Here is a 55911-nt window from a genome sequence, read left to right as displayed (position 1 = left end):
GCTGCTTCGCCTTCGACTTGCCGAAGGAGAGCACCCGGTTGCCGCCGCCCTGCGCGCTGTTCATGATCCAGAACAGCAGCAGCAGGATCAGCCCCATGGGCACCAGGTAGATCAGCAGCTGGGTGAGGAACGACTCCTGCCGCACCTCGGTGTTGAAGTTGACCTTCGAGTCGGTGAGCGCCCGGAAGACCTGGTCGCTGCCGCCGATCGGGTACTGGGTGATGACCTTGTCGGTCTGGACTTGCTCTTTGCCGTTGGCCGCCGGGATCTTGTTCTTCAGGTCCAGCCGGAGCCGTTGCTCCTTGTCCTCGATCACCGCGTTCGTGACGTTCCCGGTGGCGACCTGGGTCAGCGCCTGCGACGTCGGGACCTGGGAGTATCCCTTGGTGTCGTCGAAGAACTGACTGAACAAGACATATAGAAGCAACGCCGCCAAGATCCATGTCAGCGGGTTACGGAGCAGACGCTTGCGATCCATGCAGCTGTGGCCTCCGGGCCTCGACCCTCCTGCGTACGCCCGGGCACGGCACACCCGAGAGTACCCAGCGTACCGGCCCATTCCGGCGAACGTCTGTCGGTCTGCTCACCGGTTACGGCTGGGTAGTCATGAACTGAACGCGGGGCCGCCCGGGTGGGTTCCCGACCGGCTCAGGTCACGTTCTGATATGTCACCGGATCGGGCCGGTATCCGCGGCCGACGTCCGTCGTTAGGGCAGTTACGAACCACGAGCAATCGTGGTGTTCGTGCGCGCACTGACCACGCCGGATCGTCGCCAGGAGTCCTAGATGACCGCTCTCCGTTGTTTGGCAAGCGCCGCGATAATCGCGGCCGTCACATCGGTCGCGGCCCCCGGTACTGCACTCGCGGACGACGCGAAGCCGATCCACCCCGGCGTGATGACCCGGTCCGAGGCCGGCCAGTGCACCTCCAACTTCATCTTCAAGGCCGGTGACAAGGTGCTGATCGGCCAGGCCGCGCACTGCACCGGCACCGGCGAGGCCACCGAGACCGACGGCTGCACCTCCAAGTCGCTGCCCCTGGGCACCGAGGTGAAGATCGACGGCGCCAGCAAGCCCGGCAAGCTGGTCTACAACTCCTGGCTGGCCATGCACGAGAACGGCGAGAAGAACAAGGACGTCTGCGCGTTCAACGACTTCGCGCTGGTCGAGATCGCCGACGAGGACGAGGGCAAGGTCACCTCCACGGTGCCCAAGTTCGGTGGCCCGACCGGCCTGCAGGACGGCCCGGTCGGCGTCGGCTCGATGGTCTACAGCTACCAGAACTCCAGCGCGCGGGGCGGCATCGCGGCGCTGTCCCCGAAGACGGGAACCGTGCTCGGCGAGGGCGGCAACGGCTGGTCGCACGAGGTGGTCACCCTCACCCCCGGCGTGCCCGGCGACTCGGGCAGCGGATTCATGACCGCCGACGGCAAGGCCTTCGGCCTGCTCTCCACCCTGAACCTGCTCCCCGCCCCCGGCAGCAACGGCGTGGTCGACCTAAACAAAGCCCTCAGCTACGCCAATGACAACCGCGACGACCTGGAGCCCATCCACCTGGTCGAAGGCGGACCGTTCCACGCCGGCCTGCTCTGAGCGTCCACCCACACCGACTCGGCGCCCACCCGGTTCACGGGGTGGGCGCCGAGTCGTTTGTCAGGCGTAGACGCTCGGGTCGAGGGTGCCGATGTAGGGCAGGTCCCGGTAGCGCTCGGCGTAGTCCAGGCCGTAACCGATGACGAACTCGTTCGGGATGTCGAAGCCGACGTAGCCGACCGTCACGTCCACCTTCACCGCGTCCGGCTTGCGCAGCAGCGTGCACACCTCGAGCGAGGCCGGGTTGCGCGCCTCCAGGTTCTTGAGCAGCCAGGACAGCGTCCGGCCCGAGTCGATGATGTCCTCGACGATCAGTACGTGCCGGCCGGCGATGTCCCGGTCCAGATCCTTGAGGATGCGCACCACGCCCGAAGACGACGTGGCCGAGCCGTACGAGCTGACCGCCATGAACTCCAGCTGCACCGGCAGGGGCAGCGCCCGGGCCAGGTCGGTCATGAACATCACCGCGCCCTTGAGCACGCCGACGAGCAGCAGGTCGCTGGCCCGGCCGGTACCGGGGCACCGCTCCCGGTAGTCGTCCCCCACCTGCTTGGCCAGCTCGTCGGTCTTGTCTCGGATCTGCTGCTCGGTGATTAAGACGGAAGCGATGTCACCGTCGTACAAGCCTGCGCCCCTCCTCAATCCGGCCGGTCCCACTCGGCACGGTCGAGACGCAGCCTGCCATGTCGGCGGGTCAGCTCCAAGCCTCCGGGCAGCGCCACGGCCCCCTGGCCGCGCCAGCGGCCGACCAGATCGTCGCAGCCGCGCAGGTGCCCTTCGCCGAGTTCGGGCACGCCGAGGCCGAGCAACCAGGAGCGCAGCACCCGGCGGCGGACCGCCGCCGGGTATCTGGCCAACACCTGAGCATCGAGAGTTTCATCACCCTCTTTTGTCGGGCCGCACGCGGCTTGGGCGCGGCCGGCCCATACGTCGAGCGCCTCACCGTCCTCGGCCAGCTGCCCGGCCGTGCGGGCCAGCGCGTCGGCGACCCCGCCGGCCAGCACGTCCTCCAGCAGCGGCAGCACCTCGGTGCGCAGCCGGACCCGGGTGAAGCGGGGGTCGGCGTTGTGCGGGTCGTCCCACACCGGCACGCCGAGGGCTGTGCAGGCCGCGCGCGTGGTGGCCCGGCGAATCCCGAGCAGGGGGCGCAACCACGGGTCCCGCCACACCCGCATCCCGGCCAGCGAACGCGCGCCGGAACCCCGGCCGAGCCCGAGCAGCACGGTCTCCGCCTGGTCGTCCAGGGTGTGCCCGAGCAGCACCGGGCTGTGTTCGGTGGGCCGAGCGGCGCGCAGTGCGGTGTAGCGGGCCCGCCGGGCGGCCGCCTCCGTGCCACCGGCCCCGGTCACCCGAACCGGCACCGGTTCGGCCGCAATGCCGTGCTCGACCAGCAGCTTCGCCGTCCGTTCCGCGTGCTCGGCGGAGCCTTCCTGCAGACCGTGGTCGACCACGGCGGCGTGCACCGGACCACTCCACACGGCGACCGCCGCGAGCGCCAGGGCCAACGAGTCCGCGCCCCCGGAGCAGCCGACGAGCAGCGGGGTTTCCGGGGGCAGTTGGTTGAGCGCGGCCCGCACCGCCGTGCGCACCGCCGCGACTTCAGGTGAGAGCCGCACCGGTCAACCGCCGTGCACCCGGCGCACCCAAGCGTCCGGGTCGGCCAGCTCGGCCCGGGTGGGCAGCGTCTCAGGGGCGGTCCACACCCGGTTGAACCCGGCCATGCCGACCCGGTCGACCACCGCGTCGGTGAACGCCGCGCCGACCGCGTACTGGCGCATCTTCGCCTCCACGCCGAGCAGCGCGCGCAGCACCCGGTCCAGCAGGCCGCCGCCCCGGCGGCGGGCGGTGAACCGCGCGCGGATGGTCGACACGCTGGGCACCACGGCCGGGCCGACGGCGTCCATCACGTGGTCCGCGTGCCCCTCCAGCAGCGTGGTCAGGGCGAGCAGCCGGTCCAGCATGGCCCGCTGCTCGGGTCCCTGCAGCAGCTCGACCAGGCTCATCGAGTCGCGCACCCCGCGCGCCTCGGCGAACACCTTGGGCAGCCGCTCCAGCAGGCCCGTGGCGCTGGTCTCGGCGGCGGAGAGGAACCCGGTGACCTCGGCGGCGAAGTAGTCGCGCAACCACGGCACGGCGGTGAACTGCAGGCGGTGGGTGGCCTCGTGCAGGCACACCCACAGCGCGAAGTCGTCCAGCGAAACGTCCAGCGCCCGCTGCGCGGCCACCACGTTCGGCGCGACCAGCAGCAGCCGGCCCTCGCCGTCCGGCCCGCCGAACGGGTCGTACTGGCCGAGCACCCGGCTACCCAGGTAGGACAGCAGCGCGCCGGCCTGCAGGCCGGCCGTGGTGGCGGTCAGCTTGCGCGCCGTGGCGGGCACCGCCGGAAGCCTTGCCCCGCTGGTCAGCGCGGCCATCCCGGCGGTGGCGGCGTGCGCCCAGGCCGGCCGGTCGACCACGTCGGCGGGCAGCAGGGGCAGGCCCCCGCCCAGGCCGGTGATCTCCCGCACGTGGCCCTCGGCGATCGCGGCGTCGGCGCGGAGCAGGTCCACGGCCCGCTGCGCCAGCGCCCGGTCCACGCTGGGCCCCGCCGGCATCAGCCGGGCGGCGGTGCGGGCCGCCAGCTCCCAGTCGACGGGCAGTCCGGCCTGGGTCTCCTGCGTTTCAACCACCACCCCAACACGGTACGTGGGGTTACTTACAACCGCAGTTGCGCAGGACGGATGCGATGGCGTCGAGTTTCGGGCGGGCGTCGGCCGGTGATGTGCCGTTGGACATCAGCGCGAAGGTGAGCACCCGCCCATCGCTGTCCGTGACCATCCCGGCCAGCGAACTGACCCCGGTGAGCGTGCCGGTCTTGGCCCGCACCAGGCCGCGGGCGTCGGCCGAGTCACCGGTGAACCGCTCGGACAGGGTGCCGTCCCCGCCGGCCACCGGCAGGCCGGCCAGCAGCGGGCGCAGGCGGACCGCCCTCGGGTCCGAGGTCGGCCCGCTGGCCACCGCCAGGATCTGCCCGAGCAGCTTGGCCGAGGCGCGGTTCTCGGTGGAGAGGCCGCTGCCGTCCACCACCTTCACCCCGGTCAGGTCGAACCCGGCCTCGGCCAGCGTGTCGTGCACCGCCCTCGCCGCGCCGTCGAACGAGGGGTCCGCCCCCCGGGCCAGGGCGACCTGCCGGCCCAGCGCCTCGGCCAGCACGTTGTCCGAGATGCGCATCGCGTTGTCCACCAGGTCGCTGATCGGCGGCGAGCTGATCTCGCCGAGCACCGGGGCGCCGTGCGTGGCCACCTTCGTCTCGATCTTCGTCGGGTCCGCGCCGATGCGCTGGGCGAACAGCTTGCCGGCGTCCTGGGCCGGGGTGGGGGTGCGCGGCGGGTTCACCTCGTCGGGCTTGGTGCGCCCGCCGTCCAGGATCAGCGGCCCGATCGGGGTGAAGTTGCCGTCCTTGATGTCCACCTTCTCCCAGCCGGGAGCCATGGTGTCGCCGTCGAACATGCTGGTGTCCACGCTGACCGTGCGGATCGGCTCCGGGTGGGCGTTCTTCACCGTGGCCACCAGCGTGTCCAGCTTGGCCGCACCCGGGTATACCGAGCTCTTGTCCTTCGACAGCGAGGACAGGGTCGGGTCGCCGCCGCCGACCAGGATCACCGAGTCCGGGGTGTCCCCGGCCACCACCTTGGTGGTCAGCCGGGTGCTCGGGTCGACGGACAGCAGCACCGCCGCCATGGTGAGCAGCTTGAACGCCGAGCCCGGGGTCAACGGCTTGTCCGGGTTGCGCGACCAGAGCACCTTGCCGGTGGCCGGGTCGGTCACCTCGCCGGTGAGGGTGCCCAGTGCGCTGGCGTTGACCGCCTTGTTCAGCGCGGTGGACAGCCCGGAGTTGGTCGGGGTCGGCGCGTCGGCGGCCAGCGCGCGCAGCGCCAGCGCGGGCGGCGGCGGGGGCGGCCGCTCCGGCTTGCGGTTGAGCAGCGTCACACCGGTGAGCACCAGCGCAATCACCACGACCAGCGAAGAGCAGACCAGTACCGTGGTGCGCCGTTGCCACGGCAGCTTGAGCAGACCGGTCACCCGGTCCAGCAGTGCGCGCACCCGTCCTCCCTGCCTCCGGACCCGTGCACCACACTAGAAGACACATTCCTACGCCACTGAAAGGACCAGCGAGTCACGTGGACTTCGACGTCACCATCGAGATTCCCAAGGGAGTCCGGAACAAGTACGAGATGGACCACGAGACCGGCCGCATCAAGCTTGACCGGACGCTGTTCACCGCTACCCAGTACCCGGCCGACTACGGGTTCATCGACGACAGCCTGGGCGAGGACGGCGACCCGCTGGACGCGTTGGTGCTGGTCCAGGAGCCGACCTTCCCCGGATGCCTGATCCGCTGCCGGGCCATCGGCATGTTCCGCATGCGGGACGAGAAGGGCGGCGACGACAAGGTGCTCTGCGTGCCCGCGTCCGACCCGCGCCAGGAGCACCTGCGGGACATCCACCACCTGGCCGAGTTCGACAAGCTGGAGATCGAGCACTTCTTCCAGGTCTACAAGGACCTGGAGCCGGGCAAGAGCGTCGAAGGCGCAAAATGGGTCGGCCGCACCGAAGCCGAGGCCGAAATCCGCCGCTCCTGGGACCGCGCCAAAACCACCCCCGAGCACTAACCCCCACCCTGATTCAGTGCCTTTGGCAGGGTGATTCAGTCAGTTCTGCAGCCCAAAGTGACTGAACCAGCGTGCTCAAAGCACTGAACCGGGGTGCTGAAAGCACTGAACCGGCGTGCTGAAAGCACTGAACCGGGGTGCTGGAGGCACTGAATCGGGGTGCTCAGGGGACTGAATCGGCGGGGTGGGGGTGTTCGGCGTCGCGGCGGAGCTCGAGGGCGGACTTGGCGCGCAACGGGACCTCGGGCATCAGGAGGACCAGGGTCCAGGCGAGCACCAGGACCGCCGCGCCGGTCGCGAAGGTGAGCGACATGGACGCGGCGAACCCGTCCAGGAACGGCTGGGCCAGCCGGGGGTCGAGGTGGTTCAGGAACGACGTGTCGTCCAGCGAGACGGAGCCCGGCGTGCCGGACGCGACCGCGTCCAGGATCGGCCGGTCCACCGGGTCCGCGCGCACCGACGGGTCGGCCAGCGCGGCCGCCAGATCGGGTGAGCCGGCGGTCGCGCGGAACGCTTCGGTGATCTTCCCGGACACCGTGCCGAACAGTATGGACAGGAACACCGCCGTACCCAGCGTGCCGCCGACCTGCCGGAAGAAGGTCACCGAGGAGGTGGCCACGCCCAGACTGGTGACCGGCATGGCGCTCTGCACGGCCAGCCCGATCGGCTGGGTCGACGCCCCGAGCCCCATGCCGAACAGCGCCATGAACACGGCGACCCAGCGGAACGAGGTGTGCGCGTCCACGGCGGCGAGCAGCCCCAGGCCGGCGATCATCAGGGTGACGCCGAGCAGCGGCCAGCGGTGCAGCCGGCCGGTGCGGGAGATGATCCGGCCGGCGGTGAGCGACATGCAGATCAGGCCGAACACCATGGGCAGGGTGAGCAGGCCGGCCTCGGTCGGGCTGGCGCCCTTGGCGATCTGCAGGTAGAGCGGCAGCGCGGCGGTGCTGCCGAACATGGCCACGCCGATGACCATCGACGCCGCGGTGCCCAGCCCGAACGTCCGGTTCCGGAAGAACTCCAGGGGCAGCAGCGCGTGCTCGCCGTACCGCCGCTCGTTCAGCACGAACAGCACCAGCCCGACCGCACCGATCCCGAAGCAGCCCACCGAGGCGGCCGAACCCCAGCCCCACTGCCGGCCCTGCTCGGCCACCACCAGCAGCGGAACCAGGCCCAGCGCCAGGGCCAGCGCGCCCGGCCAGTCCACCCGCCGCGACCGGCGGGTGTGCGGGATGTTCAGCACCCGCGCCACAATCACCAGCGCGACCAGCCCGATCGGCAGGTTGACCAGGAACACCCAGCGCCAGCCCGCGATGCCCAGGATCGACTCCTGGCCGGCCAACAGGCCGCCGGCCAGCGGCCCGAGCACGCTGGACGCGGCGAACATGGCGGTGAAGTAGCCCTGGTAGCGCGGGCGGTCCCGGGGCGCGACGATGTCGCTGAGGATGGTCAGGGCCAGCGAGAACAGCCCGCCGCCGCCCAGCCCCTGGATCGCGCGGAACACCGCCAGCTGGTACATCGACCCGGCGAACGCGCAGGTCAGCGAGCCGGCCAGGAACAGCCCGATGGCGAACAGGAACACCGGCCGGCGCCCGTAGAGGTCGGAGAGCTTGCCGTAGAGCGGCGTGGTCAGGGTGGAGGTGACCAGGTAGGCGGTGGTCGCCCAGGCCTGCAGGGTGAGCCCGTTCAGGTCGTCCGCGATCACCCGGATCGAGGTCGCCACGATGTTCATGTCCAGCGCGGCGAGGAACATGCCGACGACCAGGCCGGCGATGATGGTCAGGATCTGGCGGTGGCTGAGCAGCGGCGTCGCCGCGTCGGTCACATGTCCCCCCGGGTGTCGGCGCAAACCGTCCTATGGTCGCGTGCGCATGTCACTACGTCGACCCGGTTTCGCGCCGCGCCGGGCGGCTACAGCGGCTTGAACTCGCGGTCCGGCCACCAGGGGTAGTCGGGGGGCAGGTCGGCCGGCACGCGGCCGGGGTAGTTCGGCGGCCGCTTGGCCAGGAACGACTCCACGCCCTCCCGGGCGTCCGCGCTGGCCCCGGCGAAGTGCAGCGCCCAGGACTCCACCCGGTGCGCCTCCATCGGGTGGTCCGCGCCGAGCGCCCGCCACATCATCTGCCGGTTCAGCGTCGCGGACACCGCCGAGGTGTTCTCGGTGATCTCCCTGGCCAGCTCCAGCGCGGCCGGGAGCACTTCGTCGGCCGGATGCACGCTGCGCACCAGCCCGGATTTGACCGCTTCCTCCGGCCCGAACACCCGGCCGGAGAGCGTCCACTCCAGCGCCTGGGAGATGCCGACCACGCGGGGCAGGAACCAGCTGGCGCAGCCGTCGGCCACGATGCCCCGCCGGGCGAACACGAAACCCATCTTGAGCGTCTCGGAAGCCACCCGGATGTCCATCGGCAGCGTCATGGTCGCGCCCACACCGACCGCCGGGCCGTTGATCGCCGCGATCACCGGCTTGGAGCACTCGAAGGTGCGCAGGTTCAGCACCCCTCCGGAGTCGCGGTGCCAGTCCCGGTCGGTGCGGTCGAAGGTCTTCCCTCCGGACTCCAGGTCGGCGCCGGCGCAGAACGCGCGCCCGTTGCCGGTGACCACGATCGCTTTGACGTCGTTGTCCGCGTCCGCCGCGTCGTAGGCGCTGATCAGGTCCTCGCACATCTGCGTGGTGTAGGCGTTCAGCCGGTCCGGCCGGTTCAGCCGGATGATCAGTACCGCTCCGTCGCGCTCGGTCTCGATCGTCTCGTAGCTCACCGCCGCACGTTAACGCGGACGGCGGCTCACCGCGCGTTAACCACCGCTGCCGTACGGCCGGGTGATGATCTCCAGGTAGTGCCCGTCCGGGCTGTTCCAGTAGACGCCGCGCCCGCCGTCGTTGTGGTTGATCTCGCCGGGGCGGGACTGCATCGGGTCGGCCCAGTGCGCCAGCCCGCGCTCCTTGATCCGGCCGTAGATCTGGTCGAACTCGTCCTCGCTGACCAGGAACGCGTAGTGCTGGCTGGGGGTGTCGTCGGCCTTCATGAAGTCCAGGCTCACCCCGTTGGCCACCTCGACCACCTGGAACGGCCCGAACGACTGCGGTCCCGCCAGCCCGAACAACTCGACGAAGTCCTCGGCCGCCGCCTTGGGATCACGGCTGGCCACGATCGTATGGTTCAGCTCGACAGCCATACCTCGAACGTACGCCGCTCGTCGACGCTGACGGCCAGCCTTTTCCGCGCGTTCATCCGAAGGGACCGCCATGACCGACCGGTACGCCGCGTTTTCCACGCTCAAGTTCTCCCGCCCGGCGGACGGAATCCTGGAGATCCTGCTGGACGGGCCGAACCTGAACGCGGTCAGCGCACCCATGCACGCCGAGCTGGCCGAGATCTGGCCGGTGATCCACAAGGACGCCAGCGTGCGGGCGGTGCTGGTACGCGGCGCGGGCAAGGCGTTCTCGGCCGGCGGCTCGTTCGACATGATCAACGAGATGACCGCCGATCCGGCCGTCCGCACCCGGGTGTTCCACGAGGCCCGGGACCTGGTCTACAACCTGATCAACTGCGACACGCCGATCGTGTCGGCGATCAACGGCCCGGCGGTCGGCGCCGGCCTGGTGGTCGCTCTGCTCGCCGACGTCTCCATCGCCGGCCGCCGCGCCAAGATCGTCGACGGGCACACCCGGCTGGGCGTGGCTGCCGGCGACCACGCGGCGATCTGCTGGCCGCTGCTGTGCGGCATGGCCAAGGCCAAGTACTACCTGCTCACCTGCGAGGCGCTGTCCGGCGAGGAGGCCGAGCGGATCGGCCTGGTCTCGCTGTGCGTGGACGACGACGCGCTCGCGGACCGCGCGCTCGAGGTGGCCCAGCGGCTGGCCGCCGGTTCGGTGACCGCCACGCGGTTCACCAAGAACGCGCTGAACAACTGGTACCGGCAGGCCGGTCCCACCTTCGACGCCTCGCTGGCGATGGAGTTCTACGGCTTCGGCCTGCCCGACGTCCGCGAGGGGGTCGCCGCTCACCTGGAGAAGCGCGCCCCCCGGTTCTAGTGTCTAGCTGGCGCGGGCCGTTGGATGCCGGGCGCGGGCCAGCTCGGCCGCGCCCGCGTCGGTCAGCCGGGCCGGCCAGCGGCCCGAGCCGAGACCCGGCTGGGCGACCAGGCCGGCACGCACCAGCCGGCGCGCGGCGTCGGCGTCGCAGAACCTGCGGCCGTCCACGAACATCACCGGCTGCGAGCCCGGCACGATCTCGCAGCGCTCGTTCGCCACGGCGGTGAGCAGGGCCAGATCCCGGCGATTCAACGTTTCACTCCCTGACACGGTCATCCTTCGTCCCCTCCCCGAACGACACTTGCCATTAGAGATGTCGTCCCACCCGCATCAAGTGTTTCAGATCACCTTGCCATTAACCGCCGGTTTTCGACCGCTCACCGTGAAAAATCGACCACTTGTCGACCGGGCGTCGGGAATCCGTTTAGCGTGGCCGTTCGGCGCACCGGGGACCGGCCCGGAGGGGTGGGCCGGCCGGTGCGTTCAGCTCACCCTTTCGAACACCGCGGCGAGTCCCTGACCACCGCCGATGCACATGGTCTCCAGCCCGTACCGGACCTCCCGCCGATGCATCTCCCGGGCCAGCGTGGTGAGGATCCGGCAACCCGTGGCGCCCACCGGGTGCCCCAGCGAAATGCCGGAGCCGTGCACGTTGAACCGCTCGTCGGTGAGCGGGTCGATCTTCCACTCCCGGGTGCAGGCCAGCACCTGCGCGGCGAACGCCTCGTTCAGCTCGATCAGGTCGATGTCGGCCAGGCCCAGCCCGGCCCGATCCAGCGCCTTGGCCACCGAGGGCACCGGGCCGATGCCCATGGTCGCCGGTGGCACCCCGGCCACCGCCCAGGACATCAGCCGTACCAGCGGGCGCAGGCCCAGCGCGGCGGCCCGCTCCGGCGATGTCACCACGCACATCGCAGCGCCGTCGTTCTGCCCCGAGGCGTTGCCGGCGGTCACCGTGGCCTCCGGGTCGGCCTTCCCGAGCACCGGGCGCAGCTTGGCCAACGTCTCGACGGAGGAGTCCGGGCGGATGTGCTCGTCGGCGTCCACGACCGTGTCCGGCTTTCCCCGGCGGCCGGGCAGCACCACCGGCACGATCTCCTCGGCGAAGATCCCTTTTTGCGCGGCGGCCGCCTTGCGGTGCGAGCTGACCGCGAGTTCGTCCTGCTCCTCGCGCGGGATGGCGTACTCGCGGCGCAGGTTCTCCGCCGTCTCCAGCATGCCGCCGGGGACCGGGTGGTTCACCCCGCCGGCGGTCACCCGGCCCCGGGAGAGCGCGTCGTGCAGCTCCACCGACGGCACACCCTTCACGCCCCAGCGCATCGCGGTGGAGTAGAACGGCGCGGACGACATCGACTCGGCGCCACCGGCCAGCACCAGCTCGGACACCCCGGTCTGCACCTGCATCGCGGCCAGCAGCACCGACTGCAGCCCGGAACCGCACCGGCGGTCCAGCTGGAACCCGGTCGCGGTGATGGGCAACCCGGCGTCCAGCGCGACGACCCGGCCGAAGGCCGGCGCGTCCATCGTCGGGTAGCAGTTGCCCATGATCACGTCGTCCACGGCGTCGCCGGGCAGCCCGGTGCGGTTCAGCAGCTCCCGGGCCACCGTCACGGCCAGCCGGTGCGCCGGCACGTCGCGCAGCGCACCGCCGAAACCCCCGACCGGGGTGCGCAGCGGCTCGCAGATCACCGCCTCGTTCACAGGTAGTACCTCGACAGGGTCTCGGCCACGCAGGCGGGACGCTCGGAGCCCTCCAGCTCGATGGTCACCTTGTTCGCCACCTGCACCCCGCCGCCGCCCACGTCCTCCACGGACAGCACCTCGTAGCGGGCGCGCAACCGGCTGCCCACCGGCACCGGCGAGGTGAACCGGACCTTGTTCAGCCCGTAGTTGATGCCCATCTTGATGTTCTCCACCTTGAACACCTGCTGGTTGAACAGCGGGATCAGAGAGACCGTGAGGAAGCCGTGCGCGATGGTTTTGCCGAACGGTCCTCTCGCCGCGCGCTCGGCGTCAACGTGGATCCACTGGTGGTCGCCGGTGGCATCGGCGAACCGGTTGATCCGCTCCTGGTCGATGGTCAGCCATTCGCTGACGCCCAGCTCGTCACCGATGGCCGCCTTCAGCTCGTCGACGCCGTTGAAGACCCGCATGCCTTCCTCCTCGTGTCCGTCCGGGTTTCACCCAACCACGGGACGCGACCGAGCGCAGATCTACGGGGTGAGGAGGTCCTCGGCGAGGCGGGGCAGCCGCTGGTGGTCCAGCGGGCACACCGTGAGCGTCCCCCCGAACGCGTCCGGCCTCCGCAGCTGGAGGTAGTAGCCGGCCGGAGTGCCGTGGAAGCCGATCACCCACGGGGACAGCCTCAGCCCGGACTCCGTGCGCACCGCGCCGCCCAGCTGGCCGACCACCTGGATGTCGGCGCACATGCGCGCCCACCCGGTGGCGTCCAGCTTGGTCACGCCGCGCGCCACCAGGCCGTCCACCACGGTCCACAGCGAGCCGTCCTCGGCCGCCGCGCAGGCCTGGTCGAACGCCTCCACCGGCAGGTTGACCGGCCGGCCGGGTCCGGGTCGCGCGCTGGTGCCGCCGAGCAGCCCGACCACCTCGGGCACCAGCCGGGCCGGGCGGATCTCCCGCACCCGGGCACCCTCGGCCCGACGGGTCACCAGTGCGCCGTGCCCGTCACGCGCCGCGCCCACGGCGACCTGCGCGCCGTGCCGGTCGCCCTCGACGTGCAGGTCCAGCCGGAGATCCGGGTCGGCCAGGATGCGCAGTGGACGGGCCACCAGCTCGTGCACCTGGCCGTCCGGGGAGGCCAGTCCCCGGCGGCGGAGCGTGGCCAGCACCGTGGTCAGGATCTCCCGCCGCTCCGTCCAGGTGCGGCCCGGGCTGGGCAGGCGCAGCACGGGCAACGGGTCACCCAGGCCCAGCAGCTCCCAGCAGGCGTCCAGCTCGACGGGGGCCAGCGGCACCGAGTCCGGCGGATGGGCCGGCGGATGGGCCGGCGCGCTCACCGGCCACCCCACGGCTCACCGTCCCGCACGCCGATCACCGGCGGCACCTCGTCCTCGAACTCCACCAGGAACGGCTCGTCACTGGGCAGGAACACGTTGTTGCGGTGCTCGCGCTCCTCGGGCTTCCCGCCGCCGCCGGACATCCCGGCCATCGGCATTCCGCCCGCTCCGACCGGCGGTCCACCTCGCCCCGGCCCGGTGCCCGGCGGCGTCCCCGCGCCTCCGGCCGGCGTCGGCTCGGCGACCCCTCGCCCCCGGGGAAGCTGCGGATCATCGAACGCTCCTGGTCCTCCAGGCGGCCGGCCGGGCACCCCGAGGTCGCCCGGCTTGAACGGGTTCTTGGGACCGCTCGGAGCGGTGGACCGGTGCGGACCGGTGCCCGGCACGGGCGGGATCGACGGGCCGCCGGGCGGGCTCGGTCGCCCCGGCACGTTCGGCCCTCCCGGTCCGTTCGGCCGTCCCGATCCGTTCGGCCGGGGGTTGTTCGTCCCGGTGCCGTTCGTCCTAGGGCCGCTCTGGCGTGGGGGTGGCCCCGCCGGCGGCACGGTGGGCACGCCACTGGGCGGGCTGCCCGAGCTAGCCGGCGGTCCGCCCGGGCTGGCGGGCCCGCCGCCGGTAGGGCTTCCGGGCGAATTCTGCGCGGACTGCGTACCCGGGCTGCCGGGAGTTGGACCCGGCTCCGGCCCGCGCTCGCCCACGGACGCGAGCACGGTGGGCGGCGGCGCGGTCCGCGGAAACCCCGCCACCTCGGCGACCGTGCTCGCCTGGTGCGCGTAGAGGGCGTCGTTGGCGATCTTGTCCCGGCGGGCCTCTTCGAGCAGCCGCTTGCGATAGTCCGACTGCGGCGACGCCGCCTTCGCCGCGTCGCTGGCCCCCCAGTTGATCGCGTCGACCGCTCCGTCCAGGGTGCTGCCCCAGAACGAGTTCTCCCCGACGTCCACCGGCGGCGGGATCTTCGGCGCCATCTGGTCGAACGAACGGCCGTAGCGGTCCACCCGGCCGCCGCCGGTCTGGCCGCTGAGCTGCCCGTGCTTGGTCCAGGAGGCGAGGTTGGTCAATGCCCCGGAAGCCGAGTCGGCCGCCCCGCCCAGCCAGTCCACCCTGAGCTGCCCCAGCCCCTTGCCGAGCGTCGTCTCGGACTCGCCGTACATGCCGGCCAACCGCTCCAGGATCTGCGTGCCGACCCGCACCGCGCCCGCCCCGGGTTGCTGGTGCACCCAGCGGTACTTCTCCGCCAGTTGGAAGCCCTCCCAGCGGTAGTCCGTGAACTCGCCCGGCATAGCTCCCCCCGCTCAGCCCGTTCTGGCCAACAACCGCCGCATCACGTCCTCCGCCGCCACATGCGCCTTCTCACACAACATCGCATGACTAACCCCCGGCAGGTCCCCCAGGTCATTGCTCACCATCACCAGCAAGCTCTGCCCCTCAGCCACATCAATCGCCACGATGCATTCGTGCTCCGGATCGTTGAATGTTCCAACGGTGTCTGCGGCAGCGAATCCGGCGATACGGGTTGGCCGCGCCCCGACGCTCCGCAAGTAGTAACTAATAGGCCTGTTCGACACAGTGGCGATCGTCAGGGCGATGGTTTGCGGGTCACCCAACGGGTTGGACCAGGCGCATGCCACTTGACCCGGGTTGGCCGCATTCGCGTCGATCCGTCGCTGCTGATCACCGACTCCTAGCTGCGCAAGCGCGTCTCGATTAGCTAGGGTGCAAGGATCGAGCTGATCAACTCGAACCTCTCGTGGCCGCGAGGCTTGGACTGGTGTCGCCCCGGCGCTACCGGAGTGAGGTTTGGCCGAAGGTACCGAACCGCAGCCAACGACTACCAACGCGAGTAAAGCCAAAACCACAAGCGAAACCCGCTGGGGCCTCACGGACGAACTCCTTGATCACGGGGCTTGAATGACGCTCGGATATCTGCCTCGGTAAACCCATAGGAGGAAGCCATCCGACCTAGCTCCTCGCCGACCTCGCGCAGCCGCTTTCCATAGAGGCCAGCTTGATCCAGCTCATGGCCAATGCGCCGATTGAACGCCTCCGCAGCTTGCGGCGAGAGCGGATCATCTCCGCACAGGCCGACTCCGCCGCCGACAACTCCCACTCGACGCAATCCTTCAAGTATCCGTAGTACACGTTCCGATTCCTGAAGGAAGATGGCGCGGACCTTGAGGATGTTTTCGGGGGTTACTTGCATGCGGACGTGGTTGAGCGCCGCTTGCATGCGGTCCGGGCTGGCGCCGTCCCCGACGAGTTGCATGGAGATCACGGTAGCGCCCGCCGACGGCGTACGTGGGCGGTTTGAGGAAATCCCGCCGCCCGCATTTTACCCCTCGGGGAAACCGATTGCTCGGGCAACGGAGCAAGTCCGCCCGACCGGAGTCAACCAAGGCCAAGCCCTCCCCCGACCCAGCAGAACCGGAGTAGGCTCCGTTTTATGGCTGGCTCTCTGTTGGGTACCGAGGTGCGCCGCGTCGAAGATCCGGAGCTGATGCGCGGCGAGGGCACCTACGTGGACAATCTCAAACTCGACCTGGCAACTCCCGTGCTGCACCTGGCGTTCGTGCGCTCCCCGCTGCCCCACGCCCGGATCACCGGCATCGACACCTCCGAAGCGAGCAAACAACCCGGCGTGGTGGCCGTCTACACCGCCGAAGACCTGAACCTCCCGGCGCACCACGCGTTCGTGCCGGTGAACGACGTTTGCCGGCGGCCGCCGCTGGCCACCGGCAAGGTCCGGTTCGTCGGCGACATCGTGGCCGCCGTGATCGCCGAGACCAAGGCGAACGCGATGGACGCGGTCGAGCTGGTCGAGGTGGACTACGACCCGCTGCCCAGCGCTACCGACCCGGAGCTCGCGCTGGCCGAGGGCGCGACGCCGCAGTTCGAGGAGCTGGGTTCCAACCTGGCCGCCGGGATGCGCTCCGACCCGGCCGAGGACCCGCTGGAAGGCGCCGAGGTGGTCGTCCGGGCTCGGCTGGAGAACCAGCGGCTCGCGGTGGTGCCCATGGAGGGCAACGCGATCATCGCGGTCCCCGGCGAGGACACCGACGAGCACGAGCTGACCGTGTACATCTCCACCCAGATGCCGCACGCCTGGCAGGGCATGGCCGCCGGGCTGTTCGGCATTCCCAAGGAGAAGGTCCGGGTGATCGCGCCGCACGTCGGCGGCGGGTTCGGCGGCAAGGCCGGGGTGATGGCGGAGCACACCGTGGCGGTGGCGGCCGCGCGCGCCCTCAAGAAGCCGGTGAAGTGGGCGGAGACCCGCTCGGAGAACATGGTCGCCATGCCGCACGGCCGGGCGATGGTGCAGTACGCCGAGCTGGGCCTCAAGCGGGACGGCACGATCACCGGGCTGCGCATCCGGGTGATCGGGGACGCGGGCGCGTACGCCGGGTTCGGCGGGGCGCTGGCGGTGGGGCCGGCCTACGCCATGGCGCCGGGGGTCTACCGGATCCCGAAGATCGGCTACGACGTGGCGGTGGCGGTCACCAACACCACCCCGGTCGGCGCGTTCCGAGGGGCCGGGCGGCCGGAGGCGGCCGCGCTGCTGGAGCGGGTGATGGACCTGGCCGCCGTCGAGCTGGACCTGGACCCGGCCGAGCTGCGCCGGAGGAACTTCCTGCCCGCCGACGAGTTCCCGCTGACCACCGTGGTCGGCACCGCCTACGACAGCGGCGAGTACGAGCGCGCGCTGGACGAGGCGCTGCGCATCTCGGAGTACCAGAAGCTCCGCGAGGAGCAGCGGCGCCGACGCGACGCCAAGGAACGCCGCCAGCTGGGCATCGGGATCAGCAGCTACGTGGAGATCACCGCCGGCGGCGGGGCGCAGGAGTGGGGTTCGGTGACCGTGCACGAGGACGGCACGGCCACCGCCGCCGCCGGCACCTCCGGGCACGGCCAGGGCCACCCGACCTCGTTCGCCATGCTGGTCAACGACCGGCTGGGCATCCCCATGGAGAAGATCCGCTACGTCCAGTCGGACACCGCCGTGGTGCCGCGCGGCGGCGGCACCGGCGGTTCCCGTTCGCTGCAGCTCGGTGGGAGTGCCATCTACGGCGCGGCCGGCATCGTGCTGGACAAGGCGCGCGAGCTGGCCGCCGAGCTGCTGGAGGCCTCGCCGGACGACATCCAGGTCACCGACGACGGCGGACTGGGCGTCAAGGGCGTGCCGGACCGGGAGCTGAGCTGGGCGCAACTGGCCACCCATGCCCAGGAGCGCGGCGAGCCGCTGGCCGCCGAGTGGGACTTCGACCAGGGAAAGGCCACCTTCCCGTTCGGCGCGCACGTGGCCGTGGTCGAGGTGGACACCGACACCGGGTTCGTCACCCCGCTGCGGCACTTCGCGGTGGACGACTGCGGCCGGGTGCTGAACCCGCTGATCGTGCGCGGGCAGCAGCACGGCGGGATCGCCCAGGGCATCGCGCAAGCGCTGTGGGAGCACTACCGCTTCGACGCCGACGGCAACCCGACCACCGCGACCCTGGCCGACTACACGATTCCCACCGCCGCCGATCTGCCGCCGTACCAGGTCGCCAGCACCGAGACCCCGACGCCGTACAACGCGCTCGGCGCCAAGGGCATCGGCGAGGCGGCCACCATCGGGGCCACCCCGGCGGTGCAGAACGCGGTGGTGGACGCGCTGGCCCACCTCGGCGTGCGGCACGTGGACATGCCGTGCACCCCGGAGCGGGTCTGGCGGGCGATCCAGGCGCCCGGCAACGGCCAGGCCGACCTGTGGCGCGAGCCGCCGGCGATCTTCCAGACCCTGCCCATCCGCGGTCAGGGACCGGATCTGGAGACCGCCGACATCTAAAGACTCGTGAGTGATTTGTATGGCCAGAGCCATACAAATCACTCACGAGTCAGAAGGTGTGAACCGCGAGGACCTGCCAACCCCGGTCCCGGCGCAGCTCGAGGGCGGACATCTGGAGGTCCATCCAGAAGTCTGGCATCTCGCCGGTGTAGGCGCCGTCCATCTGCCCGGCCGGGGTTGCCGGGTCGAACTCGCGGTCGGCCAGCGTCTTGCTCGGGCGCAACCCGGACAGCGCCTCGGCGGCGGCGGCCCGGTCGGGTTTCGGGGTGAGCGCCTGGCCGAACGCCTTGGCGATCTCCAGGCCGAACGGGTTGGCCCGCCGGCCGGAAAGCACCGCCCATTCGCTGCGCAGCCACAGCTCGGCCAGCCGGATCCGGCCCCGCCCGCCGACGAAGAACCGCAGCACCACGGAGTTCTGGAAGTCACCGGCCAGGACGGTCACCTCGTCGCCGTCCCGGGAAACCTCGCGCAGCTGGAAGTGCTGCCACAGGTCGGTGTCGGCCAGCTCCTGGAAACGCACCGCGCCGCCGTCGCCGTACACCTCGAACCACCGGCTGGGCTGCACCAGCACGCCGACCAGCACCCGCTCCAGCTCGTACGGGCGGACCGCCCACTTGCCCCGGCCGTACTCCTCGGCGGCCACCCCGGCGGCGTTCTGCCCCTCGCGCAGCGTGGTCTCGCCGGGTGTGGGGTCGGCGTAGACGATCCGGTCGTCCACCAGCTCGAGCAGCTGCAGGAAGTTGCCGGCGACGCCGTCGTGCACCAGCAGCACGGGCCGCACCCCGCCGAGCAGCGTCCAGAACCGCCGGATGATGTCCGCGACCGGCAGCTCCACCGCCACCGGGATGCCGTGGGTGTCTCGCGGCGAGCAGCGCCCGGCCGCGTGCACGCAGACCATGGGCATGGCCAGCCGCCGGGACAGCGTCTCCCAGCCCTGGCTGAGTAACCCGCCGGGCCGGCTGGCGTGCCGTTCCGGTTCCTCGCGACGCAGCCGAACGGCCAGTTCGGCCAGTTCCTCCAACGGCGTCCGCGCCACGGCGGCCGTCTCCGTTCCCTGATCTATCTGCTCGGCGTCTTCCCAGGTCTCCGCGCCCACGCCCCGAAGCTACCGCGCGAGCGAAAGCATGACCATCCCCACACGGCCGTCGGCGCGGCGCACAAACCTGCGTGACCGAAACACTGGGATTACCGTCCACGATGACTAAGTCATTGAGAGGACAATGATGACCATTGAGCACACACTCAACCCGGACCAGGGTTACCAGTTAGGCATCATCAATTTCTGGCGCGCGCCGGAGGCGGACCGGCAGGCCGCGTTCGCCCGGCTGCGGGCCGGTGAGGTGACCAACTGGTTCTCCATCAACCAACCCCCGCTGCTGGGTGACCGCAGACCGAACGCGTGGGCGCTGACCCGGCACGCCGAGGTCACCGAGGCCAGCCGGCGGGCCGACCTGTTCAGCAGCGAGCCGGCGGCCAACTCGTTCATCGACCTGCCGGGCTTCCTGAACACCTTCCTCGGCTCGATGATCAACATGGACGACCCGAGGCACTCGCACATCCGCCGCCTGGTGGCGCGCTCGTTCACCCCGAAGATCCTGGCCAAGATGGAGGAGGACCTGCGCCAGCGCGCCGCCACGGTGGTGGACGACGTGATCGCGCAGGGGCCGACGGACTTCGTCACCCAGATTGCCGCCCGGCTGCCCACCGAGGTCATCTGCACCATGTTGGGCGTCCCGCTGAAGCACCGGGACGACATCGTGCGGTGGACCAACCAGACCCTGGGCTTCCTCGACCCGGAGTACAACGGCGGCATCACCCGGTTCAACAACGACACCCGGGTGATCGACTCGCTCCGGGTGGGCAAGAACCTGGCCGGCGCCGGGCTGCGGCTGTTCCGGCTGGCGCACAAGTTAGCCAGGCAGCGCGCCAAGAACCCGGGCGAGGACCTGATCTCCCTGCTGGTCGCCGCCCAGGACGGGGACAACCTGTCCGCGCAGGAGTTCGCCTCGTTCTTCCTGCTGCTGGTGGTGGCCGGCAACGAGACCACCCGCAACGCGCTGTCCCACGCGGTGCACCTGTTCACCCAGCACCCCGACCAGCTGCGGCTGCTGATGGCCGACTTCGACGGGCGCATCGGCGGGGCGATCGAGGAGATCGTCCGGTTCAGCACGCCGGTCATCCAGTTCCGCCGGGACGTCACCCGGGACTGCGAGTTCCACGGGCGCAACTACCGGGCCGGCGACAAGGTCATTCTTTTCTACAACTCGGCCAACCGGGACGAAACGGTTTTCGCCAACCCGAACCGGTTCGACATCACCCGCTCGCCCAATCCGCACGTGGGTTTCGGCGCCCCCGGCGTGCACTACTGCCTGGGCGTTCACCTGGCCCGCCGGGAGATGACGGTCATGCTGCGGGAGCTCTACACTCGCCTGCCCAACCTGCGCACCACCGGCGAGCCCGAGCGCCTGGTGTCGTTCTTCATCAACGGGATCAAGCACCTGCCGTACACCTACTGAGGGGACGCATGAAGGTCGACGACCGGACGGGCTACGAGCTCGCGCACGCCGCGTTCTGGGCCGCGCCGGAGGCGGAACGACTGGCCGCGTTCGCCCGGATCAGGGCGGGCGAGGCGACCCACCACTTCCGGATCCCCCAGGCGCCGCTGTTCCGCGACGGCCGGCCCGACGCGTACGCGCTGGTCAGCCACGCCGAGGTGAGCGAGGCCAGCCGGCGGGCGGATTTGTTCAGCAACGAGCCGTCGGCCAACGCGCTGCTCGACCTGCCCCGGTTCATGGCCACCACCTTCGGCTCCATGATCAACATGGACGACCCCCGGCACGCGCACATCCGCAAGATCGTGGCGCGCTCGTTCACGCCGAAGGTGCTGGCCAAGACCGAGGAGGACCTGCGCCGGCGGGCCGCCGCGATCGTGGACGAGATCCTCGCCGACGGGCCGACCGACTTCGTCACCCAGGTCGCCGCCCGGCTGCCCACCGAGGTCATCTGCGACATGCTGGGCATCCCGGAGTCCTACCGAGCGAACATCCTGCCCTGGACCAACCACATCCTCGGCTTCGGCGACGCGGAGTACAACGGTGGCGTCACCCGGCTGAACGGGGACGCCCGGCTGATCGACTCGCTGCGCACGTCGAAGGTCATCATGGGCGCCGGGCTGCGGCTGTACCGGCTGGCCAACAAGCTGGCCAAGGAACGGGTCAGGCGGCCGACCGACGACGTCACCTCGCTGCTGGTCGCCGCCCAGGGCGAGGAGAACCTGACCGCGCAGGAGTTCGGCTCGTTCTTCGTGCTGCTGGTGGTGGCCGGCAACGAGACCACCCGCAACGCGCTGTCCCACGCGGTGCACCTGTTCACCGGGCACCCGGACCAGTTGGAACTGCTCATGGCCGACTTCGAGGGGCGGATCGGCGGCGCGGTGGAGGAGATCGTGCGGTACTCCACGCCGGTGATCCAGTTCCGCCGGGACGTCACCGAGGACTGCTCGTTCCACGGTCACGAGTACCGGGCCGGCGACAAGGTGGTGCTGTTCTACAACTCGGCCAACCGGGACGAAACGGTCTTCCCCGACCCGGACCGGTTCGACATCACCCGCTCGCCCAACCCGCACGTCGGCTTCGGCGGCCCCGGCCCGCACTACTGCCTGGGCGCACACCTGGCCCGCCGGGAGCTGACCGTGATGCTGCGTGAGCTGTACACCCGGATGCCCGGGCTGCGCACGGTCGGCGAGCCGGAGCGGCTGTGCTCCTACTTCATCAACGGCATCAAGCACATGACCTACCAGTACTGAGTTCGGCCGGTGGCGCGGTCGCAACGCGCCGTGCTCTGGCGTACTGTCGCAAATATCTGGCAACTGCGAACTATAAGCATTGAGGGAGTCACGGGATGGCGGAGTACGTCCTGCCGGAACTGGACTACGACTACGGCGCGCTCGAACCCGCGATCAGCGGCGAGATCATGGAGCTGCACCACAGCAAGCACCACGCGACCTACGTCAAGGGCGCCAACGACGCGCTGGAGAAGCTGGGCAACGCGCGGGCCTCGGGCGACTACGGCCCCATCGTGGGCGTGCAGAAGTCGCTGGGGTTCAACCTCGCCGGGCACGCGAACCACACGGTCTTCTGGAAGAACCTGACGCCGGTCTCGAGTTCGGGCTCGCCGGACGGCGAGCTGGCGGCGGCCATCGACCAGGACTTCGGCTCGTTCGACAAGCTGCGCGAGCACATGACGGCGGTGTCCACCACCATCCAGGGCTCCGGCTGGGGCGTGCTGGCGTGGGAGCCGATCGGGCAGAAACTGATCGTGCAGCAGCTGTACGACCACCAGTCCAACCTGTCCATTTCGTCCCATGCACTACTCATGTTCGACATGTGGGAGCACGCCTTCTACCTCCAGTACCGCAACGTGAAGGCGGACTACGTGAAGGCGCTGTGGACGGTGGTCAACTGGGCCGACGTGGCCGAGCGGTTCGCCGCGGCCCGGGCGGCGAGCACGGTTTCCGTTTAGCTTCTCGAACTCCGCGCGTGGTGATCGTTCCGACAAATCGACCACTGTGCGCGGCGCGGGAGCCCCGCCGTTGTGACACGGCCCAGGCGGGGCTCCCGCTTCTTTGGCTGTCGGTTGGGTCGGGTGCAGGTCTAAAGACAGCTTGGACGGCGTGTCTGGGGTTGTCGGCCGGTTAGGTACGGCCCGTTGCGTTTTGGATCGGCGCCCGCTTCGTCACCGATCACGCGCAGTGATGTGGGGTGATCGCTGTTTCTGGTGATTTAGCCTCGATTTTCGACGCTGTAGCGCCACAGACAGCGATCACCCCACATTCGCCGCCCCAAGCCCGGCCGGCCGGGGCACAATCACCGGCTATTGACTACCGTCAGCAATCAGGCCAACCGCCCCGCCCGCCCCAAACGCACCGGGCCGCACCCAAGCCTGAAACACCCCAAGCCGCGCCGTCCAAGTCGTCTTTACAACCGACACCCCCTCAAAAGTGACCTAGCTCACATCTGGTGGCCGCCCGGGAACCGGGGTTGGTTGGGTGACGACTATGTCTGGCCAGCCGATGGATCCCACTTTCTACCGCTCCCCGGCCGAAGCAGCGGCCGCGCCGGCGGAGAAGCTCGCCTACCTCGTCGCGTTCGACCGGGCGGCGGAGAAACCCGACGCGCTGGCCGTGCTGGACACCGACCCGGAGTCGACCAGCTACGGGCGGATCGTCGGCTGGACCGACCTGCCGACCACCGGCGAGGAGCTGCACCACTTCGGCTGGAACGCCTGCTCCTCGGCGCTGATGCACGAGGGCCACGACCACGGCGCCGAGGGCCTGCAGCGGCGCTACCTGCTGCTTCCCGGGCTGCGCGGCTCGAACATCCACGTGTACGACACCCAGCCCGACCCGACCCAGCCCAAGCTGGTCAAGACGATCACCGGCGAGGAGCTGGCGGAGAAGGCCGGCTACTCCCGGCCGCACACCCTGCACTGCGGGCCGGACGGGCTGTTCCTGTCCTGCCTCGGCGGTGCCAACGGCGCCGACGGGCCGGGCGGAATCGCGCTGCTCGACCACTCCAGCTTCGACGTACTGCGCGCCTGGGAGACCGACCGGGGACCGCAGTACCTGGCCTACGACGCCTGGTGGCACCTGCGGCACAACACGCTGGTCACCAGCGAGTGGGGCACCCCGTCGATGGTGGAGAACGGGGTCGACCCGGAGCTGCTGCTGTCCAACCAGTACGGCCACAAGCTGCACTTCTGGGACCTGGCCAAGGGCATCCACCAGCAGGAGGTGGACCTGGGCGCCGAGCACCAGATGGCGCTGGAACTGCGCCCGGCCCACGACCCGGAGGCCACCTGGGGCTTCGTCGGCGTGGTCATCTCCACCGCCGACCTGTCCGCCTCGGTGTGGCGCTGGCACCGGGACGACGCCACCGGTTCCTGGAAGGCCGACAAGGTGATCACCATCCCGGCCGAGCCGGCGTCCGAGGACGAGCTGCCGCCGGCGCTGAAGCCGTTCAAGGCGGTGCCGCCGCTGGTCACCGACATCAACCTGTCCGTCGACGACCAGCGGCTGTACGTGTCCTGCTGGGGCACCGGCGAGCTCAAGCAGTACGACGTGTCCGACCCCTCGGCCCCGAAGGAGATCGGCTCGGTGCGCCTGGGCGGGATCGTGCGGCGGGCCGCGCACCCGGCCGACCCGGGGCAGGCGCTGTCCGGCGGGCCGCAGATGGTCGAGGTCAGCCGGGACGGCAAGCGGGTCTACCTGACCAACTCGCTGTACGGCGCCTGGGACGACCAGTTCTACCCGGACGGCGTGGGCGCCTGGGCGGCCAAGCTGGACGTCTCGGACGACGGGCTGACCGTGGACCCCCGGTTCTTCCCCAACGGCGACGAGTTCCGCGGCCTGCGGGCGCACCAGGTCCGGTTGCAGGGCGGCGACGCGTCCTCCGACTCGTACTGCTACCGCTGAGTTCTCCCAGAGCGGGACGCGCCGCCGGCAGGCATGCTGGTAAGCATGGCTAACCAGTTCGCGAATTATGGGCTCGGCGCGTTCGTCACGGCGGGGGGCACGCCGGTCGGGGTCGGGTTGGACGCGCTGGCCGATGCCGAGCCGGACCGGCCGGCGGTGACCTGTCGGGACGTCACGCTCAGCCGGGCGGAGCTGCGCCGGCGCAGCAACCGGTTGGCGCACGAGCTGGCCCGGCGCGGGGTCGGGCCGGGCGACCTGGTGACCATCGGGCTGCCCAACGACGTGGAGTTCTACGTCGCCGTGGTGGCCGCGTGGAAGCTGGGCGCGACCCCGCAGCCGGTCTCCGCCCGGCTCCCCCGGGCCGAGCTGGACGAGCTGATCAAGCTGGCCGACTCCCCGGTGGTGATCGGACTGGACGCCGGGCCGGACCGGGAGTGGCTGCCGCCCGGGTTCGAGCCGGCGCCGGACGACACCCCGCTGGAGCCGGCCACGCCGCCGTCCTGGAAGGCGCCCACCTCGGGCGGCAGCACCGGCCGGCCGAAGATCATCGTGGCCGGCGGGGCCGGCACCGTGGAGGTGATCACCGCGCGCGCCGGGGCGCTGCGTATCGCCCCCGACGAGGTCTTCCTGGTCACCGCGCCGCTCTACCACAACGCGCCCTTCCTGTTCTCCCTGGTCGCGCTGGTGCAGGGCGGGCACGTGGTGGTGATGCCCCGGTTCGACCCGGCGGACGTGCTGGCCCACGTGGCCCGGCACCGGGTCACCTGGCTGTACGCGGTGCCCACGCTGATGGGCCGGATGCTGCGGCTGCCGGCCGACGTCCGCGCCCAGGCCGACCTGAGCTCGGTGCGCACCCTGCTGCACGTCGGCGCCCCCTGCCCGGAACACGTGAAGCGCGGCTGGCTGGACTGGCTCGGGCCGTCCCGGGTCGTCGAGCTGTACGGCGGCACCGAGTCGATCGCGGTGTGCATGATCGACGGGGTGGAGTGGCTGCGCCGGCCGGGCTCGGTCGGCAAACCCAGCCACGGCGAGGTGTTGATCACCGACGAGGACGGCCGGCCGCTGCCGCCCGGTGAGGTGGGCGAGGTGTGGCAGCGCCCGCCACCCGGGGTCACCACGTACCGGTACATCGGCGCGACGGCGCGGCGCCGGGACGGCTGGGAGTCGCTCGGCGACATGGGCCGCCTGGACACCGACGGCTACCTGTACCTGGCCGACCGGCGCGAGGACATGATCCTGGTGGGCGGCGCGAACGTGTACCCGGCCGAGGTGGAGGCGGCCCTGGAGGCGCACCCTGCGGTCGGCTCGGCGGCGGTGATCGGCCTGCCGGACGAGGACCTGGGCAACACGGTGCACGCCATCGTGCAGCTCACCTCGCCGGCAACCGACGACGAGCTGCGCGAGCACCTGGGCGCCCGGCTGGCCCCCTACAAGCTGCCGCGCGGCTTCGAGCGCAGCACCACCCCGCTGCGCGACGACGCCGGCAAGATCCGCCGCTCCGCGCTGCGTAGCGCCCGCCTCGGCGGCGCCCGGCTCAGCGGCCCGGGAGCAGGTGGCCGAGCAACAGCTTGATCGCCAGCACCGGGGTCAGCCAGAGCAGCGCGACGGGGATGGTCACGCTGGTCAGGCAGATGGCGATGGTCAGCACGGTGACGCTGAACGCGATCGGCCGGCGCACGTCCTCCGGCGCCGCGACCACGACCAGCCCGCCGGCCACCGCCATGGCGTAGGTCAGGCCGGCGGCCAGCCAGCTGTAGCCGGGCACCACCAGCGCCACCAGGAACACGTGGATGTTCCCGGCGACGAACAGCATGCGCTTGCCCGCCGACCGGCCCGGCCCGTGGAACAGCCGTTTGGCCGCCGCCGTGGCGTTCACCACCGCCCCGCCGAACAGGTCGAACGCCACCAGGCCGAGCACCACCACGGCCACCGGCTCGAACCGGCTCATCACCGCCAGCCACACCGCGAACGCGGCGCCGACCAGCGCGGTGAGGTAGCTGACCGCCAGTTCCGCCGAGCTCGCCCCAGGCGCGACCAACTGGTCGTTGAACCACCGCCCAACCCGGCGAACTGGGCCAGCGCTGCCTGCCGTCACCCGTGCGGGCCGTTCGCCGGCCGCGCCAGCGGCACCGAGTGCAGCAGCAGCCGCACCGAGTAGTCGGTCAGCTCCCGCTCGCCGACCTCCAGCGTGCCGTCCAGCCACCGGATGAACAGCTGGGACAGCGCGCCGATCAGCGCGGTGGCGGTCATCCGCTCGGCGGCGGGCGCCGTGCTCTGGCCGGCCGGCGCGGCTCCGTCGCCCGCGGCCCGTGCGGCCGGCGCGGCTCCGTGGCCGGCGGCCAGCTGAACCCGGATCAGCTCGGCGAACACCGGCATCAGCTCGGCCGCGCGGGCCGAGAGCACCGCGTCGGTCATCGGCGCGAGCAGCAACACCCGGCCCTTGCGCGGGTCGGCGGTCAGCTCGCCGAGGAACGCCTCCACCGCCGCGCGCGCGATCGCGGCCGGCTGGTCCGGCGGCCGGGCCGCCACAACCCCGGCCACCGCTTCGTTCAGCACGTCCCTGACCCGCTCCGCCACCTGGTCGTACACCGCGACCAGCAGCTCGTCCCGGTCGGCGAAGCTCTCGTAGAAGTACCGGTCGGTGAGCTTGGCGTGCCGGCAGACCGAGCGCACAGTCACCGCGCTGCCCTGCCCCGCGCCGCCCAGCAGCTCCAGCCCGACGTCCAACAGCGCGCGCCGCCGGGCGTCCCGGCGGGCGTCCAGGGTCGTGCCGCCCCAAACTTTCGGCGCACCCTGGGTCATCCGCGCCCTCCGTCACAACAAGGTGATTCAGTCACTTCAGCAGGGTGATTCAGTCACTTCCCGCGACCGTACCGTTCCACGGCGAAAGGCGGCTTTCCGCCCGGGGCCGTACGGTGTGCGGGTGACCAAATCCGCGGAGGGCACCATGCCCCGCACCGCGCTGACCAGGGAGCGGATCGTGCACGCCTCGGTCGACCTGATCGAGCGCGACGGGGCCGACGAGCTGTCCATGCGCCGGGTGGCGGCCGAGCTCGGCGTCGGCACCATGTCGCTGTACAACCACGTACCGAACAAGGCCGCCCTGCTGGACGCGGTGGCCGAGCACATCATGGCCGGCATGGTCTACGCGGACGACCCGGCGGTGGACTGGCGTGACCAGACCCGCACCCTGGCCCGCGCGTTCCGGGAGGTCGCCCGGCGCTACCCGCGCAGCGTGCAGCTGGTGATCACCCGGCAGCCCAAGTCCAGCGTGGGGTTGCAGTCCATGGAGATGGCGCTGGCCGCGGTGCGCACGGCGGGATTCGACGACCGGACGGCGGTTCAGTTGGTCCGCACCTTCGTCGCGTTCGTGCTGGGCAGCCTGATCAACGAGGTCTCGGTGAAGGAACGCGGCGCGCCGCCGGCCGAGTTCGCCAGCGAGCTGGAGCGGGCGCACTACACGAACGTGCGGGCGGTGTTGCCGATCCTGATGGTGCACGACCACGACAGCGACTTCGAGTTCGGCCTGGAACTGCTGATCAGCGCCATGGCGGCGCTGCCACGTAACACCCCATGAGCGAGGAGGACGCAGTTGTCCGACGAGGTACTCACCGAGCGGCGCGGCGCCGTGTTGATCGTGACCGTCAACCGGCCGGCCGCGCGAAACGCGATCAACGCGGCGGTTGCCCGCGGCATGGCCGACGCGATGGACGAGCTGGACGGTTCGCCCGAGCTGACCCTGGGCGTGCTGACCGGCGCCGGCGGGACGTTCTGCTCCGGCATGGACCTGAAGGCGTTCGTCACCGGCGAGCTGCCCTCACTGCCCGGCCGGGGCTTCGGTGGGGTCACCCAGGCGCCGCCACGCAAGCCGCTGATCGCCGCCGTGGAGGGCTACGCGCTGGCCGGCGGGTGCGAGCTGGTGCTGGCCTGTGACCTGGTGGTGGCGGCCGAGACGGCCAAGTTCGGCATCCCCGAGGCGAAGCGGGGCCTGGTCGCCGCCGCCGGCGGGCTGATGCGCCTGCAGCACCGCATCCCGCGCAACCTGGCCATGGAGCTGGCCCTCACCGGCGACTTCATTTCCGCGGCCGACGCGCACCGGTACGGGCTGGTCAACCGCTTGGTCCCGGAGGGCGGCGCACTGGACGCGGCGCTCGAGCTGGCCGGGAAGATCGCCGCCAACGGCCCGCTCGCGGTGGTCGCCTCCAAGCAGATCATCGTCGAGTCGGACGACTGGTCCAGCGAGGACATGTGGCGCCGCCAGGCGGTCATCGTCCAACCGGTGATGACCTCCGCCGACGCCACCGAAGGCGCCCGCGCCTTCGCCGAAAAACGCCCACCCAACTGGCAGGGCAAGTAGCTCAGCCGGCGATCGCGCGCACAACGGCCGGCCAGGCCGGGCTGAGGGGGTCGATCAGGGGGAAGTGGCCGGCGCCGGGCACGAGCACCGAGTCGGCGCCGGGGTGCGCGGCCAGGTAGTGGTCGACGAACTCCGGCGGGACCACGGCGTCCTCGTCGCCCTGGACCAGGGTGACCGGGGCGTCGGGGGCGGGCAGGCGCACCGGGTCCAGGTCGGCGCGCGGTTCCGGGTCGCCGCCGAGGAACGCCTCGACCGCGCCGTCGCCGAGGCGCTGCGCGTGCGCCCGGCGCAGGTCGGTGACGGCGGCCAGCGCGACCACCCGGGCGATGCCGGGCGCGGTGGTCGCCGCGCACAACGCGAGGTGTCCGCCCGCCGAGTGGCCGACCAGCACACTCGCCCGGCTGTGTCGGCCCGGGATCTCCCCCGGCACGGCGCCGATCGCGGCCAGCACGTCGGCGAGCGCGTCGTCCGGGCGGCCGGGGATTCGACGGTACTCGACGGCCGCGACCGTCCAGCCGTCGGCGCGCAGCGCGTTGGCCATCGGCCGGGAGTGGAGCCGGTCGATCGTCGGACGCCAGAAACCGCCGTGCACCAGCACGATCAGCGGACGCTCGGCGGCGTCGCCGGGCCAGACGTCGGCCACCTGGTCCGGATGGTCACCGAAACGGACCGTCAGGTCGGGCGCGGGCGCCTCTCGGCTGAGTACGGAACGGTCTTCCACCGAGGTCCCCTAGATCTTCAGTGGGATGCAGTCGGCGGGGCAGGCGCCCGGAGCGGCGGCCGGAGCGGCGGCCGCCGCCGGCTCCGGGGCGGGGCGGTGCAGGACGGCGCGGGTGGGGGTGACGGCGAGCAGCTCGCCGTCCAGTGCGCCTTGGCCGTCCACGATCAGGGAGTGACCACCGGGGTCGCGGGGCGGCCAGAGCAGCGTCACCGCCGGGTTGCCCGCGAGGTTGCCGAGGGTCCGCCGGCCGAGGTCGGGGACGCGCAGCCGGTCGCCGTCGAGCACCGGGGCCACCGCGACGACGTGCGACTTCCCGTCGCCGCCGACGGTGATCAGATACCCCGACCCGTATCCGCGCAGGGTCTCGGCCAGTTTGTGGGGCGGGACCTGGATGCTCACCCTCGAAGGATATGCGCGTTCAGCGCTCCTGGCCGTTTCCGCGGGGGCGGAACAGTCTCAGCCGGGGCATCTCGGCGGCGATGTGGTCGACGGTCTTCTCCAGCCGGGGCATCGCGGCGGTGACCTGCTCGGAGAGGTTGAAAATGGCCAGCGTGAGCTCGGCGATCACGCGCGCCGAGGCGACGACGCAGACCACCAGCACCGGGACGACCAGCAAGGCCAGCACCCCGAGCCACCAGGCGTGGGCGACCGCCGCGACGATCACCACCAACCCGAGCAGCGCGGTGAGCACGGCGACCGCCAGGTAGAGCGGCGGCAGCAGGGCCGGGGTCAGTCGGGTCCGGCCGAGCCCGTGCGGCAGCGCGCGCAATGCGGACAGCCATGATTGGTCGGACATAGCTGCTAACTATAGCAAGCAGTGCGCAAGCGCGGCTCAGCCGGGGATGAGCGACCTGATCCGCAGCCGGGGCTCGCCGACGTCCTTGGCGCAGGTGAGCATCGAGTCCATGGGCAGGAACACGGTGTTGCGCACCGGGTCGCCGGGACCGCCGTCCGGCCCGGGCAGCAGGATGCGCAGCCCCTTGCCCGGCACCGTGTGGCAGGCCTGCTCGTCGAACATGCCCGGGTTGACGGTCAGCATCGGGGCCAGCGCGGCGCCGCCGCGCGGGGCCAGGGTCACCACCGGCCCCAGGCCGCCCTCCCGCACCGCCGGGCGACCCAGCGGGGCATCGTTCTGCCCGATCTCCCGCACCTCCAGGAAACCCCGCAGCCGGCAGGGCGCGGAACCCCGGTTGACCAGGCTCAGCGTGGTGTCGGTCTTGCCCATGCCGCTGCCGCCCTGGTCCGGGCCGAGCTTCAGCTCCAGCCCGTTGGCCGCGCACCAGTCCACCGGGGCCACCTGAGCGGCGGCCACCCCGGACGCGCTCAGCAACAGCACACCGAGCAGCAACAGAAAACGGTTCACGATCCCCCCAATGCGGAACGCAGGAAGTCCACCTGCAACAGCAGCAGGTTCTCCGCGACCTCCTCCTGCGGCGTCATGTGTGTCACCCCGGACAGTGGTAGCACGCTGTGCGGCCGGCCGGCCGCAAGCAACGCTGAAGACAGTCTCAGGGTGTGCGCGGCCACCACGTTGTCGTCGACCAGACCGTGGATCAACAGCAGCGGCCGGGTCAGCGCCGCCGCATCCGACAGCAGCGAGGACCGCCGGTACGCCTCCGGGTCACCTTCCGGCGTGCCCAGGTAGCGCTCGGTGTAGTGCGTGTCGTACAGCGACCAGTCGGTGACCGGCGCGCCGGCCACCGCCGCGTGGAAAACGTCCGGCCGGCGCAGCACGGCCAGCGCGGCCAGGTACCCGCCGAACGACCAGCCCCGGATGCCCACCCGGCCCAGATCCAACACCCCGGGAAACGCCGCCGAGGCCGCCGACAGCGCGCTGACCTGGTCCTCCAGCACCGGCGTGGCCAGGTCCCGGTACACCGCGCGCTCGTAGGACGGCCCGCGCCCCGGCGTCCCCCGCCCGTCCGCGACCACCACCGCAAAGCCCTGGTCGGCGAACCACTGCGAGGTCAGGAACGCCGCCCGGCTGGCCAGCACGCGCTGCGCGTGCGGCCCGCCGTAGGGGTCCATCAGCACCGGCAGCGGGCCGTCCTCGGTCCGGTACCCGGTGGGCAGCAGCACCGCCACCCGGGGTTCCGGGCCCGCCGGCGGAGCCGGCATGGGGCGGGCGCCCAGTTCGGCGCCCGACGGAGACACAGCCGGCGGCAGGACCGTCACCCTGGGCGTCAGCCCGGGCGATTCGGCCAGCGACCGGACCGGCACCGAGCCGCCGTCCGACCAGTGCACCACCGCGCGCCCGCCGTCCCGGTCCAGGTCCTGGGCGACGATCACCGTGGTGTTCCCGCCCCGCCGCCCGCCGAACACACCGGGCGCCGGGGTGAGGCAGGTCAGCCCGTCACCGGGCCGGTAGGTCCACAGCCGCGACTCGGTGGCGTCCTCGCTGGCGCTGAACAGCACCGTGTCACCGTCGGTGTCCAGCACCGACCGCACCTTGAGCGTCGGCGGGGTAACCAGGGCACCGTCCACCACCAGCCGGCGGGCGTCATCGGCGTCGGTGGTCCACACCAGCGCACCGGAGGACAGGTACGCGGGCACCCCGGGCACGATGTCCACCCACCGGGGGTCGGCTTCGGTGAGGATCTCCACGCAGCCGCCGCTCACCGGGTCCACCCGCAGGAGCCGCAGCTCGCGCTGGTCCCGGGGCTGCACGGCGATCACCAGGCCGGCCGCGTCCCAGGTCACCGCGGCCAGGTAGGGCTCCGCCGGGCTGGACCGCCAGGCCACCTGGGTGCGCCGGCCGTCCTGGGCGAGCAGGTACAGCTCGGTGACCGCGTTGGGCGTGCCGGCGGCCGGGTAGGCCAGCGCGGCGGCCGGCTGTTCCGGGCGGGCCGGGTCGGCGATGTGCCAGCGGTGTACGGCGGCGTCGTCCACCCGGGCGACCAACAGCGCGTCACCGGTGGGCGACCACCAGTAGCCGCGCATCCGGCTCATCTCCTCGGCCGCCACGAAGTCGGCCAACCCGTAACGGACCGTCGGCGACTCCGGCTCGGCCAGCGCGGTGGACGTGCCGGTGGCCAGGTCGTACAGCCACAGCGCGCCCTCGCTCACGTAGGCGACCCTGGTGCCGGCCGGGTCCGGGCGAGGGTCGATCACCCCGGGCGGCCCTTCCACCGCGCGGGGCGACTCGCCGTCCTCGGCCAGCCGGGCCAGGTGCAGGCGCCCGGCCAGGGTGAACGCGGCCAGCGTCAGCCCGGCGTCACAGGCGTAGCCGACGATGCCGCCGGCCTGCTCGCGGGACCGCTCGCGGCGGGCCCGTTCCTCCGGCGGCAGGTTCGCCTCGTCGGCGCCGAGCGCGCGGGGATCGGCGACCAGCCGCTCCCCGCCGCCGTCCCTTTCCAGCACCCACAGGCAGGTCACCGGGTCGGTGCCGCCCTGGCTGCGCAGGAACGCCACCCTGGCGCCGTCCGGGGAGATCGTGAAACCGCGCGGCGCCCCCAGGGTGAACCGCCGGGTACGGGCCTGCAGGCGCGGGAAGCTCTCGCTCACGCGTGGCATCCTGCCCCATCGCCAGATCACGAAGTAATGGCGGCCGGTCACGATCCGTGTCAGGGTCAGCGGGCGTACCGGGCTCTCACTTACCCTGAGTAGGTGGTGACGGCGAACACCGACGAGTGCCCATGAGCGGACCCCGCGGCCAATCCCGCGAGCGCCTGCTCAACGCGGCCGTGCATTACCTGGGCACCCGAGGCATCAGCGATCTCTCGCTGCGCCAGCTCGCCGACGCGCTCGGCACCAGCCACCGCATGCTGATCTACCACTTCGGGTCCAAGGAAGGCCTGGTCACCGAGGTGCTCAACACCGTGGCCCGCTCCCAGCGGGCCTGGTGGACCCAGCTGCTCACCACGACCGAGGAGGAATGGCCGCGCCGGCTGTGGCGGGCCACCGCCGACCCGGCGCTGGAGCCGTACGCCCGGCTGTTCTTCGAGCTCTACGGTCACGCGCTGCAGGGGCGCGCGCCGGCCAGGACGCTGTTCGAGCAGGACATCGAGTACTGGCTGGAGTCGGCCGCCGCCGCACTGGTCGAGGCCGGGGTACCGGCCGACCGGGCGCGCGCGCTGGCCAGGCTGGCCGTGGCCACCGCACGCGGGCTCATGCTGGACCTGCTGGCCACCGGCAACCGGGCCGCCGTGGACGACGCGTTCGAGCTGTTCGTGGACTGGTACCGGCGGTCGATGACCCCGGCGGCCCGCGCCTGACGTGCCTACCGGCCGCCGCGCAGCAGTTCGCGCAGCCAGATCAGCACCTTCCGCCCGGCGGAACCGCGCCCGAGCACGTCATAACCGAACCGCACCACCCGCGACCCGATCAGCTCCACCGCCGGCGGGTACTCGAACACCTGGCCGCCGAACTTCACCTTGAACCGGTCCGGGCCGTCCAGCTGCTCCTGGTCCACGTCGCCGGGGTTCTCGGCCGTGGTCAGGGCGCGCACCGACTCGGCGTGCAACCCGCCGAAGTCGAAGTAGTGGAAGCCGTGCGCCTTGCCCCAGGAGATCGCCTCCCAGATCATCGCGCTGGCCACGTTCAGCTTGGCCGCCTCGGTGGACGTGCGGTCCAGGCCGGTGATGCGGCTCTTCAGCACGCCGCCGCAGCCGGTCATCAGCTCGGCGGCCACCGGAGCGCCGGAGACCTCGCCGATCAGCAGCACCACGTGCCCGCCCGGCTTGAGCGCCGCGTAGAGCGACTCCTGGTAGCTCAGCGGGAACGGGGTGAAGCCCTGGTACTCGGCGGTGCTGGCGGCCAGCCCGGTGAGCAGCGGGATGTCCCGCTCGTCGCCGACCCGCACCTTCACCCCGCGCTGCGGCCACTGCCTGGTCCAGGTGCGCAGCCGGCGGCTCAGGTTGCCGCGCAGCGCCTGCTCGTCCTGGGTGAGGTCCACCCGCATGGTGGCGGCCGGCGCGATGCCCGCGATGCCGCCCTGGGAGAACCGGAAACCCCGGCGCATCAGCTCGACCGCCACGTCGTCCGCGTGCGCCGGCGGCTGCACGAACAGCGCGGTGTGCCGGCGGGCGACCCCGGCCAGCGCGTCCAGCAGCTGGCTGAGGACGGTCTGCCGGATGCTGGTCAGCCGGTGCGCCACCACCGGCCCGTACGAGACATAACCCACCCGGAGCATCCCGGCGACCTTGCGCCGCAGGACCACGGCCCCGCCGAGCACCTCGTCACCGGAGACGGCCAGCACGTACAGCGGCTCGTACCCGGCCAGCCGGCGCAGGCCGGCCCAGCCGGACAGCTGCGCCACGTCGGTCTCCGGGGTGGCCGCGACCAGCGCGTCCCATCCGGCGAGCGGTCCCGGGTCCGGCTCGCCGGTCACGACGATCCGCAGCGCGGCCAGTAGGGCCTGCTCCTGCTCCCGGTCGTCCCCCTCGTGGACGGCCTCTGCCCGGGCGGCCGGGGCGGCCGGTGGTGCGCCGTCGACGGCGCACCGGGGCGTGGAGTGGACCTGCATCGTTCTGCAACGCATCCTTCGCTGGGTGGGAGGCCGGGCAGTTCAGCCGGCCGGTGGGTTTGACCGCCGAGGCTAGGCTTTTCGTTACCCCCCGCTGAGAAGTTGGTCGTCGGTTTGCGCCTTCTGGGGGGACAGGCACTCAGCCGAACGGACCAGTCCCCTAGGCACACAAGGTGACCAGGCCGCTCATCGGCGCCCGCTAAGTTACCGGAGCATTTCCCGCGGGGGCAGCGATCGACCTAAGACACCCTCAATCGGTTATCAGCCAACCGGACAAATTCCCTGGCCAAAACGAACTAAACCGGCCGACGGTAGAACAACCGTCAGCCAATCGTCAGGTAAGCACCCGCGAGGGTAGGTCAGGCGAGGCCCAGGGCGGCGGGGGCAGCGGGGTCGGAGTCGGCCAGGAAGTCGCGGCAGCGGATGGCCTCGTCCTGCTCGCCGATCGCCTCGGCGGCCCGGGACAGCGCGCCGAGCGCGCGCAGGAAACCCTGGTTCGGGCGGTGCGCCCACGGCACCGGGCCGAAGCCCTTCCAGCCGTTGCGGCGCAGCGCATCCAGGCCCCGGTGGTAACCGGTGCGGGCGAAGGCGTAGCCGGCGACGTTCTCCCCGGCGTCCAGCGCACGCTCGGCCAGCGCGGCCCACGGGGCGCTGGCGGCCGGGTGCGCGGCGGCCACGACCGCCGGGTCCTGCCCGGCGTCCAGCGCCTCCTCCACCGAAGGGTCGGAGGGCAGCAGGGTGGGCTCGGGGCCGAGCAGGTTGCCGTGCATGCCCCGGATTCTGCCTTACCGGCCGAACCCGGGGCTCACGAGCGCGTCAGCGCAGCTTGCGACCGGCGGAGTTCAGGTTCTGGCAGGCGGTGACGATGCGGTCGGCCATGGCGACCTCGGCGGCCTTGAGGTAGGAGCGCGGGTCGTACACCTTCTTGTTGCCGACCTCGCCGTCCACCTTCAGCACGCCGTCGTAGTTGGTGAACATGTGCGTGGCGATCGGGCGGGTGAACGCGTACTGCGTGTCGGTGTCCACGTTCATCTTCACCACGCCGTAGCCGACCGCCTCGGCGATCTCCTCCGGCAGCGAGCCGGAACCGCCGTGGAACACCAGGTCGAACGGCTTGGAGCCGGCCGGCAGGCCCAGCTTCGAGATGGCCACCTCCTGGCCCTGCTTGAGGATCTCCGGGCGCAGCTTCACGTTGCCCGGCTTGTACACGCCGTGCACGTTGCCGAACGTGGCGGCCAGCAGGTAGCGGCCCTTCTCCCCGCCGCCGAGCGCCTCGATGGTGCGCTCGTAGTCGCCCGGTGTGGTGTAGAGCTTCTCGTTGATCTCGTTGGCGACGCCGTCCTCCTCGCCGCCGACCACGCCGATCTCCACCTCAAGGATGATCTTGGCTTTGGCCGCGACGGCCAGCAGCTCCTCGGCGATGGCCAGGTTCTCGGTCAGCTCCACCGCGCTGCCGTCCCACATGTGCGACTGGAACAGCGGGTTCTCCCCGCGTGCCACCCGCTCCTGGGACACCGCGAGCAGCGGGCGGACGAACCCGTCCAGCTTGTCCTTCGGGCAGTGGTCGGTGTGCAGGGCCACGTTGACCGGGTACTTGTCGGCCACCACGTGCGCGAACTCGGCCAGCGCGACCGCGCCGACGGCCATCTCCTTCACCCGGGTCCCGGAGAGGAACTCCGCGCCGCCGGTGGACACCTGGATGATCCCGTCACTCTCCGCCTCGGCGAAGCCGCGCAGCGCGGCGTTCAGCGTTTCCGAAGAGGTCACGTTGATCGCCGGGAAGGCGTACTCACCCGCCTTGGCGGAGTCGAGCATCTGGTTGTAGACCTCAGGGGAAGCGATCGGCATGGGCCCAGTATCCCCCACCAACCGACGCCCGCAACGACTACGTGGCTACTCTCGGACCGTGACCACCGAGCGGAGCACCCAACCCGTTGAGGGACTGGTGCAGCGCACGCTGACTCGGCTGCGCAGTATCGACACGGCCGCGGTGCCCACCCAGCTCAAGGCCAAGACCCTGGCCGACCTGTACGCCGAGCACCGGGTGCGCCTGGTCCGGATGGCGGTACTGCTGGTGGACCAGCCGCAGACCGCCGAGGACGTGGTGCAGGAGGCCTTCGCCGGGCTGCACCGCAACTGGTCCGGGCTGCGCGACGAGTACGCCGCCCTCGCCTACCTGCGCACCGCCGTGGTCAACGGCTCCCGCTCGGTGCTGCGCCGCCGCCGCACCGCGCGCGAGTACGTCCCGCCGCACCAGGTCACCGCCCGTTCCGCCGAGTCCATGGCGATGCTGTCGGTCGAGCACCAGTCGGTGGTGGAGGCGCTGCGCGAACTTCCGGACCGCCAGCGCGAGGTGCTGGTGCTGCGCTACTACGGCGGCATGAGCGAGGCCCAGATCGCCGAGGCCGCCGGCATCAGCCGGGGCGCGGTCAAGTCCACCGCCAGCCGTGCGCTGGACGCGATGTCCAAGCTGATGGCCGAGCGGTCCGGATCGGTCCAGTAGAGGAGCCTCCCGAGATGAGCCCGAGATGAGCCAAGCCCACCCGCCGGGCACCCGCCGCCCCGCGCCGCCGCCCCGCCCGTTCCCGTTCGGCTGGGTGCTCACCATCGCGGTGCTGCTCGGCGCGCTGGTCGGTGTCGGCCTGGCCCTGGTCTCGATCCTCTCCCCCGGGACGCTGCCCACGTTCTGACCCGCGCCGGGCCGCGCGCGCGGGACCGGTACCGTGGAGTGTTGTGAGCGACCCCGTCATCGCCCTCGCGTCCAGCACCGTGCTTGCCCTCGGGCCGAAGTGGCTGGATCCCAACTACATCATCCCGGCGCTCGGCCCGTTCGCCCTGGCCGGCCTGTGCCTGATCATCTTCGCCGAGTGCGGCCTGCTGGTCGGATTCTTCCTGCCGGGCGACTCGCTGCTGTTCACCGCCGGGCTGTTCGTCGCCACCGGCGTGCTGGACACCCCGCTGTGGCTGCTCTGCACGCTGCTCGTGGCCTGTGCGCTGCTGGGCAACATCTGCGGCTACTGGATCGGCCGAGCGGCCGGGCCGGCGATCTTCGACAAACCGGACTCGCGGCTGTTCAAGCGGGAGTACGTGGAGAAGACCCAGGAGTTCTTCGAGAAGTACGGCAACAAGGCCATCGTGCTGGGCCGGTTCGTGCCGATCGTGCGCACGTTCATCACCGTCATGGCCGGCGTGGGCAAGATGGACGCCAAGCGCTACATGACCTACTCGTTCATCGGCGGTATTGCGTGGGCGGCCGGGGTCACTCTTTTGGGATACTGGCTGGGCGGCTTCGAGTTCGTCCGGGAGCACATCGAGCTGATACTCATCGCGGTGGTGGCCATCTCGGTGCTGCCCATCGTGGTGGAGTTCGTGAAGGCCCGGCGGGAGAAGGGCCGTGCCGTGCCGACCGAAAGCCCCGCTAGCCAACCCTGATCTGGAGCGCCGTGAGCACAGAGTTGCAGGCTGTTGGATTCCTGCAGCACGCCGCACCCACGACGGTCTGGCTGGTCGTGCTCTCGTTCGTGTTCCTGGAGTGCGCGTTCATCATCGGGCTGTTCCTGCCCGGTGACTCGCTGCTCTTCGCGGCCGGCGTGGTGCTCGCCTCGCACGACTACGAGCTGGGCGCGTGGCTGCTCGCCGGGTCGGCCTCGGTGCTCGCGGTGGCCGGCAACCAGGTCGGCTACCTGATCGGCCGGCGCACCGGCACGCACATCCTGGCCCGCAAGGACGGGCGCATCCTGAACCGCGCCAACCTGAACAAGGCGCGCGCGTTCATCGACCGCTGGGGCTTCTGGTCCGTCGTCGTGGCGCGCTGGCTGCCCTGGATTCGCACGCTGGCGCCGATGATCGCCGGGGCGGCCCGGATGGACAACCGCAAGTTCATCCTGGCGAACACCGTCGGCGCGCTGGTCTGGGTGCCCACCCTGCTGCTGGCCGGGTACTACGGCGCCGGCCTGCTCAACTCGTTGCCCTGGCTCAAGCAGGCGGTCACCGTCGCGTCCGTCGCGTTCTTCATCCTGGGCACCAGCTACGGCATCTACCGGTACCGGCAGGAGATGCGCAAACCCCTGGACGAGGAGCCCGTCCCCTCCACGCCCTGAACGCGCCCCATCGGCTGGCCGGGAGAGAGTGTGCGGCCGGTCACCGGAAGCGGTTGCCGCTACCGGCATAAAAACGCCGTTACACATGCCGGAAGCGGCAATCGTTTCTCCGGACGCGCCGAACCCTCTCAGGCGCCGAGGAGACTAAGCTCTCCAGCTAGAACGATCTATCTAGTCGCCGAGCGAGGGAGAGATCCGTTGACGCGCACCGACGAGAACGAGGCGGCGCAAATCGGCCACGTCGCCCGGGCCGGTACCGGCCCGACGGGAGATCCGGCGGCGCAGCCGCCGATCCGGGTGGACGGGGCGGACCGGGTTCGGCACCGGCCGAGGGGAACGCTCCGCCGGGTCGGCACGATGATCTCCCCGTCGGCCGCGGCGGCCGGGCAGATCGCGCTGGAACGGGACGCCAGGCCCCGGGTGAACCGGCTGGTCGCGGCGACCAAGGAATGGCTCCGGGAACGCCGCAACCCGACCCGGCCGACCATGCGCGCAATGATCGCCTCCGGCCGGGGCCGGCTGGAGTGGCGGGACATCCCGGCACCGGAGACCCCGGGCCCGGACGCCGCCGTGGTCGCCCCGGTCGCCGTGGCCACCTGCGACCTGGACCGCTCGCTGGCCCTCGGCGCCACCCCGTTCCCACTGGGCTTCACCATCGGGCACGAGTGCGTGGCCGAGGTGCTCTGCGTCGGGGAACGGGTGACCACGGTGCGCCCGGGTGAGCTCGTGGTGGTGCCGTTCGAGATCAACTGCGGGAGGTGCGGGCCGTGCCGGGCCGGGCACACCAGCAACTGCGCCGGCGTGCCGCCGATCTCCATGTACGGCTTCGGCGTCGGCGGCGGGCACTGGGGCGGCGCGCTGGCCGACAAGGTCGCGGTCCCCTACGCGGACGCCATGCTGGTGCCGCTGCCCGCCGGGGTCAGCCCGGTCGCGGCGGCCAGCACGGCGGACACCATCTGCGACGCCTACCGGCACATCGCGCCGCACCTGCCGCGCCTGCTCGCCCAGGACCCGGGCACCGAGGTGCTGATCGTGGCCTGCCTCGGTGGGAAGACGCTGTTCAGCCCCAGCGTGCCGCTGTACGCCGGGCAGATCGCGCTGGCCCTGGGCGCGCCAAGGGTCCGGCTGGTGGACGGGCGGCCGGAGGTGCGCGCCGCCGCCGCCCAGCTCGGCTTCGAGGCGCTCACCCCGGACGAGCTGCGGAAGACGCCGCCGGCCGGCCTGGTGGTGTCGGCCACGGCGACCGCGAAGGGCGTGTGGGCGGCGCTGTCCGCGACCGCGCCGGACGGGGTCTGCAGCTGCGTCGGGGGACTGCACCGCACCGCGCGCATCCCGGTCACCCGGCTGTACGGACGGAACGTGACCTTCCACATCGGCCGCACCGACGTGCGCGCGCTGTTGCCCGAGGTGCTCGAGCTGATCGCCGGCGGCCGCTTCCGACCGGAACGCGTGGTGACCACCCTCGGCCCGCTCGACGACGCGCCGCGCCTGCTCGCCCGCCACTACCGCACCGGCGACTTCAAGACCATCCTCACCCGGGAACGCTGAACGGCGTACGCGCTTGTACGTATGGACGCCCGCCCGCCGCGGCCGTTGGCTAACCAGGACCAGACAACCTGGGAGGCGGAGATGACAGCGACCGAGTCGGCACCGGTGGTGAACCCGGAGGCGTTGGAGCAGCTGGTCGGCCAGGTGATCGCGGACGCGGGCGGGGCGCTGACCCTGCCGCTGGCGCTGCTGGGCGACCGGCTCGGGTTGTTCACCACGCTCGCCTCCTCCGGCCCGGTGGATCCGGCCGCACTGGCCGCCCGGACCGGGTTGTCGGAGCGTTACCTGCGGGAATGGCTGCTGGCGATGGCCGCCGCCGGCTACGTCACCTACGACGACGGCGAGGGCGAAACGGCCCGCTACCGGTTGTCGGCCGAGCAGGCCGAGGCGTTCACCAACCCGGACAGCCCGGCGTACGTGATCGGCGCCTGCCAGAACCTGACCGCCGCCACCCGGATGCTGGACCGGCTCACCGACGCCTTCCGTACCGGTGAGGGGATCGGCTGGCACGAACACCACCCGGACATGTTCGTGGGCACCGAGCGGTTCTTCCGCCCCGGCTACCTGGCCCACCTCACCGGCGAGTGGATCCCCGCGCTGACCGGCGTGCCGGAACGGCTGACCGCCGGCGGCCGGGTCGCCGACGTGGGCTGCGGGCTGGGCGCCTCCACGATCATCATGGCCCAGGCGTACCCGGCCAGCGAGTTCATCGGCGTGGACTACCACGGACCGTCGATCGAGCTGGCCCGGACCAGGGCCGCCGAAGCGGGCGTGGCCGACCGGGTGGACTTCCGGGTGGCCGGCGCCTCGGACCTCGTCGCCGACCCGGCCGGGGGATACCAGCTGATCGCGTTCTTCGACTGTCTGCATGACATGCCGGACCCGCTGGGGGCGCTCCGCGCGGCGCGGGCGGCCGTGGCCGACGACGGCCGGGTCATGCTGGTCGAGCCGATGAGCTGGGACCGGGTCGGCGACGCGCTCAACCCGCTGGGCCGGCTGCTGGCCGGCGCCTCCCTGCTGGTGTGCCTGCCCAGCGGGCTGTCCGGGCCGCCCGGCGCCGGGCTGGGCAACCAGGCCGGCCCGCGCCGGACCTGCGAGCTGGCCCGCGAGGCCGGCTTCTCGGACGCTCGGGTGGCCACGTCGACCGATTTCAATCTCGTTTACGAGCTGTCTCCGTAACGTCTCCGGGGCTTGACCTGGCCGAACCCGGGGAGGACCGTCGGCGCGGTGTACCTGCCGCACGCCTCGGTCGATCGTGCCCTCTCCCTGGTCGCCGACCTCACCGGGCTGACCGACGAGGCCGGCCTGCTCGACGCGCTGCTGCCCGGGCTGGCCGACCTGATCGGCTGTGACTTCATCACCTACACCGAGGTGGTGGAGGGTTCGCCGCCGATGGTGCGGTACATCGACCACCCGCGCGGGACGCTCACCCCGGAGGTCTGCGACGGCTTCCTGCGCCACTTCCACCAGCACCCGGTCGCCGCGTACCACCGCATCACCGGTGACGGCCGGGCCCTGCGGATGAGCGACTTCCTCACCACCGCCCAGTTCCACAAGCTCGCGCTCTACCAGGAGTGCTACCGGCCCAGGCCGGCCGAGCACATCCTCGCGGTGGGCCTGTCGCTGGGCGGCGGGCCGGTCGGCGCGTTCGCGCTGAACCGGGCCAGCGGCGAGTTCACCGAGGCCGACCGGGAGCTGCTGGACCTGCTGCGCGGCCCGCTCGGCCGGTGCCGCGCCCGGCTGCGCGCGCGGCAGGGCGCACCGGCCGGCGCCGGGAAGCTGACCAGCCGGGAGGCCCAGGTGCTCGAGCAGGTCGCGCTCGGCCGCACCAACGCGGCCATCGGCCGCTCGATCAACTGCAGCCCCCGGACCGTGTCCAAGCACCTGGAGAACATCTACAAGAAGCTTTCGGTGGCCAACCGGGCGGCCGCCGTCGCGCACACCCGGTTGGGCGTCACCAGGCCTTTGTGAGGTCGGCGTGCTGGCGCACCCAGGCGTGCATGGCGATCCCCGAAGCCACGCCGGCGTTGATCGAGCGGGTTGACCCGAACTGGGCGATGGACACGGTCAGCGCGGCGGCCGCCCGCGCCTCCGCCGACACCCCCGGCCCTTCCGCCCCGAACACCAACAGGCAGTCCCTCGGCAGCTCCGCCCGCTCCAGGCGGACCGATCCGGGGGCGTTGTCCACGACGACCGGGGTGAGCCCGTGCGCGTGGGCGAAGGCGAGCAGCTCGGCGACCGTCGGGTGGTGGTAAAGGTGCTGGTAGCGGTCGGTGACCATGGCGCCCCGGCGGTTCCACCGCGCCTTGCCGACGATGTGCACGCCGGCGGCCGCGAAGGCGTTCGCGGTGCGCACCACGGTGCCGATGTTGTGGTCGTGGGCGAAGTTCTCGATGGCCACGTGGAACGGGTGCCGGCGGGTGTCGATGTCGGCGATGATCGCCGGGCGGCCCCAGTAGCGGTAGGCGTCCACCACGTTGCGCCGGTCGCCGTCGCGCAGCAGCTCGGCGTCGTAGCGCGGGTCGTCCGGCCAGTCCTCCGGCTCACCCGGCCACGGGCCGACGCCGACCGGCTCGCCGACCGTCCACTCGGTCGGCCCGGGCTGGGCATCGGCAACCATGCCGCCCATCATCCCAGCCGGAGCCTCGGGTCAGGTGACGCGCCGCGCGTTGTGGATCGGGAAGGCGTCCACGTCGGAGATCTTCACCGGCTTGCCGGGCTCCGAGGCGTGCAGGATCTTGCCGTTGCCGATGTACATGCCGACGTGGCTGACCGGCGTGTAGTAGAAGACCATGTCGCCCGGCTGCAGGTTCTTCACCGAGACCGCCTGGCCGAACTGGGACTGCGCGGTGGAGCTGCGCGGGAGCTTGATGCCGGCCTGCTTGTACGCCCACTGCATGAGCCCGGAGCAGTCGAAGGCGTTGGGACCCCGGGCGCCCCAGATGTAGGGCTTGCCCAGCTTGGTGGCCGCGTTGCGCAGTGCTTGCGCGGCGTCCTGGTTGGCCGCGAGGCCGACGATCGGCACGCCGCCGATCTTCGCGGGCAGCTTGAGCGCCGCGTCGATCACCGACTCGACGGCGCCGGCCACCCCACCGGCGCCCGGCCCGGCCAGGCGCACCGCGCGGGACAGCGCGGCGATCTCACTGGCGTCGGTCTGGTGCATGTCGCCGGCCATCACCGTGCCGGTGCTGGAGCTGATCGGCTGGGCCGGCCCCGACGAGGAGACCGCGCCGCCGGCCACCGGGGCGGCCGGCAGGGCGTTGCTCGCCGCGGCGGGCGCGATGTGCGCCTCCGAGCCGGAGGAGGTGAAGTCGGGCAGGTCCGGGGCCTGGATCGCGGGGAAGGTGCCGGTGGCGCCGGCGGCGGCCATGCCCGCGCCGACCGTCGCGGCGGCCGCGACCGTGAACACCGAACGCGTCGGTGCCACGGCGGTCGCCGCGCCCTGGCCAGCGGCGACCGAGGCGAGGATCTCACCGACCGAACGTCCACCACTGCTCGCGCCGTGGCGTCCACCCATGGTTGTGCTCCGCGTCGGCGCGGTGCCGTAGCGGGGAGCGTGGCACCGCGTCCCCATCCTGAGTCGCAACGGCCGCCCGGGGGAATGCCGGCTGATGGGGAGACGAACCGGCCAGGCGTACCAACCGGTCGAGCACCGGCTGATGGAACACACCGTAACCGATCCGTGACCGTGTAGTGGGGATCACGCGTATAACACGCCGACGAGCGGGCCGAACCGCTCGGTGAGTGGTGACCTTAGGTGGGCAGCTCCAGGTCGGCCAGATTGAGCACGGCGCGGTACGGCAACCCCTCCGCCTCGATGGCCTCACGGGCACCGGTGTCCCGGTCCACCACGGTGGCCACGCCGACGATCTCCGCGCCGGTCTCCCGCACCGCCCGCACCGCCTGCAGCACCGATCCGCCGGTGGTCGAGGTGTCCTCCACCACCAGCACCCGCCGGCCGGCGATGTCCGGCCCCTCCACGCGGCGCTGCAGGCCGTGCGCCTTGGTCTCCTTGCGCACCACGAACGCGTCCAGCGCGACCCCGTCCAGCCCGGCGGAGTGCAGCATGGCGGTGGCCACCGGGTCGGCGCCCAGGGTCAGCCCGCCGACCGCCTCGTACGGCCAGTCGGAGGTGAGCAGCCGCACCAACCGGCCGATCAGCGGCGCGGCCTCGTGGTGCAGGGTGGCCCGGCGCAGGTCCACGTAGTAGTCCGCCTCGGCGCCCGAGGCGAGCGTGACCCGCCCGTGCACCACGGCCAGCTCGCGCACCAGCACCGCCAGCCGGTCCCGGTCCCGATCCGCCGGACCCCCGCCAATCGTCACGCCCGCTTCCCTTCGAACCGCTTGGCCAGCTTCCGCACCACCGGGCGGGGCAGCACGTCGATCGCCGCCACCAACGCCTTGTACGTCACGCTGGGCACGGAGATGACCCGGCCCCTCGCCAGGTCGGCCAGGCAGTCGGCGACCACCCGGTCGGCATCCAACCAGAGCGGCCCGGTGCGCGCGCCGACGTCCATCCCGGCCCGCTGGTGGAACTCGGTGCGCACGAAGCCCGGGCACAGCGCCATCACGCGCACCCCGGTTCCGCCCACCGCCCCGGCCAGCCCCTCGCTGAACGTGGTCACCCAGGCCTTGCTGGCGCCGTAGGTGGCGCTGCGCGAGACGGCGAACCCGGCCACGCTGGACACGTTCACCACCGCCCCGCGACCGCGTCGCACCATGCCGGGCAGCGCCGCGTGGGTCAGCAGCAGCACGCTGGTCACGTTGATGTCCAGCAGGCGCTGCTGGTCCTGGGCGGAGAGCTCCAGGAACTCGCCGTTCAGCGCGATGCCGGCATTGTTGACCAGCAGGTCCACCCCGGGGTCGGTCAGCCGCTCGGCCACCGCCGCGCGGCCTGCCTCGGTGGCCAGGTCGGCGGTGAGCACCTCGACCTCCACGCGGTGCCGCGCGCCCAGCTCGTCGGCCATCGCGGTCAGCCGGGCGGTGTCCCGGGCCACCAGCACCAGCCGGTCGTGCTCGGCGGCCAGCCGGCGGGCGAACGCGGCCCCCAGCCCGGCCGAGGCGCCGGTGACCAACGCACTGGTCAACGCGGGCCCGGGCCGGTTCCGTTGCTGGCGCCCTTGCCGAACCCGATGATGTCCAGGTCGTCCGCCTCCGCCTTGTCGGCGGCGGCCTTCTCGGCGGCGGAACACTCGGCGGCGGCCTTGCTGGTGGCCGCCCGGTCCAGCGCGGCCCGCTCGGCGGCGGCTCGTTCCGCGGCGGCCCGCTCGGCGGCCGCGCGGGAAGCTACGGAACGCTCCCGAGGGGAAAGCCCGCCCTCGGTCCGGATCGGCCGGACGACCGCCGGTTTGCTCTCGTCCTCCGGCTCCTCCGGCGGCTGGCCCTCGGCCGCCGGGGCCTCGTCGACCTCCACCTCGGCATCCGCGTCGGCGCCGGCATCCGCGTCGGCGCCGGCCGGCCGGTTTCCTCGCGCCTGGCCGGCGCTGGCCTGGCCGCGCTCGGCCCAGTAGGTCTCCTCCCGCTCGCCCTCGGCGCCGGGCTCCTCCTCCAGGTCCTCGTCCAGTTCCTCGGTCAGCTGCCCGCGGTCGCTCCCGCCCCGGAGCGGCTCGGTGACGTCGCCGGAGCGGTCCAGGTTGCCCAGCGAGGTGGTCACCCCGGTGCGGCCGGAAAGCGAGCGCGCCCAGGTGGCGGCGGACGAACCGGATAACGACGTCGGCCCGGCCGGCAGCGCGCCCGGCCCGCCCCGGGACGCCTCCTCCAGCGCGCCGGCCACCTCGACCAGCTGGTCCAGCAGGTCCTGCAGCTGCTCGGGCTCGTAGTCCAGCGGGGCGGTGCACAGCACCCAGGACTCCTCGGCCCACAGCAGCTCGATGTCGTCGCCCACCGCGTCGGCCGCGCGCACCAGCCGGGGCGTGAGCAGCGGGCGGACCACGGCGGCGTCGGTCACGAAGGCGTAGCGCTGGCCGACCGGCTCCAGCAGGTCCAGGCCGGCGTCATCGGGCAGCGGGGCGGACGGCAGGCGCAGCTCGAACGCGCCGCCGAGGGTGTTCCGGCGTTGCACCGCGACCACCACCGAGGTGAGGCGCCCGGCCTGCTCGTGGTCGAACACGTAGATCAGCCGGCGCCCTTCCGGGGTCGGCACGGAACCGGTGACCAGGTTGCGCGCCACCCCCGGTCCGCCCTGGTGAATGGTGCCGTAGCGCCACCGGCTGGGCAGTACCGGATCGCTGTCCAGGTACTCCCATTCCTTCTCGGCCGCCCATCGCCCACGGTCCCGGGACTGCGCGCCGCCGGCGCGCTGGTCGGCCCGCAGAAGCAGCAGCCCGAGGACGAGCGCGACGGCGGCGATGACGAACCACACCGACGTCGGGATACCCACCCGGGCCACAATAGCGACATTGATTCGTTATATCGATCCCCCGCGCCGGGAGTCGCACCGAGCCGTTACTCCCGGCCGGCGACCGGCGCGGCGGCCAGCTTCCGGTCCCCCGAGTTGGCCTGTTTGCCGAGTTCGACGGCATCGCCGGCGTCCGGGGCCAGGCCCGGGGGCGGCGGCGCCTTCGGTCGCTCCAGCTTCGGCCGGTTGCCGAGTTCCCCCTGGTCCGCGAGCTCGGTCAACCGCTCGGAACCCCGGTTCAGGCGCCCCGCGGTGTCGGCGTACTCGTCCCCGGCCTTCCTGGTCGCGTCGGCGGCGCGGCGCACGGGACCCGCCTGCCCCAGCCGCCCGACCCGGTCGGCCAGCTTCGCCAGCCCCTCGGCGGCCTTGCTGAGCACGCGGTACAGCTTGGCGATCCGGGCCGTCAGCTTCGCGGCCAGCCGGGTCGCCTCGATCACCGCCTGAGCCACCCAGCCACCGACGCTGATCCCGGCGCTGACCAGGGCCAACAGCCCGGCCGCAACCGCACTGACCGCGAGCTTCCCGATCCAGTCCGCGATGGTGTCGCGGATGATCGCCCGCTCGGTGGCCACCAGGACGCCGTTCACCATGATCTGCTCGGACAGCTCGGCGGAGGCCGCCGACGCGTCCCTGATCTCGGCCACCTGCCGCGCCGTGGCCGATCGGTACGCCTCGGAGGCCACGCCCTGCCAACCGGCCAGCCCGGTGAGCCCCTGTTCCCGTTGGTCGGCCGTCTCGGACAGGTGCTTCGAGACGTTCTGCCAGGTGAGAGCGTGCGCCTGAATCTGCGCGGCGTCACCGGTGAGCACCTCCAACGGCTCGCGCAGGAAGGCGAGGTGCTCGATCAGCCAGCCGACCCCGGCGCTGGCCAGCGCCTGCAGCGGGTCGGTGGTGTCCTCGATGAGGTTGAGCACCCCGCCGGTCGCGGCCAGCCCGGCGCCGGCTGGGTCGCCGTCCCGGATCCCCTGGACAGTGTCGGCTACGTCGGAGACGATTCCGGCGCCCTCGAACCGTCCCGGCGACTCTGGTTGGACAATGAGCGGGTTGGGCTGGTCGGCCATTGCGGGACTCCCCCGAGTTGCATTGCCGGTCCGGCGTTGGTCTGCTCTTTCGCCGATTCTCCTGACCGATCGTTGCGGTCGGCGTCGTTGCGGTCGGCGCGCTCCTGCCGGTCCACCTGGCGGTCGGCGCGTTCGTAGTCCCGGTCGGCGTGGCGGTGGTCACGCTCCAGGCGGTCGTGCTCGCGGTCCAGCCGGTCCCGCTCCCGGTCCAGCCCGTCCAGCTCACGCTCGATCCGCTTGCGCTCCGCCTTGCCCGGGTCGTCGTGCAGCCGGTGCTCCAGGTCCTCGCGGCGGCCGTCCAGCGCGTTCTGCCGCTGTTCGTTGCGGCCCAGCGCGTCGTCCAACCGGTCCAGCTTCCGCTCGGCCTCCCGGCGCCCGTCCAGCGCGTCCTTGAGACCGCTGTTGGCCGTGCGCTCCTGGTCGGGTCGGGTGCCGTCCTTCTCCGCCGGGCCGCCGCTTCCCCCGGATCCCCTGTCCCCCGGGGTCTTGCCGCCGCTCCCCCCGGCGTCCTTGCCCGAAGGGCCGCCGCCACCGCCGTTGCCCCCGGGGGCCTTCCCGGAAGGACCGCCGCCCGGCGTTCCCGGGGCCGGAGTGTTCGGGATCGGCCGCTGGTCGCCCGGCCGCATGTCGACGTCGTTGCCCTGCGGGTAGGTCCGGTTCATCCGCCGGCTCAGCTCGAGCTCGTTGCCGAGGTAGGCGATCCGGGTGTCCTTGATCCGCGTGCCGTCCGCGTTGACCGCCTGGGCCAGCTGGTTCACCGCCTGCGCGGCCTTCGTCTCGGCGTCGGCCGTGCGCGCCGCGAAGATCTGGCCGATGAGCCCGTAGGCGGCGGGGGAAATGGGCGAGGCGGCCCGCGTGGCCTGCCGCATGCGCCCGGAAAGTCCGTTCAGGTGGGTCTCGTGCTTGGCCAGGTCCTCGTCGGCGACCCGGTACCGGTCGGCCGGGGAGGTCATGGCCGCAACCGCTCCAGGCCGGCGTCGCCGAGCAGCGGCCGCAGCGCCTCCTCGGTGTGCCGGGTGACGTCGGCCCGCGCCCGGCGGACCGCGTCCAGCACGGCGTCGGCCAGACGGGGCCGAGACAGGTCGTCGGCGCGCTCGGTGAAGATGAGTTGGCGAAGCCCGCCGTCCCGGTCGACGGTGACCGTGACCGCGCCGTTCGCGCTGGACACGGTGGCGCTGACGGACCGCAGTGCATCCTGGGCCTGCCTGGCCCGGGCCTCCAGCTCGCCGATCCGCCGCTGGTAGTCGGCCATCCAGCTCGTCGCGTCCATGCGCCGAATGTAGGAGAGCACCCCCTCCTCCCGTGGCGAAACGGGAAAACTCCAAACTGTCAGACCCCCGAGGCATCCTTGACTCGAACGTTTCTTCGACTCGAGGCGGCTGCCGTGCCCGACTTGCTCCCGTTCGCCGAAGCCGTCCGCGCGGACCGGCGCCGGTTCTCCCCCGGCCGCCGCACACCCCGTCGCCGATCCCGTGCGAGTGCCGGATCGACATCGGTTACCCGGACGCGCCGGCCGGAGTTTGCCTGGAACGGCCCCCGGCCGGGTGGCGCCCGGCTACCCTCGGCCGGCGATGGACCAACCACCGCGCTTCACCCGCCGAGGCCCGCTGCGCCCGCCGCCCGCCGACCAAGCCACCCGAACCCGGTGGCCGGTCCGGGTCGCGGCCGGGGTAGGCCTGCTGGCCGCGATCGGGCTGCTCTGGCCGTTCGCCGGGTGGAACTGGTGGCCCGTGGTCATCGGGCTGGGCGTGCTGGTGCTGCTCTACCTTTCGCGGCTGGACCGGTTGCTGCTGGGCTGGGCGCCGCACCTGGCCGGCCTGGTCACCGTCGTGCTGATGGCCGCGCGCAGCGACCCGTGGGCCTGGGGCCTGGCGGCCGGGTTGGCGCTGCTCGGGGTCGGCCTGGCCCGGCTGCCGGTGAACCCGAGCTCGCGGCGGTGGTGGCCGGTGGCGGCCGGCGGGCTGGCGGTGCTGGTGTTCGGCGCGGGCTACGCGGTCGTGCACTACCGGACCGCCGAGCAGCAGCGCGCCGAGCAGCGCGCGGCCGACTCGCACTACACCGCCGGCCGGGCCGCACTGCCCGCCGAGCTGGTGTTCGCCGCGATCACCTCGGACATCGCTTCCGGCGACGAGATCAAGGCGTGCGGACTGCTCGGCACGCCCGCCGGAGCGCAGTTCGCCGCCTCGGCGGGAGCGCCGGACTGCCCGGGCGCGGTGCGTGCGCTGCGCCCCCAGGTGCGCGACCCGTACGCCTACGCCAACCCCAGGATGTCCCGGGGCGTGGTCAGCAAGCGCGCCGACGGAACGGCGAGCGTGGACGGCTGCGCGGTGTGGCCGTCCGCCGGCAGCGCGCCCGGTCCCCGCCTCGGCCGCCTGGACCTGCGCCTCTACGAGGGCAGCCGGTACGTGATCACCGGTTACACGCCCTGCCAGCAGTAACTACTCGCCCGGTTTGGCGGGGGTGTCCTCGGCCGGGGCTTGCGCCGGGGTCGCCTCGGGGGCGGTGGACTTGCCGTTGGTGTGCGGGTCGCCGCGCTTGACCGCCTCGAGCAGCATCTGTGAGACGTCCAGCACCTGGACGTCCTCGCCCACGCCGGCGTTCTGCTTCTCGGTGAGGCCGTCGGTGAGCATCACCCGGCAGAACGGGCAGCCGGTGGCGATCTGCTTGGCCTCGGTGGCCAGGGCCTCCTCGGTGCGGGCCAGGTTGACCCGCTTGCCGATGTGCTCCTCCATCCACATCCGCGCGCCGCCGGCGCCGCAGCACATCGAGCGGTCCGCGTGCCGAGGCATCTCGGTGAGCTGCGCGCCGGCCGCACCGACCAGCTCGCGCGGCGGCGCGTAGACCTCGTTGTGCCGGCCCAGGTAGCAGGGGTCGTGGAAGGTGACCGGTGCACCCGTGTCCGCGGCGGGCGCGGCCACCGGGACCAGCTTGCCCTCCCGGACCAGCTTGTTCAGCAGCTGCGTGTGGTGCACCACCTCGTAGTGGCCGTCCAGCTGCGGGTACTCCCGGCCCAGGGTGTTCATGCAGTGCGGGCAGGTGGTGACGATCTTGCGCTTGCCCGGCTCGCGGCCCTCGAACACCGAGTTGAGCACCTCGACGTTCTGCTGCGCCATCATCTGGAACAGGAACTCGTTGCCGGAACGGCGCGCCGGGTCACCGGTGCAGCCCTCGTCGGTGCCCAGCACCACGTACTTCACGCCGGCCCGGTGCAGCAGCTCGGCGGTGGCCCGCACGGTCTTCTTCGCGTTGTCGTCGAACGCGCCGGCACAGCCGATCCAGTACAGGTACTCGGTGTCGTCGGTCAGCTCGCCGTCGAACACCGGGACCTCGAAGTCCAGCCCCTTGGTCCAGTCCAGCCGCTCCTTGTTGTTCTGCCCCCAGGGGTTGCCCTTGTTCTCCAGGTTGCGGAACAGCACGCCCAGCTCGGAGGGGAACTCCGACTCGATCATGACCTGGTGGCGGCGCATGTCAATGATGTGGTCCACGTGCTCGATGTCCACCGGGCACTGCTCCACACAGGCACCGCAGGAGGTGCAGGACCACAGCACGTCCGGGTCGATGACACCGCCGGCCTCGGCGGTGCCCACCAGCGGCCGCGCCGCCTGGTCCGGCCCGGAGCCGCGCACCCGCTCGAACCCGGACTCCGGCACGCCGTGCCCATTGCGTTCACCCGAAGTGATCTCGACCGAGCCCTCTTCCGGCATGTCCTTGCCGCCGATCAGGTACGGGGCCTTGGCGAACAGGTGATCCCGCAGGTCCATGATCACGAGCTTCGGGGAGAGCGGCTTGCCGGTGTTCCACGCCGGGCACTGCGACTGGCAGCGACCACACTCGGTGCAGGTGGCGAAGTCCAGCATGCCCTTCCAGGTGAAGTCCTCCACCTTCCCCCGGCCGAAGATGTCGTCCTCGTCCGGGTCCTCGAAGTCGATCTCCTTGCCGCGCGAGGTCATCGGCAGCAACGGGCCGAGGCCCTTGGGCAGCCGCTTGGCCGACACGTTGATCGGCGCCACGAAGATGTGCAGGTGCTTCGAGTAGAGCACGATGATCAGGAACGCCAGCATCACGCCGATGTGCAGGATCAGCCCGACGGTCTCCAGCCAGAAGTACGCGGTGTGGGACAGCCCGGTGAACAGCTGGCCCAGCCCGATGGAGGCGAACGCCCCGGACGTGTACGGCAGGTTCCCGGCGGCCGAGGCGACCGCGCGGAAGAAGAACAACGTCCAGACCACGTTGAAGATCATGAAGAGGATGAACCAGGCCGGCCCGGTGTGCGAGCCGTAGAACCGGGAATCCCGCTGCCGGCGCTCCGGCGCCTGCCGGACCCGGATCCACGCGAACACGCCCAGCGAGATCAACACAGCCACCGCGATGAAGTCCTGCAGGAACCCGAGGGCGGCCCAGTGGCCGATGAACGGGATTGCGAACTGGGCGTCGAACAGCGCGCCGTACGCCTCGATGTAGACGGTGAGCAGCAGCACGAACGCCCAGAAGGTGAAGAAGTGCGCCAGGCCGGGGATCGACCATTTCAGCAGCTTGCGCTGCCCGAACACCTCGACCAACTGGGTGCGCAACCGCGCGCCGAGCTGGTCCGTGCGGTCGTGCGCGGGTTGCCCCGAGCTGATCAGCTTGTACAGCCACCAGGCCCGCCGGCCGGCGATGGCGAGCACGATCACCGTTACGGCCAGGCCGATCACCAATCGCGCGATCACGGCAGTTCCTCCCTGGTCTGTTGCGGTGAGGGTAGACCCCGCGTCACCAGGCCGCTTGACATGCCACGCATTAATCCACCCTTACTTACTGGAGAGTAACAAGCGGGCGAGGCGGCGCCGGAGCGTCGTCCGTCACCCTCCGGACGCGCCAGGTCACCCAGTTCGGTTGCTCTGTGAGTGGATGGAATGAGGGCGTTCCGGCGCCTCATTCACCCGTGTGGGGGATTATGCGCACGGGCGGTATACCGGCCGAGCGTACTTTCTGGTGCTACCCCCGCCTGGCCTCCCACGTCTGGGGCTTCCGCCGCCTTAGTATCCGTCACGCCGACGCGACCACCCCCCGGCGCGGCGGCCTTTGCTGACGTGAGGAGCCGTAATGACCAGCCTGTACGCCGCCGCGTCTGGCTTCGTGATCCTGGCGCAGGAGCACAAACTCGGCACCAACAACCTGCAGCAGTGGATCACCGACAACATCGTGCCGTTACTGCTGCTCTCCATCGCGGTCATCCTGCTGTGGATCGGCGGGCGCGGTGACAATGCCGGCGTGGCGCGGCGCAGCGTCGGCCTGGTCGTGGGGCTGGTCGCCCTGGGTATCGCCCTTTCCGGCCAGGCCAGCGAAGTGGGTAAGTTCTTCGCGAGTTTGATCGTCGGGTGAGACCGCGTTGCGGGTGCGAACTGACGACGAGATCTATCGGATCGACCAGGTGTGGCTCGGTCCACCGCGCGCCACGTTCCCGTGGCGGGCGACCTACGCCAGCTATCTGACCGGGTTTGTGATTTTCATCGTGGTGCTGTTCGTGCAGCGCCGGGTGGGCATCAGCTTCAACGTCATCCCCACCGCGTGGGCGTTGGTGATCACAGTTGCGCTCACCCGGCTGATCTCCCGCAAGGTGAACTACGAAAAGGGTGTGCTGCACCTGTTCGAACACTTCTGGTACGAGGTCACCGGCCCCCGGCAGCGCACCGCGACGCGCGCCACCGGGGTGCGCAACGGGCACGTCCGGGTGCGGCGCGAGCTCACCGAACCACCGAGCAGGCGCCCGAAGCGCGCCGGGCGGGCGGGCAGATCGTGATGTTCGGCAAGCGCCCGAGCGACACCGGACGACGGCCGGTCCGTTCCTCCGGGAGCGCCGGCCGGACCGGCGCGAGCGGAGTTCGCGACGCGCGCTACGGCAGAACGAACGGCGCCGGTGGCGGCTGGGCCGGCGGAAGCCGAACCGGGGAAGACGGCCGGCCCCACCCGGGCGACGGTGGCCACGGATACCCCGGCACCGGGAACGGCCACTCCGGCACAGGCGGCGGACGTTCCGGGAACGGTCACACGGCCGCCCGGACCAGCAGCGGCAAGGGCCGGACCAGCGGCAACGGCCAGGCCGGGAGCAAGGCTCAGGCCTCGAGCAACGGCAAGAGCCGGGCCGGTAGCGCGGCCAAAAGCCGCAGCGGCGCCGCCACGGGTCGCGGCGGTACCGCGTATGGCAACGGCGGCAACGGGGTTCCGGACGGTTCCGCCCGGGGACCAGCGGCTGGTTCAGGACGCGGGTCGGCGAACGGTTCCGGGCGAGGGTCGGCGAACGGTTCCGGGCGGGGCTCGGCGAACGGGGCGGCCGGTGGGTCGGGGGCCAGGCCGGCATCGGCAAGGGCGGCCGGGACCAAGTCGGCCGGGACCAAGTCGGCCGCCGCCAAGTCGGCCCGCACGCCGAAGCCCCAGCCGCAGCGGGTCAAGCCGAAGGCCAAACCGGCCAAGAAGGACACCCGCAAGGGCTCGCGGTCGCTGGCCGGGGAGTCCGGGCTGCCGCGTTACCAGTCCCCGATCAACCTGCGCAGCATCGACGGCCACCTGACCCGCACCGGCACCCAGGTGATGGCCTGGTACCGGTTGGCCCCGCAGGCGTGGAGCTTCCGCAGCGACAACCAGCGTGAGCTGCTCATCCACCAGATCGCCGCGCAACTGGGCGAGCTGCAGGGCCGGTGGCTGCACCTGCGGGTGACCACCCGGCCGTACCCGGTGCACATGTGGGCCGAGGCGTTCGACCACAACGCGCTCGGCCGGCCGCCGGACGTGGCCGGGGCGCTCGGCTGGGACGGGTTCCTGGAGGGCGAGCAGCGACACCTGATGGGCCTGTCCATGTCGGACAAGGAGGTCTTCCTCGGCGTGGAGATCTCCGGTCGGGGGACGCTGGACCGCTGGGTGGAGCGGGCCGCGCCGGTACTCGGCCGGCTGGTGCCGGGCGCGGTGGAGGCCGAGCTGGCCGCGCTGAACACCGAGGTCCGGCACGTGGACGATCTGGTCGCCGGCACCGGGCTGGACGCGGTCCCGGCGCAGGCCGACGACATCGCCTGGCTGATGCACCGTTCCTGCGCGCTGGGCCTGCCCGCGCCCCGGACGCTCACCGTTCCGGGCGGGCACCCCGCCGCGCGCTGGGAGACCGAGGACCTGGCCGCGTTCACCGACGGCGTCGAGCTGCACCAGGAGCCGTACTCGCCGACCGTGCGGGTGGTCGGCCGGCTGCGCAGCCAGACGGTCACGCGGCACGTGGCGGTGCTCTCCATCGGGTTGATGGACGGGCTGCGCATCCCCGAGGTGGACGACCCGTGGATGCAGCGCAGCGACCGGCTGTCCTTCCCGGTGGAGTGGTCGGCGCGGATGTACATCCGGCGGCCCGAGGAGGTCAGCGGCGAGCTGCAGCGCCAGATGGGCAAGGTGCGCTCGCAGATCCGGCACTACACGCACGACCACGACCTGGACCCGCCGATGTCGCTGGCCCGGCAGGCCGACCGGGTGCTGGAGATCGAGGACGAGCTGTCCGGCGGGCTGACCCAGTCGAACACCCGGCTGTACGGGTGGTGGCGGGTCGCGGTGGCCGGCCGGGACGAGGCCGAGGCCGTGTCCCGGGCGCAGCAGCTGCTGGAGGTCTACCGGCCGAAGGTGGCCATCGAGCACCCGGAGGCCCAGTACAAGTACGCG

58 protein-coding genes (2 of these 58 cut by a window edge) are annotated in these 55911 nt (G+C 71.7%); 23 read left to right on the top strand and 35 right to left on the bottom strand.

Annotated elements, in window-relative coordinates:
• Positions 1 to 478, bottom strand: the 5' portion of a protein-coding gene (ftsH, locus tag ABEB12_RS32700; protein ID WP_185063521.1) for an ATP-dependent zinc metalloprotease FtsH. Its footprint begins 1796 nt before the window's first position; the window shows 478 of its 2274 coding nt (coding positions 1-478); its start codon is at positions 476 to 478; the stop codon falls past the left edge of the window.
• Positions 479 to 897: 419 nt separating this feature from the next.
• Here ftsH and ABEB12_RS32695 point away from each other — a divergent pair, with 419 nt between their 5' ends.
• Complete coding sequence (locus tag ABEB12_RS32695; RefSeq protein WP_185063520.1) at positions 898 to 1593, top strand: serine protease; 696 nt, start codon at positions 898 to 900, stop codon at positions 1591 to 1593.
• Positions 1594 to 1653: 60 nt separating this feature from the next.
• Here ABEB12_RS32695 and hpt read toward each other — a convergent pair whose 3' ends face one another.
• The 4 genes from hpt to dacB are packed head-to-tail and all read right to left on the bottom strand — an operon-like array spanning position 1654 to position 5676.
• Positions 1654 to 2217 (bottom strand): hypoxanthine phosphoribosyltransferase, encoded by a 564-nt coding sequence (gene hpt / locus ABEB12_RS32690; RefSeq protein ID WP_185063519.1) that lies wholly within the window; start codon positions 2215 to 2217, stop codon positions 1654 to 1656.
• A gap of 14 nt (positions 2218 to 2231) precedes the next feature.
• Positions 2232 to 3209 (bottom strand): tRNA lysidine(34) synthetase TilS, encoded by a 978-nt coding sequence (gene tilS, locus ABEB12_RS32685; RefSeq protein ID WP_185063518.1) that lies wholly within the window; start codon positions 3207 to 3209, stop codon positions 2232 to 2234.
• A gap of 3 nt (positions 3210 to 3212) precedes the next feature.
• Positions 3213 to 4262 carry a zinc-dependent metalloprotease gene (locus ABEB12_RS32680; RefSeq protein ID WP_425572297.1) on the bottom strand — a complete coding sequence of 350 codons (1050 nt, stop codon included), beginning with the start codon at positions 4260 to 4262 and terminating at the stop codon, positions 3213 to 3215.
• A 22-nt stretch (positions 4263 to 4284) separates the two neighbouring features.
• Positions 4285 to 5676: a D-alanyl-D-alanine carboxypeptidase/D-alanyl-D-alanine endopeptidase gene (dacB, locus tag ABEB12_RS32675; RefSeq protein ID WP_185063516.1), complete on the bottom strand. Its 1392-nt coding sequence runs from the start codon at positions 5674 to 5676 to the stop codon at positions 4285 to 4287.
• A 77-nt stretch (positions 5677 to 5753) separates the two neighbouring features.
• On the opposite strand from dacB, the gene ABEB12_RS32670 reads away from it, so the two are divergent.
• Entirely contained in the window at positions 5754 to 6245 is a 492-nt protein-coding gene (locus ABEB12_RS32670; protein ID WP_185063515.1) for an inorganic diphosphatase, read from the top strand.
• 163 nt (positions 6246 to 6408) lie between these two features.
• On the opposite strand, the gene ABEB12_RS32665 is transcribed toward ABEB12_RS32670, so the two are convergent.
• The 3 genes from ABEB12_RS32665 to ABEB12_RS32655 all read right to left on the bottom strand — a co-directional run bounded on the left by ABEB12_RS32665 (position 6409) and on the right by ABEB12_RS32655 (position 9422).
• Complete coding sequence (locus ABEB12_RS32665) at positions 6409 to 8070, bottom strand: MFS transporter (RefSeq protein WP_185063514.1); 1662 nt, start codon at positions 8068 to 8070, stop codon at positions 6409 to 6411.
• An 86-nt stretch (positions 8071 to 8156) separates the two neighbouring features.
• On the bottom strand, positions 8157 to 9005 hold the full coding sequence (locus ABEB12_RS32660) for an enoyl-CoA hydratase-related protein (protein ID WP_185063513.1): 849 nt from the start codon (positions 9003 to 9005) through the stop codon (positions 8157 to 8159).
• A 36-nt stretch (positions 9006 to 9041) separates the two neighbouring features.
• Positions 9042 to 9422: a VOC family protein gene (locus tag ABEB12_RS32655; protein ID WP_185063512.1), complete on the bottom strand. Its 381-nt coding sequence runs from the start codon at positions 9420 to 9422 to the stop codon at positions 9042 to 9044.
• 70 nt (positions 9423 to 9492) lie between these two features.
• Between ABEB12_RS32655 and ABEB12_RS32650 the strand changes: the two genes are divergently transcribed.
• Positions 9493 to 10281 carry an enoyl-CoA hydratase/isomerase family protein gene (locus ABEB12_RS32650; protein WP_185063511.1) on the top strand — a complete coding sequence of 263 codons (789 nt, stop codon included), beginning with the start codon at positions 9493 to 9495 and terminating at the stop codon, positions 10279 to 10281.
• A gap of 3 nt (positions 10282 to 10284) precedes the next feature.
• Here ABEB12_RS32650 and ABEB12_RS32645 read toward each other — a convergent pair whose 3' ends face one another.
• The 7 genes from ABEB12_RS32645 to ABEB12_RS32615 form a co-directional block, all read right to left on the bottom strand.
• Positions 10285 to 10533, bottom strand: coding sequence for a hypothetical protein (locus tag ABEB12_RS32645; RefSeq protein ID WP_345703334.1), 249 nt, complete (start codon positions 10531 to 10533; stop codon positions 10285 to 10287).
• A gap of 231 nt (positions 10534 to 10764) precedes the next feature.
• On the bottom strand, positions 10765 to 11982 hold the full coding sequence (locus ABEB12_RS32640) for an acetyl-CoA C-acetyltransferase (RefSeq protein WP_185063509.1): 1218 nt from the start codon (positions 11980 to 11982) through the stop codon (positions 10765 to 10767).
• Positions 11979 to 12434: a MaoC/PaaZ C-terminal domain-containing protein gene (locus tag ABEB12_RS32635; RefSeq protein WP_185063508.1), complete on the bottom strand. Its 456-nt coding sequence runs from the start codon at positions 12432 to 12434 to the stop codon at positions 11979 to 11981. Before ABEB12_RS32635 ends, ABEB12_RS32640 begins: the two co-directional genes overlap by 4 nt.
• Before the next feature lie 60 nt (positions 12435 to 12494).
• Positions 12495 to 13298, bottom strand: a complete 804-nt coding sequence (locus tag ABEB12_RS32630; RefSeq protein WP_185063507.1) for an ESX secretion-associated protein EspG — start codon at positions 13296 to 13298, stop codon at positions 12495 to 12497.
• Entirely contained in the window at positions 13295 to 14578 is a 1284-nt protein-coding gene (locus ABEB12_RS32625) for a hypothetical protein (protein ID WP_185063506.1), read from the bottom strand. Before ABEB12_RS32625 ends, ABEB12_RS32630 begins: the two co-directional genes overlap by 4 nt.
• 12 nt (positions 14579 to 14590) lie before the next feature.
• A complete protein-coding gene (locus tag ABEB12_RS32620; protein WP_345703358.1) occupies positions 14591 to 15154 on the bottom strand; it encodes a DUF3558 domain-containing protein in 564 nt (187 codons plus the stop codon).
• A gap of 20 nt (positions 15155 to 15174) precedes the next feature.
• Positions 15175 to 15561, bottom strand: a complete 387-nt coding sequence (locus ABEB12_RS32615; RefSeq protein ID WP_185063504.1) for a hypothetical protein — start codon at positions 15559 to 15561, stop codon at positions 15175 to 15177.
• A 177-nt stretch (positions 15562 to 15738) separates the two neighbouring features.
• Here ABEB12_RS32615 and ABEB12_RS32610 point away from each other — a divergent pair, with 177 nt between their 5' ends.
• The gene (locus ABEB12_RS32610) at positions 15739 to 18117 is read left to right on the top strand and encodes a molybdopterin cofactor-binding domain-containing protein (RefSeq protein ID WP_185063503.1); all 2379 of its coding nucleotides are present in this window, start codon (positions 15739 to 15741) and stop codon (positions 18115 to 18117) included.
• Positions 18118 to 18166: 49 nt separating this feature from the next.
• On the opposite strand, the gene ABEB12_RS32605 is transcribed toward ABEB12_RS32610, so the two are convergent.
• Complete coding sequence (locus ABEB12_RS32605) at positions 18167 to 19213, bottom strand: hypothetical protein (RefSeq protein ID WP_185063502.1); 1047 nt, start codon at positions 19211 to 19213, stop codon at positions 18167 to 18169.
• A gap of 127 nt (positions 19214 to 19340) precedes the next feature.
• Here ABEB12_RS32605 and ABEB12_RS32600 point away from each other — a divergent pair, with 127 nt between their 5' ends.
• The 5 genes from ABEB12_RS32600 (at position 19341) to ABEB12_RS32580 (ending at position 26161) form a co-directional block, all read left to right on the top strand.
• Entirely contained in the window at positions 19341 to 20633 is a 1293-nt protein-coding gene (locus tag ABEB12_RS32600; protein ID WP_185063501.1) for a cytochrome P450, read from the top strand.
• Positions 20634 to 20641: 8 nt separating this feature from the next.
• Complete coding sequence (locus ABEB12_RS32595) at positions 20642 to 21922, top strand: cytochrome P450 (protein ID WP_185063500.1); 1281 nt, start codon at positions 20642 to 20644, stop codon at positions 21920 to 21922.
• 95 nt (positions 21923 to 22017) lie between these two features.
• Positions 22018 to 22638, top strand: a complete 621-nt coding sequence (locus tag ABEB12_RS32590) for a Fe-Mn family superoxide dismutase (RefSeq protein ID WP_185063499.1) — start codon at positions 22018 to 22020, stop codon at positions 22636 to 22638.
• 535 nt (positions 22639 to 23173) lie between these two features.
• Positions 23174 to 24589, top strand: coding sequence for a selenium-binding protein SBP56-related protein (locus tag ABEB12_RS32585; RefSeq protein ID WP_185064587.1), 1416 nt, complete (start codon positions 23174 to 23176; stop codon positions 24587 to 24589).
• 45 nt (positions 24590 to 24634) lie between these two features.
• The gene (locus ABEB12_RS32580; protein ID WP_185063498.1) at positions 24635 to 26161 is read left to right on the top strand and encodes an AMP-binding protein; all 1527 of its coding nucleotides are present in this window, start codon (positions 24635 to 24637) and stop codon (positions 26159 to 26161) included.
• Here the strand turns inward: ABEB12_RS32580 and ABEB12_RS32575 are convergent.
• Both ABEB12_RS32575 and ABEB12_RS32570 read right to left on the bottom strand, forming a co-directional pair.
• Positions 26124 to 26627, bottom strand: a complete 504-nt coding sequence (locus tag ABEB12_RS32575) for a hypothetical protein (protein WP_221498463.1) — start codon at positions 26625 to 26627, stop codon at positions 26124 to 26126. The two genes, ABEB12_RS32580 and ABEB12_RS32575, sit on opposite strands and share 38 nt — an antisense overlap.
• Positions 26628 to 26680: 53 nt before the next feature.
• Positions 26681 to 27391 carry a TetR/AcrR family transcriptional regulator gene (locus tag ABEB12_RS32570; protein ID WP_345703333.1) on the bottom strand — a complete coding sequence of 237 codons (711 nt, stop codon included), beginning with the start codon at positions 27389 to 27391 and terminating at the stop codon, positions 26681 to 26683.
• 121 nt (positions 27392 to 27512) lie between these two features.
• On the opposite strand from ABEB12_RS32570, the gene ABEB12_RS32565 reads away from it, so the two are divergent.
• Both ABEB12_RS32565 and ABEB12_RS32560 read left to right on the top strand, forming a co-directional pair.
• On the top strand, positions 27513 to 28166 hold the full coding sequence (locus tag ABEB12_RS32565) for a TetR/AcrR family transcriptional regulator C-terminal domain-containing protein (protein WP_221499036.1): 654 nt from the start codon (positions 27513 to 27515) through the stop codon (positions 28164 to 28166).
• 15 nt (positions 28167 to 28181) lie between these two features.
• Entirely contained in the window at positions 28182 to 28946 is a 765-nt protein-coding gene (locus tag ABEB12_RS32560) for a crotonase/enoyl-CoA hydratase family protein (protein WP_185066236.1), read from the top strand.
• Position 28947: 1 nt separating this feature from the next.
• On the opposite strand, the gene ABEB12_RS32555 is transcribed toward ABEB12_RS32560, so the two are convergent.
• Genes ABEB12_RS32555 through ABEB12_RS32535 form a run of 5 tightly spaced genes read right to left on the bottom strand, consistent with a single transcriptional unit; the run spans position 28948 to position 33180 of the window.
• Positions 28948 to 29667, bottom strand: coding sequence for an alpha/beta fold hydrolase (locus tag ABEB12_RS32555; RefSeq protein ID WP_185066237.1), 720 nt, complete (start codon positions 29665 to 29667; stop codon positions 28948 to 28950).
• Positions 29668 to 29676: 9 nt separating this feature from the next.
• On the bottom strand, positions 29677 to 30066 hold the full coding sequence (locus ABEB12_RS32550; protein ID WP_185066238.1) for a pyridoxamine 5'-phosphate oxidase family protein: 390 nt from the start codon (positions 30064 to 30066) through the stop codon (positions 29677 to 29679).
• A 19-nt stretch (positions 30067 to 30085) separates the two neighbouring features.
• On the bottom strand, positions 30086 to 30463 hold the full coding sequence (locus ABEB12_RS32545; RefSeq protein ID WP_185066239.1) for a DUF4282 domain-containing protein: 378 nt from the start codon (positions 30461 to 30463) through the stop codon (positions 30086 to 30088).
• Between the two features lie 36 nt (positions 30464 to 30499).
• On the bottom strand, positions 30500 to 31030 hold the full coding sequence (locus ABEB12_RS32540) for a DUF4232 domain-containing protein (RefSeq protein ID WP_185066240.1): 531 nt from the start codon (positions 31028 to 31030) through the stop codon (positions 30500 to 30502).
• On the bottom strand, positions 31027 to 33180 hold the full coding sequence (locus tag ABEB12_RS32535) for a S9 family peptidase (protein ID WP_221499037.1): 2154 nt from the start codon (positions 33178 to 33180) through the stop codon (positions 31027 to 31029). The genes ABEB12_RS32540 and ABEB12_RS32535 overlap by 4 nt, the downstream gene beginning before the upstream one ends.
• Positions 33181 to 33302: 122 nt before the next feature.
• On the opposite strand from ABEB12_RS32535, the gene ABEB12_RS32530 reads away from it, so the two are divergent.
• On the top strand, positions 33303 to 33881 hold the full coding sequence (locus tag ABEB12_RS32530; protein ID WP_185066242.1) for a TetR family transcriptional regulator: 579 nt from the start codon (positions 33303 to 33305) through the stop codon (positions 33879 to 33881).
• A gap of 5 nt (positions 33882 to 33886) precedes the next feature.
• On the opposite strand, the gene ABEB12_RS32525 is transcribed toward ABEB12_RS32530, so the two are convergent.
• The 3 genes from ABEB12_RS32525 to fbaA all read right to left on the bottom strand — a co-directional run bounded on the left by ABEB12_RS32525 (position 33887) and on the right by fbaA (position 36979).
• Entirely contained in the window at positions 33887 to 35131 is a 1245-nt protein-coding gene (locus ABEB12_RS32525; protein ID WP_185066243.1) for a GNAT family N-acetyltransferase, read from the bottom strand.
• A 359-nt stretch (positions 35132 to 35490) separates the two neighbouring features.
• Positions 35491 to 35901, bottom strand: a complete 411-nt coding sequence (locus ABEB12_RS32520) for a DUF3151 family protein (protein ID WP_185066244.1) — start codon at positions 35899 to 35901, stop codon at positions 35491 to 35493.
• A gap of 46 nt (positions 35902 to 35947) precedes the next feature.
• Positions 35948 to 36979, bottom strand: coding sequence for a class II fructose-bisphosphate aldolase (gene fbaA, locus ABEB12_RS32515; RefSeq protein ID WP_185066245.1), 1032 nt, complete (start codon positions 36977 to 36979; stop codon positions 35948 to 35950).
• On the opposite strand from fbaA, the gene ABEB12_RS32510 reads away from it, so the two are divergent.
• From ABEB12_RS32510 to ABEB12_RS32480, 7 genes are all read left to right on the top strand, one after another.
• Complete coding sequence (locus ABEB12_RS32510; protein WP_185066246.1) at positions 36978 to 37634, top strand: SigE family RNA polymerase sigma factor; 657 nt, start codon at positions 36978 to 36980, stop codon at positions 37632 to 37634. The two genes, fbaA and ABEB12_RS32510, sit on opposite strands and share 2 nt — an antisense overlap.
• 25 nt (positions 37635 to 37659) lie before the next feature.
• Positions 37660 to 37821: a hypothetical protein gene (locus ABEB12_RS32505; RefSeq protein ID WP_185066247.1), complete on the top strand. Its 162-nt coding sequence runs from the start codon at positions 37660 to 37662 to the stop codon at positions 37819 to 37821.
• Between the two features lie 43 nt (positions 37822 to 37864).
• Positions 37865 to 38563 carry a VTT domain-containing protein gene (locus tag ABEB12_RS32500; RefSeq protein ID WP_185066248.1) on the top strand — a complete coding sequence of 233 codons (699 nt, stop codon included), beginning with the start codon at positions 37865 to 37867 and terminating at the stop codon, positions 38561 to 38563.
• Positions 38564 to 38574: 11 nt separating this feature from the next.
• Entirely contained in the window at positions 38575 to 39231 is a 657-nt protein-coding gene (locus ABEB12_RS32495; RefSeq protein ID WP_345703331.1) for a DedA family protein, read from the top strand.
• A gap of 198 nt (positions 39232 to 39429) precedes the next feature.
• Positions 39430 to 40779 carry an alcohol dehydrogenase catalytic domain-containing protein gene (locus ABEB12_RS32490; protein ID WP_185066249.1) on the top strand — a complete coding sequence of 450 codons (1350 nt, stop codon included), beginning with the start codon at positions 39430 to 39432 and terminating at the stop codon, positions 40777 to 40779.
• Between the two features lie 81 nt (positions 40780 to 40860).
• A complete protein-coding gene (locus ABEB12_RS32485) occupies positions 40861 to 41958 on the top strand; it encodes a methyltransferase domain-containing protein (RefSeq protein ID WP_185066250.1) in 1098 nt (365 codons plus the stop codon).
• Positions 41959 to 41970: 12 nt separating this feature from the next.
• On the top strand, positions 41971 to 42750 hold the full coding sequence (locus ABEB12_RS32480) for a helix-turn-helix transcriptional regulator (protein WP_345703330.1): 780 nt from the start codon (positions 41971 to 41973) through the stop codon (positions 42748 to 42750).
• Here the strand turns inward: ABEB12_RS32480 and ABEB12_RS32475 are convergent.
• From ABEB12_RS32475 to ABEB12_RS32440, 8 genes are all read right to left on the bottom strand, one after another.
• Entirely contained in the window at positions 42734 to 43399 is a 666-nt protein-coding gene (locus tag ABEB12_RS32475; RefSeq protein ID WP_185066251.1) for a TrmH family RNA methyltransferase, read from the bottom strand. The two genes, ABEB12_RS32480 and ABEB12_RS32475, sit on opposite strands and share 17 nt — an antisense overlap.
• Before the next feature lie 30 nt (positions 43400 to 43429).
• Positions 43430 to 44296, bottom strand: coding sequence for a C40 family peptidase (locus ABEB12_RS32470; RefSeq protein ID WP_345703329.1), 867 nt, complete (start codon positions 44294 to 44296; stop codon positions 43430 to 43432).
• Between the two features lie 236 nt (positions 44297 to 44532).
• Entirely contained in the window at positions 44533 to 45102 is a 570-nt protein-coding gene (gene pyrE / locus ABEB12_RS32465; RefSeq protein ID WP_185066253.1) for an orotate phosphoribosyltransferase, read from the bottom strand.
• The gene (locus ABEB12_RS32460; protein WP_185066254.1) at positions 45099 to 45866 is read right to left on the bottom strand and encodes an SDR family NAD(P)-dependent oxidoreductase; all 768 of its coding nucleotides are present in this window, start codon (positions 45864 to 45866) and stop codon (positions 45099 to 45101) included. The genes pyrE and ABEB12_RS32460 overlap by 4 nt, the downstream gene beginning before the upstream one ends.
• Entirely contained in the window at positions 45863 to 47158 is a 1296-nt protein-coding gene (locus ABEB12_RS32455) for a type III secretion system chaperone family protein (RefSeq protein WP_185066255.1), read from the bottom strand. The genes ABEB12_RS32460 and ABEB12_RS32455 overlap by 4 nt, the downstream gene beginning before the upstream one ends.
• Before the next feature lie 65 nt (positions 47159 to 47223).
• The gene (locus ABEB12_RS32450) at positions 47224 to 48237 is read right to left on the bottom strand and encodes a hypothetical protein (protein ID WP_185066256.1); all 1014 of its coding nucleotides are present in this window, start codon (positions 48235 to 48237) and stop codon (positions 47224 to 47226) included.
• On the bottom strand, positions 48156 to 49190 hold the full coding sequence (locus ABEB12_RS32445; protein ID WP_185066257.1) for a hypothetical protein: 1035 nt from the start codon (positions 49188 to 49190) through the stop codon (positions 48156 to 48158). Before ABEB12_RS32445 ends, ABEB12_RS32450 begins: the two co-directional genes overlap by 82 nt.
• Positions 49187 to 49507 (bottom strand): YbaB/EbfC family nucleoid-associated protein, encoded by a 321-nt coding sequence (locus tag ABEB12_RS32440; protein WP_185066258.1) that lies wholly within the window; start codon positions 49505 to 49507, stop codon positions 49187 to 49189. Before ABEB12_RS32440 ends, ABEB12_RS32445 begins: the two co-directional genes overlap by 4 nt.
• Before the next feature lie 301 nt (positions 49508 to 49808).
• Between ABEB12_RS32440 and ABEB12_RS32435 the strand changes: the two genes are divergently transcribed.
• A complete protein-coding gene (locus ABEB12_RS32435; protein WP_185066259.1) occupies positions 49809 to 50675 on the top strand; it encodes a hypothetical protein in 867 nt (288 codons plus the stop codon).
• Here ABEB12_RS32435 and ABEB12_RS32430 read toward each other — a convergent pair whose 3' ends face one another.
• Positions 50676 to 52946, bottom strand: a complete 2271-nt coding sequence (locus ABEB12_RS32430) for a heterodisulfide reductase-related iron-sulfur binding cluster (RefSeq protein WP_185066260.1) — start codon at positions 52944 to 52946, stop codon at positions 50676 to 50678.
• 376 nt (positions 52947 to 53322) lie between these two features.
• On the opposite strand from ABEB12_RS32430, the gene ABEB12_RS32425 reads away from it, so the two are divergent.
• The 3 genes in view from ABEB12_RS32425 to ABEB12_RS32415 are tightly spaced (at most 13 nt apart) and all read left to right on the top strand, a layout consistent with a single transcriptional unit that may run on beyond the window.
• Positions 53323 to 53601 (top strand): hypothetical protein, encoded by a 279-nt coding sequence (locus ABEB12_RS32425; protein WP_185066261.1) that lies wholly within the window; start codon positions 53323 to 53325, stop codon positions 53599 to 53601.
• A gap of 13 nt (positions 53602 to 53614) precedes the next feature.
• A complete protein-coding gene (locus ABEB12_RS32420; RefSeq protein ID WP_185066262.1) occupies positions 53615 to 54019 on the top strand; it encodes a hypothetical protein in 405 nt (134 codons plus the stop codon).
• Positions 54019 to 55911 carry the 5' portion of an ATP-binding protein gene (locus ABEB12_RS32415; RefSeq protein WP_345703328.1) on the top strand. 1716 nt of this gene lie beyond the right edge of the window, so only the first 1893 of its 3609 coding nucleotides appear in the window; the start codon lies at positions 54019 to 54021; its stop codon lies off the right edge, out of view. The genes ABEB12_RS32420 and ABEB12_RS32415 overlap by 1 nt, the downstream gene beginning before the upstream one ends.

It is taken from the genome of Actinospineispora eucalypti (genome assembly GCF_039543365.1).
In the GTDB taxonomy this organism is placed as follows: Bacteria; Actinomycetota; Actinomycetes; order Mycobacteriales; family Pseudonocardiaceae; genus Pseudonocardia; species Pseudonocardia eucalypti.
Note: the sequence above shows the minus strand (reverse complement) of the source record. Positions and strands in the feature narration are given on the sequence as shown.

What these genes read in the sequence shown, in the direction of transcription:
- ABEB12_RS32695 (WP_185063520.1), top strand. Translation starts at nt 898, where the DNA reads ATGACCCGGTCCGAGGCCGGCCAGTGCACCTCCAACTTCATCTTCAAG.
- ABEB12_RS32655 (WP_185063512.1), bottom strand. Translation starts at nt 9,422, where the DNA reads ATGGCTGTCGAGCTGAACCATACGATCGTGGCCAGCCGTGATCCCAAG.
- ABEB12_RS32650 (WP_185063511.1), top strand. Translation starts at nt 9,493, where the DNA reads ATGACCGACCGGTACGCCGCGTTTTCCACGCTCAAGTTCTCCCGCCCG.
- ABEB12_RS32635 (WP_185063508.1), bottom strand. Translation starts at nt 12,434, where the DNA reads ATGCGGGTCTTCAACGGCGTCGACGAGCTGAAGGCGGCCATCGGTGAC.
- ABEB12_RS32625 (WP_185063506.1), bottom strand. Translation starts at nt 14,578, where the DNA reads ATGCCGGGCGAGTTCACGGACTACCGCTGGGAGGGCTTCCAACTGGCG.
- ABEB12_RS32615 (WP_185063504.1), bottom strand. Translation starts at nt 15,561, where the DNA reads ATGCAACTCGTCGGGGACGGCGCCAGCCCGGACCGCATGCAAGCGGCG.
- ABEB12_RS32610 (WP_185063503.1), top strand. Translation starts at nt 15,739, where the DNA reads ATGGCTGGCTCTCTGTTGGGTACCGAGGTGCGCCGCGTCGAAGATCCG.
- ABEB12_RS32600 (WP_185063501.1), top strand. Translation starts at nt 19,341, where the DNA reads ATGACCATTGAGCACACACTCAACCCGGACCAGGGTTACCAGTTAGGC.
- ABEB12_RS32595 (WP_185063500.1), top strand. Translation starts at nt 20,642, where the DNA reads ATGAAGGTCGACGACCGGACGGGCTACGAGCTCGCGCACGCCGCGTTC.
- ABEB12_RS32590 (WP_185063499.1), top strand. Translation starts at nt 22,018, where the DNA reads ATGGCGGAGTACGTCCTGCCGGAACTGGACTACGACTACGGCGCGCTC.
- ABEB12_RS32585 (WP_185064587.1), top strand. Translation starts at nt 23,174, where the DNA reads ATGTCTGGCCAGCCGATGGATCCCACTTTCTACCGCTCCCCGGCCGAA.
- ABEB12_RS32580 (WP_185063498.1), top strand. Translation starts at nt 24,635, where the DNA reads ATGGCTAACCAGTTCGCGAATTATGGGCTCGGCGCGTTCGTCACGGCG.
- ABEB12_RS32570 (WP_345703333.1), bottom strand. Translation starts at nt 27,391, where the DNA reads ATGACCCAGGGTGCGCCGAAAGTTTGGGGCGGCACGACCCTGGACGCC.
- ABEB12_RS32545 (WP_185066239.1), bottom strand. Translation starts at nt 30,463, where the DNA reads ATGTCCGACCAATCATGGCTGTCCGCATTGCGCGCGCTGCCGCACGGG.
- ABEB12_RS32535 (WP_221499037.1), bottom strand. Translation starts at nt 33,180, where the DNA reads ATGCCACGCGTGAGCGAGAGCTTCCCGCGCCTGCAGGCCCGTACCCGG.
- ABEB12_RS32530 (WP_185066242.1), top strand. Translation starts at nt 33,303, where the DNA reads ATGAGCGGACCCCGCGGCCAATCCCGCGAGCGCCTGCTCAACGCGGCC.
- ABEB12_RS32525 (WP_185066243.1), bottom strand. Translation starts at nt 35,131, where the DNA reads ATGCAGGTCCACTCCACGCCCCGGTGCGCCGTCGACGGCGCACCACCG.
- ABEB12_RS32520 (WP_185066244.1), bottom strand. Translation starts at nt 35,901, where the DNA reads ATGCACGGCAACCTGCTCGGCCCCGAGCCCACCCTGCTGCCCTCCGAC.
- ABEB12_RS32510 (WP_185066246.1), top strand. Translation starts at nt 36,978, where the DNA reads ATGGGCCCAGTATCCCCCACCAACCGACGCCCGCAACGACTACGTGGC.
- fbaA (WP_185066245.1), bottom strand. Translation starts at nt 36,979, where the DNA reads ATGCCGATCGCTTCCCCTGAGGTCTACAACCAGATGCTCGACTCCGCC.
- ABEB12_RS32505 (WP_185066247.1), top strand. Translation starts at nt 37,660, where the DNA reads ATGAGCCAAGCCCACCCGCCGGGCACCCGCCGCCCCGCGCCGCCGCCC.
- ABEB12_RS32485 (WP_185066250.1), top strand. Translation starts at nt 40,861, where the DNA reads ATGACAGCGACCGAGTCGGCACCGGTGGTGAACCCGGAGGCGTTGGAG.
- ABEB12_RS32475 (WP_185066251.1), bottom strand. Translation starts at nt 43,399, where the DNA reads ATGGTTGCCGATGCCCAGCCCGGGCCGACCGAGTGGACGGTCGGCGAG.
- ABEB12_RS32470 (WP_345703329.1), bottom strand. Translation starts at nt 44,296, where the DNA reads ATGGGTGGACGCCACGGCGCGAGCAGTGGTGGACGTTCGGTCGGTGAG.
- ABEB12_RS32450 (WP_185066256.1), bottom strand. Translation starts at nt 48,237, where the DNA reads ATGGCCGACCAGCCCAACCCGCTCATTGTCCAACCAGAGTCGCCGGGA.
- ABEB12_RS32445 (WP_185066257.1), bottom strand. Translation starts at nt 49,190, where the DNA reads ATGACCTCCCCGGCCGACCGGTACCGGGTCGCCGACGAGGACCTGGCC.
- ABEB12_RS32440 (WP_185066258.1), bottom strand. Translation starts at nt 49,507, where the DNA reads ATGGACGCGACGAGCTGGATGGCCGACTACCAGCGGCGGATCGGCGAG.
- ABEB12_RS32435 (WP_185066259.1), top strand. Translation starts at nt 49,809, where the DNA reads ATGGACCAACCACCGCGCTTCACCCGCCGAGGCCCGCTGCGCCCGCCG.
- ABEB12_RS32425 (WP_185066261.1), top strand. Translation starts at nt 53,323, where the DNA reads ATGACCAGCCTGTACGCCGCCGCGTCTGGCTTCGTGATCCTGGCGCAG.